The 57,157-nt window shown below is 73.5% G+C and carries 53 protein-coding genes (2 of these 53 running past the window's edge); 18 read left to right on the top strand and 35 right to left on the bottom strand.

The window, feature by feature from the left end:
- The 11 genes from AC4MBH_RS19270 to AC4MBH_RS19220 all read right to left on the bottom strand — a co-directional run.
- Positions 1 to 741: the 5' portion of a PHP domain-containing protein gene (locus tag AC4MBH_RS19270; RefSeq protein WP_491797015.1), read on the bottom strand. Its footprint begins 96 nt before the window's first position; only the first 741 of its 837 coding nucleotides appear in the window; the start codon lies at positions 739 to 741; its stop codon lies off the left edge, out of view.
- A gap of 21 nt (positions 742 to 762) precedes the next feature.
- The gene (locus tag AC4MBH_RS19265) at positions 763 to 1,398 is read right to left on the bottom strand and encodes a DUF6758 family protein (protein WP_491797014.1); all 636 of its coding nucleotides are present in this window, start codon (positions 1,396 to 1,398) and stop codon (positions 763 to 765) included.
- Between the two features lie 7 nt (positions 1,399 to 1,405).
- Positions 1,406 to 1,963, bottom strand: a complete 558-nt coding sequence (locus AC4MBH_RS19260) for a histidine phosphatase family protein (RefSeq protein ID WP_491797013.1) — start codon at positions 1,961 to 1,963, stop codon at positions 1,406 to 1,408.
- Positions 1,964 to 1,980: 17 nt separating this feature from the next.
- Positions 1,981 to 2,514 carry a MaoC family dehydratase gene (locus AC4MBH_RS19255; RefSeq protein WP_491797012.1) on the bottom strand — a complete coding sequence of 178 codons (534 nt, stop codon included), beginning with the start codon at positions 2,512 to 2,514 and terminating at the stop codon, positions 1,981 to 1,983.
- 89 nt (positions 2,515 to 2,603) lie between these two features.
- A complete protein-coding gene (locus tag AC4MBH_RS19250; RefSeq protein WP_491797011.1) occupies positions 2,604 to 2,777 on the bottom strand; it encodes a DUF5302 domain-containing protein in 174 nt (57 codons plus the stop codon).
- A 44-nt stretch (positions 2,778 to 2,821) separates the two neighbouring features.
- Positions 2,822 to 3,907: a glycosyltransferase family protein gene (locus tag AC4MBH_RS19245; RefSeq protein ID WP_491797010.1), complete on the bottom strand. Its 1,086-nt coding sequence runs from the start codon at positions 3,905 to 3,907 to the stop codon at positions 2,822 to 2,824.
- Positions 3,908 to 3,930: 23 nt separating this feature from the next.
- Positions 3,931 to 4,977 carry a hypothetical protein gene (locus AC4MBH_RS19240; protein WP_491797009.1) on the bottom strand — a complete coding sequence of 349 codons (1,047 nt, stop codon included), beginning with the start codon at positions 4,975 to 4,977 and terminating at the stop codon, positions 3,931 to 3,933.
- A gap of 12 nt (positions 4,978 to 4,989) precedes the next feature.
- On the bottom strand, positions 4,990 to 6,063 hold the full coding sequence (locus AC4MBH_RS19235; protein ID WP_491797008.1) for a DUF2332 domain-containing protein: 1,074 nt from the start codon (positions 6,061 to 6,063) through the stop codon (positions 4,990 to 4,992).
- 13 nt (positions 6,064 to 6,076) lie between these two features.
- Positions 6,077 to 7,276, bottom strand: a complete 1,200-nt coding sequence (locus AC4MBH_RS19230) for an acyl-CoA dehydrogenase family protein (RefSeq protein ID WP_491797007.1) — start codon at positions 7,274 to 7,276, stop codon at positions 6,077 to 6,079.
- 153 nt (positions 7,277 to 7,429) lie between these two features.
- The gene (locus tag AC4MBH_RS19225; protein WP_491797006.1) at positions 7,430 to 9,316 is read right to left on the bottom strand and encodes an alkaline phosphatase family protein; all 1,887 of its coding nucleotides are present in this window, start codon (positions 9,314 to 9,316) and stop codon (positions 7,430 to 7,432) included.
- 138 nt (positions 9,317 to 9,454) lie between these two features.
- On the bottom strand, positions 9,455 to 10,711 hold the full coding sequence (locus AC4MBH_RS19220) for a hypothetical protein (RefSeq protein ID WP_491797005.1): 1,257 nt from the start codon (positions 10,709 to 10,711) through the stop codon (positions 9,455 to 9,457).
- 142 nt (positions 10,712 to 10,853) lie between these two features.
- On the opposite strand from AC4MBH_RS19220, the gene AC4MBH_RS19215 reads away from it, so the two are divergent.
- From AC4MBH_RS19215 to AC4MBH_RS19195, 5 genes are read left to right on the top strand one after another with little or no spacing between them, the layout of a single operon-like run.
- Positions 10,854 to 12,446: a LicD family protein gene (locus tag AC4MBH_RS19215; RefSeq protein WP_491797004.1), complete on the top strand. Its 1,593-nt coding sequence runs from the start codon at positions 10,854 to 10,856 to the stop codon at positions 12,444 to 12,446.
- Positions 12,437 to 12,670 carry a DUF6752 domain-containing protein gene (locus AC4MBH_RS19210; protein ID WP_491797003.1) on the top strand — a complete coding sequence of 78 codons (234 nt, stop codon included), beginning with the start codon at positions 12,437 to 12,439 and terminating at the stop codon, positions 12,668 to 12,670. Before AC4MBH_RS19215 ends, AC4MBH_RS19210 begins: the two co-directional genes overlap by 10 nt.
- A gap of 40 nt (positions 12,671 to 12,710) precedes the next feature.
- A complete protein-coding gene (locus tag AC4MBH_RS19205) occupies positions 12,711 to 13,826 on the top strand; it encodes a hypothetical protein (RefSeq protein ID WP_491797002.1) in 1,116 nt (371 codons plus the stop codon).
- A gap of 37 nt (positions 13,827 to 13,863) precedes the next feature.
- Entirely contained in the window at positions 13,864 to 15,339 is a 1,476-nt protein-coding gene (locus AC4MBH_RS19200; protein WP_491797001.1) for a phospholipase D-like domain-containing protein, read from the top strand.
- A 31-nt stretch (positions 15,340 to 15,370) separates the two neighbouring features.
- The gene (locus AC4MBH_RS19195; RefSeq protein ID WP_491797000.1) at positions 15,371 to 16,477 is read left to right on the top strand and encodes a glycosyltransferase family 2 protein; all 1,107 of its coding nucleotides are present in this window, start codon (positions 15,371 to 15,373) and stop codon (positions 16,475 to 16,477) included.
- Positions 16,478 to 16,490: 13 nt separating this feature from the next.
- Here AC4MBH_RS19195 and AC4MBH_RS19190 read toward each other — a convergent pair whose 3' ends face one another.
- Both AC4MBH_RS19190 and AC4MBH_RS19185 read right to left on the bottom strand, forming a co-directional pair.
- Positions 16,491 to 17,489 (bottom strand): endonuclease/exonuclease/phosphatase family protein, encoded by a 999-nt coding sequence (locus AC4MBH_RS19190; RefSeq protein ID WP_491796999.1) that lies wholly within the window; start codon positions 17,487 to 17,489, stop codon positions 16,491 to 16,493.
- A gap of 82 nt (positions 17,490 to 17,571) precedes the next feature.
- Positions 17,572 to 18,771: an exonuclease/endonuclease/phosphatase family protein gene (locus AC4MBH_RS19185; protein WP_491796998.1), complete on the bottom strand. Its 1,200-nt coding sequence runs from the start codon at positions 18,769 to 18,771 to the stop codon at positions 17,572 to 17,574.
- A 98-nt stretch (positions 18,772 to 18,869) separates the two neighbouring features.
- On the opposite strand from AC4MBH_RS19185, the gene AC4MBH_RS19180 reads away from it, so the two are divergent.
- Both AC4MBH_RS19180 and AC4MBH_RS19175 read left to right on the top strand, forming a co-directional pair.
- The gene (locus tag AC4MBH_RS19180; RefSeq protein ID WP_491796997.1) at positions 18,870 to 20,150 is read left to right on the top strand and encodes a magnesium transporter MgtE N-terminal domain-containing protein; all 1,281 of its coding nucleotides are present in this window, start codon (positions 18,870 to 18,872) and stop codon (positions 20,148 to 20,150) included.
- A complete protein-coding gene (locus AC4MBH_RS19175) occupies positions 20,143 to 20,730 on the top strand; it encodes a DUF1003 domain-containing protein (protein WP_491796996.1) in 588 nt (195 codons plus the stop codon). Before AC4MBH_RS19180 ends, AC4MBH_RS19175 begins: the two co-directional genes overlap by 8 nt.
- Before the next feature lie 12 nt (positions 20,731 to 20,742).
- Here AC4MBH_RS19175 and AC4MBH_RS19170 read toward each other — a convergent pair whose 3' ends face one another.
- Positions 20,743 to 21,327: a hypothetical protein gene (locus AC4MBH_RS19170; protein WP_491796995.1), complete on the bottom strand. Its 585-nt coding sequence runs from the start codon at positions 21,325 to 21,327 to the stop codon at positions 20,743 to 20,745.
- 57 nt (positions 21,328 to 21,384) lie between these two features.
- Positions 21,385 to 23,448, bottom strand: a complete 2,064-nt coding sequence (locus AC4MBH_RS19165; RefSeq protein ID WP_491796994.1) for a sulfatase — start codon at positions 23,446 to 23,448, stop codon at positions 21,385 to 21,387.
- Between the two features lie 134 nt (positions 23,449 to 23,582).
- Between AC4MBH_RS19165 and AC4MBH_RS19160 the strand changes: the two genes are divergently transcribed.
- Together AC4MBH_RS19160 and AC4MBH_RS19155 are read left to right on the top strand one after the other, a co-directional pair.
- The gene (locus AC4MBH_RS19160) at positions 23,583 to 24,746 is read left to right on the top strand and encodes an Mrp/NBP35 family ATP-binding protein (protein WP_491796993.1); all 1,164 of its coding nucleotides are present in this window, start codon (positions 23,583 to 23,585) and stop codon (positions 24,744 to 24,746) included.
- Positions 24,747 to 24,755: 9 nt separating this feature from the next.
- Positions 24,756 to 25,091 (top strand): sec-independent translocase, encoded by a 336-nt coding sequence (locus tag AC4MBH_RS19155; RefSeq protein ID WP_491796992.1) that lies wholly within the window; start codon positions 24,756 to 24,758, stop codon positions 25,089 to 25,091.
- Here AC4MBH_RS19155 and AC4MBH_RS19150 read toward each other — a convergent pair.
- Entirely contained in the window at positions 25,088 to 25,624 is a 537-nt protein-coding gene (locus tag AC4MBH_RS19150) for a hypothetical protein (RefSeq protein WP_491796991.1), read from the bottom strand. The genes AC4MBH_RS19155 and AC4MBH_RS19150 overlap by 4 nt on opposite strands.
- Before the next feature lie 129 nt (positions 25,625 to 25,753).
- Between AC4MBH_RS19150 and AC4MBH_RS19145 the strand changes: the two genes are divergently transcribed.
- Both AC4MBH_RS19145 and AC4MBH_RS19140 read left to right on the top strand, forming a co-directional pair.
- Entirely contained in the window at positions 25,754 to 26,377 is a 624-nt protein-coding gene (locus AC4MBH_RS19145; RefSeq protein ID WP_491796990.1) for a LysM peptidoglycan-binding domain-containing protein, read from the top strand.
- Positions 26,374 to 26,871, top strand: a complete 498-nt coding sequence (locus AC4MBH_RS19140; RefSeq protein ID WP_491796989.1) for an Rv3235 family protein — start codon at positions 26,374 to 26,376, stop codon at positions 26,869 to 26,871. Before AC4MBH_RS19145 ends, AC4MBH_RS19140 begins: the two co-directional genes overlap by 4 nt.
- A gap of 7 nt (positions 26,872 to 26,878) precedes the next feature.
- Here the strand turns inward: AC4MBH_RS19140 and secA are convergent, their stop codons facing one another.
- The 14 genes from secA to AC4MBH_RS19070 all read right to left on the bottom strand — a co-directional run bounded on the left by secA (position 26,879) and on the right by AC4MBH_RS19070 (position 43,636).
- Entirely contained in the window at positions 26,879 to 29,767 is a 2,889-nt protein-coding gene (gene secA / locus AC4MBH_RS19135; RefSeq protein WP_491796988.1) for a preprotein translocase subunit SecA, read from the bottom strand.
- A 61-nt stretch (positions 29,768 to 29,828) separates the two neighbouring features.
- On the bottom strand, positions 29,829 to 31,124 hold the full coding sequence (locus AC4MBH_RS19130; protein ID WP_491796986.1) for a winged helix-turn-helix domain-containing protein: 1,296 nt from the start codon (positions 31,122 to 31,124) through the stop codon (positions 29,829 to 29,831).
- A gap of 239 nt (positions 31,125 to 31,363) precedes the next feature.
- Entirely contained in the window at positions 31,364 to 32,056 is a 693-nt protein-coding gene (locus AC4MBH_RS19125) for a response regulator (RefSeq protein WP_491796984.1), read from the bottom strand.
- A gap of 17 nt (positions 32,057 to 32,073) precedes the next feature.
- On the bottom strand, positions 32,074 to 32,709 hold the full coding sequence (gene hpf, locus AC4MBH_RS19120; protein ID WP_491796982.1) for a ribosome hibernation-promoting factor, HPF/YfiA family: 636 nt from the start codon (positions 32,707 to 32,709) through the stop codon (positions 32,074 to 32,076).
- Between the two features lie 343 nt (positions 32,710 to 33,052).
- On the bottom strand, positions 33,053 to 33,829 hold the full coding sequence (locus AC4MBH_RS19115; protein ID WP_491796981.1) for a ComF family protein: 777 nt from the start codon (positions 33,827 to 33,829) through the stop codon (positions 33,053 to 33,055).
- A 66-nt stretch (positions 33,830 to 33,895) separates the two neighbouring features.
- Complete coding sequence (locus AC4MBH_RS19110) at positions 33,896 to 35,644, bottom strand: LpqB family beta-propeller domain-containing protein (RefSeq protein WP_491796979.1); 1,749 nt, start codon at positions 35,642 to 35,644, stop codon at positions 33,896 to 33,898.
- Positions 35,641 to 37,305 carry an MtrAB system histidine kinase MtrB gene (gene mtrB / locus AC4MBH_RS19105; RefSeq protein ID WP_491796977.1) on the bottom strand — a complete coding sequence of 555 codons (1,665 nt, stop codon included), beginning with the start codon at positions 37,303 to 37,305 and terminating at the stop codon, positions 35,641 to 35,643. Before mtrB ends, AC4MBH_RS19110 begins: the two co-directional genes overlap by 4 nt.
- A gap of 3 nt (positions 37,306 to 37,308) precedes the next feature.
- Positions 37,309 to 38,022 carry an MtrAB system response regulator MtrA gene (gene mtrA, locus AC4MBH_RS19100; RefSeq protein ID WP_491796976.1) on the bottom strand — a complete coding sequence of 238 codons (714 nt, stop codon included), beginning with the start codon at positions 38,020 to 38,022 and terminating at the stop codon, positions 37,309 to 37,311.
- A gap of 82 nt (positions 38,023 to 38,104) precedes the next feature.
- Positions 38,105 to 39,538 carry an adenosylhomocysteinase gene (ahcY, locus tag AC4MBH_RS19095; protein ID WP_491796974.1) on the bottom strand — a complete coding sequence of 478 codons (1,434 nt, stop codon included), beginning with the start codon at positions 39,536 to 39,538 and terminating at the stop codon, positions 38,105 to 38,107.
- Positions 39,539 to 39,659: 121 nt separating this feature from the next.
- Positions 39,660 to 40,610, bottom strand: a complete 951-nt coding sequence (locus AC4MBH_RS19090; RefSeq protein ID WP_491796973.1) for a DUF808 domain-containing protein — start codon at positions 40,608 to 40,610, stop codon at positions 39,660 to 39,662.
- Positions 40,611 to 40,642: 32 nt separating this feature from the next.
- Entirely contained in the window at positions 40,643 to 41,674 is a 1,032-nt protein-coding gene (locus AC4MBH_RS19085) for an SIS domain-containing protein (protein WP_491796971.1), read from the bottom strand.
- A gap of 16 nt (positions 41,675 to 41,690) precedes the next feature.
- Positions 41,691 to 41,864, bottom strand: a complete 174-nt coding sequence (locus tag AC4MBH_RS19080) for a Trm112 family protein (protein WP_491796970.1) — start codon at positions 41,862 to 41,864, stop codon at positions 41,691 to 41,693.
- Positions 41,864 to 43,231 (bottom strand): phosphomannomutase/phosphoglucomutase, encoded by a 1,368-nt coding sequence (locus tag AC4MBH_RS19075; protein ID WP_491796969.1) that lies wholly within the window; start codon positions 43,229 to 43,231, stop codon positions 41,864 to 41,866. Before AC4MBH_RS19075 ends, AC4MBH_RS19080 begins: the two co-directional genes overlap by 1 nt.
- Positions 43,232 to 43,276: 45 nt before the next feature.
- Positions 43,277 to 43,636: a DUF3499 domain-containing protein gene (locus AC4MBH_RS19070; RefSeq protein ID WP_491796967.1), complete on the bottom strand. Its 360-nt coding sequence runs from the start codon at positions 43,634 to 43,636 to the stop codon at positions 43,277 to 43,279.
- Positions 43,637 to 43,686: 50 nt separating this feature from the next.
- Here AC4MBH_RS19070 and AC4MBH_RS19065 point away from each other — a divergent pair, with 50 nt between their 5' ends.
- From AC4MBH_RS19065 to AC4MBH_RS19055, 3 genes are read left to right on the top strand one after another with little or no spacing between them, the layout of a single operon-like run.
- A complete protein-coding gene (locus AC4MBH_RS19065; protein ID WP_491796965.1) occupies positions 43,687 to 44,148 on the top strand; it encodes a metallopeptidase family protein in 462 nt (153 codons plus the stop codon).
- A gap of 3 nt (positions 44,149 to 44,151) precedes the next feature.
- Positions 44,152 to 44,895 (top strand): class I SAM-dependent methyltransferase, encoded by a 744-nt coding sequence (locus AC4MBH_RS19060; protein ID WP_491796964.1) that lies wholly within the window; start codon positions 44,152 to 44,154, stop codon positions 44,893 to 44,895.
- Positions 44,892 to 45,935, top strand: a complete 1,044-nt coding sequence (locus AC4MBH_RS19055; protein WP_491796963.1) for a glycosyltransferase family 61 protein — start codon at positions 44,892 to 44,894, stop codon at positions 45,933 to 45,935. The genes AC4MBH_RS19060 and AC4MBH_RS19055 overlap by 4 nt, the downstream gene beginning before the upstream one ends.
- Here the strand turns inward: AC4MBH_RS19055 and AC4MBH_RS19050 are convergent.
- The 3 genes from AC4MBH_RS19050 to AC4MBH_RS19040 form a co-directional block, all read right to left on the bottom strand.
- Positions 45,932 to 47,314: a DUF5719 family protein gene (locus AC4MBH_RS19050; RefSeq protein WP_491796961.1), complete on the bottom strand. Its 1,383-nt coding sequence runs from the start codon at positions 47,312 to 47,314 to the stop codon at positions 45,932 to 45,934. The two genes, AC4MBH_RS19055 and AC4MBH_RS19050, sit on opposite strands and share 4 nt — an antisense overlap.
- A complete protein-coding gene (locus AC4MBH_RS19045) occupies positions 47,311 to 50,205 on the bottom strand; it encodes a glycosyltransferase (RefSeq protein WP_491796959.1) in 2,895 nt (964 codons plus the stop codon). Before AC4MBH_RS19045 ends, AC4MBH_RS19050 begins: the two co-directional genes overlap by 4 nt.
- Before the next feature lie 106 nt (positions 50,206 to 50,311).
- Complete coding sequence (locus AC4MBH_RS19040; protein WP_491796957.1) at positions 50,312 to 50,566, bottom strand: WhiB family transcriptional regulator; 255 nt, start codon at positions 50,564 to 50,566, stop codon at positions 50,312 to 50,314.
- 141 nt (positions 50,567 to 50,707) lie between these two features.
- Between AC4MBH_RS19040 and cofD the strand changes: the two genes are divergently transcribed.
- The 3 genes from cofD to AC4MBH_RS19025 are packed head-to-tail and all read left to right on the top strand — an operon-like array spanning position 50,708 to position 53,511.
- Complete coding sequence (cofD, locus tag AC4MBH_RS19035; protein WP_491796955.1) at positions 50,708 to 51,754, top strand: 2-phospho-L-lactate transferase; 1,047 nt, start codon at positions 50,708 to 50,710, stop codon at positions 51,752 to 51,754.
- Complete coding sequence (cofE, locus tag AC4MBH_RS19030; RefSeq protein ID WP_491796953.1) at positions 51,751 to 52,692, top strand: coenzyme F420-0:L-glutamate ligase; 942 nt, start codon at positions 51,751 to 51,753, stop codon at positions 52,690 to 52,692. The genes cofD and cofE overlap by 4 nt, the downstream gene beginning before the upstream one ends.
- A 60-nt stretch (positions 52,693 to 52,752) precedes the next feature.
- On the top strand, positions 52,753 to 53,511 hold the full coding sequence (locus tag AC4MBH_RS19025) for a DUF3105 domain-containing protein (protein ID WP_491796951.1): 759 nt from the start codon (positions 52,753 to 52,755) through the stop codon (positions 53,509 to 53,511).
- A gap of 11 nt (positions 53,512 to 53,522) precedes the next feature.
- Here AC4MBH_RS19025 and AC4MBH_RS19020 read toward each other — a convergent pair whose 3' ends face one another.
- A complete protein-coding gene (locus tag AC4MBH_RS19020) occupies positions 53,523 to 54,629 on the bottom strand; it encodes a mannose-1-phosphate guanylyltransferase (RefSeq protein ID WP_491796949.1) in 1,107 nt (368 codons plus the stop codon).
- Positions 54,630 to 54,685: 56 nt separating this feature from the next.
- On the opposite strand from AC4MBH_RS19020, the gene AC4MBH_RS19015 reads away from it, so the two are divergent.
- On the top strand, positions 54,686 to 55,408 hold the full coding sequence (locus tag AC4MBH_RS19015; protein ID WP_491796947.1) for a TIGR03089 family protein: 723 nt from the start codon (positions 54,686 to 54,688) through the stop codon (positions 55,406 to 55,408).
- Positions 55,409 to 55,439: 31 nt separating this feature from the next.
- Here AC4MBH_RS19015 and AC4MBH_RS19010 read toward each other — a convergent pair whose 3' ends face one another.
- Positions 55,440 to 57,157, bottom strand: partial view of an N-acetylmuramoyl-L-alanine amidase gene (locus AC4MBH_RS19010; RefSeq protein ID WP_491796945.1) — the 3' portion only. The gene runs 463 nt beyond the window's last position; only the last 1,718 of its 2,181 coding nucleotides appear in the window; its start codon lies off the right edge, out of view; its stop codon occupies positions 55,440 to 55,442.

Genomic DNA, 57,157 nt, shown 5'->3' with positions numbered 1-57,157 from the left:
GAGCCCGTGGTGGTCGCTCGACCCGGTGACCACCAGGTCGAGGTCGCGGGCGATGCCGCGCAGCTCGTCGCGGACGTCGGGCCGCTCGTGGTCGCGGTGGTCGACCTCGACACCCGCCAGCCCGGCCCGCGCCAGGGCGGCGAGGTCGTCGGCCCCGAGGACGGCCCGGCTCTGCCGGCCCCACGGGTGGGCGATGACGGAGACGCCGCCGGCCTCGCGCACCAGCCCGATGACGTCGGTCAGCGGCGCGGCGTAGCGGTCGACGTAGCCCGGACGACCGGGGTCCAGCCACTCCTCGAAGGCCTGCTCGCGCGTCGCGACGACCCGCTTGGCGATGAGGGCGTCGGCGACGTGGGGGCGGCCGGGCACCGTGCCGCCGACGTCGGCGAGGTCGATGTCGACGCCGGCGTCCCGCAACGCGGCGACCATCGCCGGGAGGCGGGAGTCACGACCGTCGCGCACCCGGGCCAGCTCGGCGGCCAGGCCGGGGTGGGTGGGGTCGAACAGGTAGGCGAGCAGGTGCACGCCGCGGCCGCGGCGTCCGGTGCTGACCTCCATCCCGCGCACCAGCCCGATGCCGACGGCCTCGGCCGTCGCGGCCGCCTCGTCCCAGCCCGCCGTCGTGTCGTGGTCGGTGATCCCGAGGACGTCGAGGCCGGCCTCGGCGGCAGCCGCGACCAGCTCCGCAGGGGTCTGGGTGCCGTCGCTGACCCGGCTGTGGGTGTGCAGGTCGATCCTCATCGAGCCCCACTGTAGGGAGCGTCACCAGGCGGGGGCGGGGCCCCCGAACGGCAGCTCGACCAGGTGCGGGCCCGACTGCGAGGTGTCGCGCAGGATCCAGTCGTCGCGGAGCAGCAGCATCGCCGACGCCGGTCGCAGCACCAGCCAGAGCCACCGGCCCTCGGCCTCGCCCACGACGACGGAGCGGTCCCACTCGGCCGTGGCGGCGCTCGTCGACACCGGCCAGAGCGGCACCACCTGCCGCCCGGCCCGCACCCGCACGCTCGGCGGCCCGTCGCCGATCTCGGCGCCGGGGTCGATGCTCGTGGTGCCGGCGATGCGGGCACCCAGGCCGGTGCCGGCCTCCTCGGTCACCACGATCACGTCGACCGGGCCGTCGAGCTCGCTCGACCCGCTGGTGCACGTCATCGTGGCCCGGGCCCGCTCCGGGGTCGAGCCGACGGCGGCGAAGTCGCTGACCATCCAGCCCGGGCTCAGCGGCCACGGCAGGTAGGTGGGGACGACGCCGGCGCGGCGCAGGTGGTCGGCGAAGGCGTCGTACGTCGCCACGGCCGGGCGCCACAGCGGCTCGATCTCAGCGTGCTCCACGCACACCCAGCCGACCTCGGTCTCGCTCACCGGAGCCGCGCACCGGGGACAGCCGACCGAGAGGGACACGAGGGCCTCAGCAGTTCCAGCGGAGCACGACCGGCTGGTCGCGCTCGAGGCCGAGCACCGAGACGGTGGCGGTGTCGAGGCGCCACAGCCGCCCCTCCGAGGCCGGCAGCCCGACCCAGCGCGCCGCGAGCGCCCGCAGGGCGTGCCCGTGCCCGAAGGCCAGCACGGGCCCCTCGGCGGCCCGGGCGCGGTCGATGACCCGGTCGAGCCGCGCGGCGACGTCGTCGGCGGTCTCGCCGCCCGGGGTCGGGTGGGTCCACACCGACCAGTCGGGATCGGTGCGGCGGATCTCCTCGGTGGTGATGCCCTCGTAGTCGCCGTAGGCCCACTCGACGAGGTCCTCCTCGACGGTGGCGTCGGGGAAACCGGCGAGCTCGGCGGTGCATCGGGCCCGCCGGCGTGGGCTGGTCAGCACCAGCGCCGGGTGGAGGTCGGCCAACCGCGGGGCGAGCGCGCGGGCGTCGTCCTCGCTCTCGGGCAGCAGCGGGAGGTCGGTGACCGAGGTGTGCCGACCGGCACGGCTCCACTCCGTCGGACCGTGCCGCACCAGCCAGAACTCGCTCACCGCTGCACCGTACCGGGTCAGGACGGGTCGGGGCCGGGCCAGGACTTGTCGGGCTGCGGCACCGGGCGGCCGGGCTGCTCGCCGCCGCGGGCCACGAGGTAGCTGTCCTTGGGCACCATCACCTTGCGGCGGAAGATGCACACGACCTTGCCGTCCTGGTTGTAGCCGATCGTCTCGACGTGCACGACGCCGCGGTCGTCCTTGGAGGTGGACTCCCTCTTGTCCAGGACCCGGGTCTCGCCGTAGAGCGTGTCACCGTGGAAGGTCGGCGCGACGTGGCGCAGCGACTCGACCTCCAGGTTGGCGATCGCCTTGCCGGAGATGTCGGGCACCGACATGCCGAGCAGGATCGAGTAGACGTAGTTGCCGACCACGACGTTCTTGCCGAACTGCGTGGTCTCGCCGGCGTAGTGGGCGTCGAGGTGCAGGGGGTGGTGGTTCATGGTGAGCAGGCAGAAGAGGTGGTCGTCGTACTCGGTGACCGTCTTGCCGGGCCAGTGCTTGTAGGTCGCACCGACCTCGAACTCCTCATAGCTTCGACCGAACTGCACTGCTGCTCCCGGGGACTCGACGCGGTGGACGCCGATCATCCTCCCAGCCGCGGGGCCGGGCCTCGCAGGGTGTCCGGGTCAGGGCCGGGTCAGGACCCGCCGCCACCGGCCTTGCGGCGGTGCACCTTCGGCCCGGCGCCGCCGACGACCTCGGGGCCGTGGGCCTTCTCGTCGACGGGGCCGTCCTCGTGGACGCCCTTCTCCTTGGTGTTCTTGCGATCGAGCGCCTCGCGCATCTTGGCCTTCAGGTCCTCGTTCGTCATGTCCTCCACCCTGTCAGGCCCCGGCGCGTACGTCGACCGGGTTGTCAGGCGCCGGCGCCGGCGCCGGCACCGGACGCGAGGAGCTGCGCCGCAGGCCCCGCGGGCACGCCCGTCGCGTCGAGCGCGGCGCGGAGCACGTCGACCCCACCGACCGGGTGGTCGAGCGCGAGCGAGTCGCGCGACTGCGGCCGTGCGGCCTCGAGGAGGGCGACGAGGCTCCGGACGTCGTCGGGGGGCACCACGCCCGGCACGTGCCGGCCGGCGTCGGCGTCGACCTCCTCCAGGAGCCCGAGGTCGTCGAGGGTGTCGAAGTCCTCTGCCGTCGTCCGCTCGTAGAGCCGGCGCAGGTAGTGCTCGCGGACCTCGTCGCTCACGTCCATCGACACCAGGCTCCGGATGGCGTTGACCACCGGGATCTTGTCGACGCGGTAGACCGCGCGCGAGCCGGACGTCGCCAGGGTGGAGAACTTGCGGACGAACTCCTCGACGGTCGGCGCGTCGTAGTGGAGGACGGCGAGCCCGGGGGTCGGCAGCACCTTGAGGACCTTGGCGTGCCGGTTCTTGACGGCGTGCAGGCCGATGCGGACGTCGGCGCGCACCCGCACCCCCACCTTGCCGCGCACGTGGCCGTGGAAGTACGACTTGTTGTTAGGCTTCTCGACCAGGCCGAGCGCTCGCAGGAGCACCAGCTCGGGTCGCTCGAGCGGCCGCTTGAAGTGCGTCGGCTCGCCGCTCGGCCACGCCATCCGCGCCACCGCCTCGAGCGGCTTCATCCGGAACGCCCGCTGGCGTGCCGGCAGGGCGGCGACGACGTCGCGGTCGAGCAGGGCCACCTCGTCACCGTCGATGTGCACGAGCCACTCCGCCCACTCGAACGGGGCCAGCAGGACCCGCGCCAGGTTGGCGTTGGTGCGTTGACGGACGTTGAGGTCGGTGGGCCGGTCGGGCCACCAGTCGCCGCCGGTGCGGACGTGGGTGACCGCCGGGTGCTCGTCGAGCACGGCCTCGGCCTCGGCGCCGGTGTCCTCGGTGAACACGACGAGGTGGTCGACGCCGTTGGCCAGGTTGCGCGAGACGAACCGGCGCACGTTGGCCGCCGAGTCCTTGACGGTGCTGACCGCGATGATCATGTGCAGACCCTATGCAGGAGGGGTCAGGTGGCTCGCGCCCGCGCCCGTCGTACGGCGGCGAGCGCGGCGTCGGCCGCCGTCACGCTGCCCGGCAGCACCTGGTCGGGGTCGTCCCAGGCGTGCGGGTCGAGGTGCGGGACGTCGAGCTCGGCGAGGTCGCCCACCACGTCGAGACCACGGGCGCGCACCCAGTCCTGCCAGGCCTCGGTGCGGTGGGCGACCCAACCCTCGTGCCGGGGGTCCAGGCGCACCTTGACCGAGCTGCGCGGCGCGAGGCCACGTCCGACCACCACGTCGCGGACGACGTCGTGCAGCCGCCCGCCGCGCTCCGCGGCACCGCCGAGCTGCTCGTTGAGCGCGCGCAGGAACTGGGCCTCGGGCAGGCCGATGGAGTCGTTGGTCCTCCGCGCCTCGACCGGGGCCCAGGACGGGTCGACGCCGGCGACGGCGAGGAACCGGGTCCACAGCAGCGACCGGTCGCCGCCCTCGGGCGGCAGGGTGACGAGGTGGACCCGGGCGGGGTCGCCGACCGCGGCCAGCCAGCGGCCGAGGACGGCGTCCACCTCGAACGCGCGCAGCACCTTGAGCTCGCCGTTGCGGCCGCGCTCGAGGAAGTCGGCGAACCGCTCGGACCCCCCGTGCTTGAGGTTCTCCAGCCACGCCGAGACCAGCGCCCGCGCGAGGTCGCGGGCGGTGTAGACGACGTGCAGCTCGACCTCCCCGTCGCCACTGAGCTCGCGCACCGCCCGGGCGGCGGTCTCGTCGTCGGCGCGCACGAACGCCTCGTCGCTGATCCAGGTCAGCCCGTCGTGCGTGCGGGCGGCCGCGACGAGCCGGTCCCAGCGGCCGTCGGCGTACGCGCGACCGCGCCACAGGCGGATGCCGGTGAGGTCGAGCGCCGCGCGGAACATCAGCGTCGAGGGCCCTTCCTCGGCGGTGGCCTGCGGCACGAGGACGCCGTGCTCGAGCAGCCGCGCGTGGTTCTGCTGCATCCGGCTCTGCACGTAGGTGGTGCCGGACTTGGGGGCCCCGATGTGCAGCACCACCCGCCGTTGCCCCGTCGCCGTCATGATGGGTCCAGCCTAGGAGTCCGCTGACGCCGGCTGCCAGTCGACCGGCACGCCGTGCCCCCGCGAGCGGGCCAGGAAACGGCGCTCCCCGCCCGGCCACAACCGCAGCACCAGCCAGAAGACGTGGTCCTCGCCGGGCGCCCGCCGGCGGGGCTCGAGGCTGAGGTGGGCGAACGCACGACCCGCCGTGGCCGTGGCACCCAGCGCGGCGATCCGCGCCTCGACGTCGTCCTGCTCGGCCCGGTCGAGGTACTGCCACATCACGCTGTGCCACAGCACGGTCACCGTGCCGTCGGCGAGGTCGAGGCCGGCGACGAGCTCCCGCGCCGACTGCCGGCGTACGACGACCGGCGTCTCGGCCGCGAGCGCCAACGCCCCCCGCAGCCGCTCGTGGCGGGCGGGCATGTCGGGCCAGACGTACGCCGTCAGCGCCAGTCGACCCTGGGTGGTCGCCACGTCGACCGGCAGCACGTCGCTGCCGGTGCGCTCGACGACGGTCGGCCAGGGCGCGTCCCACGGGCCGGGCCCGGTCCACGCGCCGTCCAGTCGCACCGGCGACGCCGGGTCGCCGTGCTCTCGCCCGTAGCCGTCGACGTAGCGGAAGCGGTCGGCCAGCAGGTTGAGCCCACCCGACGACCCGACCTCGGCCAGCCGGACCGGCAGGCCGGTGTGCCGGGTGATCTCGAGCAGCCCGGCCACCAGCCCCGCCGACCGCCCGACCTCGTTGGTCTGCGGCGCCCGGTCGAGCCACTCCCGCACGGCCTCGGGCTCGCGCTCGACGAGGTCGCGGAACGCCGCCCAGGCGGCGTCGGGCTCCCACGCGCCGCCGACGCTCGGGTAGTACGCCGCCAGCGCCCCCGCCCGCCGCTCCAGCACCAAGCGGTGGACCGACCCCATCAGGCGCAGCGCCAGTCCGGAGGGCCCGGGCGCGTCCTCGTGCCCGGCGAGCACCGCGGTGAACGGCGCGGCCTCGGCTCCCCCGGCCGCCAGGGCGTCGGCGACCCGGGTGAGCAGGTCGGCGTACATCGGCGAGCCCAGGTGGGCGCAGCCCTCGGCCTGGGCGCGGAACGCGGCGTCGAGGTCCATGAGGACCAGGGTGTCAGCCCTTGAGCTTGTAGTCCTTGAGCAGGCTCCGCCCGATGATCATCTTCTGGATGTCGGCGGTGCCCTCGCCGATCAGCATGAACGCGGCCTCGCGGTAGAGACGCTCGATCTCGTACTCCTTGGAGTAGCCGTAGCCGCCGTGGATGCGGAAGGAGTCCTGGACGACCTCGTTGCAGTACTCCGCGGCCAGCATCTTGGCCATGCCGGCCTCGACGTCGTTGCGCTCGCCGCGGTCCTTGATCCGGGCGGCGCGGACCATCATCGCGTGGGCGGTCTCGACCTTGGTGGCCATCTCGGCCAGGCGGAAGAGGATCGCCTGGTGCTCGGCGATCGGCTTGCCGAAGGTCTCGCGCTGCTGGGCGTAGGCGATCGCGAGCTCGAAGGCCCGGTTGGCGATGCCGCACGCGCGGGCGGCGACGTTGACGCGGCCGACCTCGACGCCGTCCATCATCTGGTAGAAGCCCTTGCCGGGCTCGCCACCGAGGACCTGGCCGGCGCCGATCCGGTGACCCTCGAAGACGGCCTCGGTGGTGTCGACGCCCTTGTAGCCCATCTTGTCGATCTTGCCGGGGATCGTCAGACCGGGCGCGGTCTCGCCGAAGCCGGGCTCCTTCTCCACCAGGAACGTCGTCATGTTCTTGTAGACCGACTCCGCACCCTCGTCGGTCTTGACCAGGGTCGCGATCAGCGTGGAGGAGCCGCCGTTGGTCAGCCACATCTTCTGGCCGTCGATCGTGTAGTCGCCGTCGTCACCCCGGACGGCCTTGGTCTTGGTGGCCGCGACGTCGGAGCCCAGGCCGGGCTCGGACATCGAGAACGACCCGCGCACCTCGCCGGTCGCCATCCGCGGCAGGTACTTCTGCTTCTGCTCCTCGGTGCCGTGCCGCATCAGCATGTAGGCGACGATGAAGTGGGTGTTGATGACACCCGAGACGCTCATCCAGCCGCGCGCGATCTCCTCCACGCACAGGGCGTAGGTCAGCAGGGACTCGCCCAGGCCGTCGTACTCCTCGGGGATCATCAGGCCGAAGACGCCGAGCTCCTTGAGCCCGTCGACGATCTCATGCGGGTACTCGTCGGCGTGCTCCAGCTCGGTGGCGACCGGGATGATCTTCTCCTCGGTGAACTGCCGCACGGCCTTGAGGATCTGCTCCTGCTCCTCGGTCAGTCCGTCGGTCTCGCACAGGCGGCCCATCGGCGTCCCTCTCTGTGGGTTACTGCCCAGTAGTGTTGCCACACACGCTAGCCGCGCGGCTCCTCCCGTCCGTGCTCGTGGACGGTGAGATAGGTCACCGGGCGGTCGCGGCACCCACGACGGTAGCGACCCGTGCCGACGAGGACGTCGGGCTCAGCGCTTCCAGATCGAGAGGTTCTGCTTGGTGTTGACGCCGCTGCCCGGGACGCCCGGCAGCCGCAGGGCCGCGAGCGCGAGGTTGGCCACCGAGCCGACGAGCACCGCGCCACCGGCCCGGTAGCGGCCCTGGGCGCCACCGGGGTTGCGCCACGCGGGGTTGAGCCGGTAGATGTCCTGGCCCGCAGCCACGCCGGGGCCGGTGGCCATGATCGGCACCTGGTAGTTGGTGAACCGTGCCCGGTCGGCGTTGGTCTTCCCGGTGCCGCCCGACGTGCCGACGACGAGCACCAGCGTCTTGCCCACCAGCCGTGGGGTGCGAGCCGTCCGGACGGTACGACCGATCAGGCCGTCGGTCGCGCGGACGGCGTCGCGGTAGGCCTGGCTCTCGAACCCGTGCGCGATGCCGGCCAGCTCGGGCCCGCTGAGCTGGACGACCGACAGGGCCGGCGGCGTCGCCGACCTGAGGTCGCGGGTGAGCCAGCTGGTCGCCAGGGCATCGGAGGACGTCGCCCGCACCAGGCTCAGCTTGTTGGTCCCGTTGTCACGCCCGTAGGGGTCGCGACCGCCGGCCTCGGCCCACGTGCGCGTCAGCAGGGTGCTGCGCGGCTGCGAGGTGTAGAAGCCGGTGCGCATGCCCTGGTTGTGGGTCAGGTCGAAGACGCTGGAGACGTAGTGGCCGGCGGCGTCGTGCACGGTCGTGCCGGTGTCGGCGTCGGTGGCGACGCCGTGGCCCTGCGCGCTCAGCCCCACCGGGCGTCCGGTCAGGATGCTCGTCAGGTTGGGCAGCGGCAGCGGCGTCTCGGGGGCCGTGCGGGCGTTGAGGGTCGAGGCACCCTGCTTGCGCAGCCGGGTCAGCCACGGCACCTGGTCGACCGGGAGCCGGGCGGCCGAGGATCGGAGGCCGTCGACGGCGACGACGACCACGTGGCGGATCGGCGAGGTGCGCATGCGGCGCGTGGGGATGTGGGCGTTGGCGAGGATGAGCGGGTGGTCGCTGGCCTTGGCGACGCGGTCGTCCCGCAGCGCGGTGAACCCGGTGAACACGGCGGGCGCGGTGCCGAGGACCCAGTCGACGTTCATCGCCGGGGGCGGCTCGCAGGCGGAGGCGTCGGCGTACCCGCCGTTGGCCGCCCGGAGCGCCGGGACGCGCTGCAGCATCGGGCAGATGAACTTGCCGCGGTCGTTCATGTCACCGGTCAGGAACACCGGGACACCCGGGGCCTCGGAACGGAGACGGTTGATCAGCCGTGCCTGCCGACGGACGCCCTCGTCGCGGTACTTCTGCGCGTCGCCCTGCGTGTTGGCCGGGAGGTGGACGTTGGAGACCCACAGCAGCTGCTTGCTCGCGCGGTGGCGCAGGAGCACGTAGGGCATCTGGTAGGGCTGGCCCTTGAAGTAGGGCATGGTCAGGGTGCGCGCCTGCACCAGGTCGAACATGCCCTTGCGCCAGGTGATCGAGTTGTGGCCGGCGGGGTTGGCCAGCTGCCGGCCCGGGTAGAGGCCCCAGCCGCGCGAGTAGCGCCGGTTCCACATCACGCTCTGCTTCTCGTGCATCTCCTGGAAGCCGACGACGTCCAGGCCGACGTCGTCGATGACCGACTTGGTGAGGGTCATCCGCACGCTGGAGTCGGCGTACCTCTTGCGCGGCCCGCCGTCGTCGGTGTGGCCCGACCCGAGCAGGTTGAACGAGGCCAGCTGGAACACCGTCGTGCCCAGCGGCTGCCGCACCTTGCGCTGCTGCGGTGCCGCGCTGCTGCTGAGGTCGACCGTGCCGGACGACGGGTCGGCTCCGTTCGCGACAGGGCCTGCCGCCATCAGCCCGATGGTGGTCGCCAGGGCCGCGAACGCGGCCAGCGTGCGAGCCGCGGGGCGGGGGGTCAAGGCGAGCAAGGTCGGGCCTCTCAGGTCTGGGCGGGCCCCCGCAACCGCAGGGACTGCCGAAACTCCTGTGACAGGTGTGTCACGTGGTGCAGACGCATCGTAAGCCACCCGCGGCCGGGTGGCACCCGATCGACAGGATCACGCCGACGTCGGCCGATCGCGGCCACCCGCGGGGATCGCCGCGTCGACGGCCGCCGAGGCCAGCCGCACGGCGGCCTCCGTGGTCGCGGGTGCGGCGGCCCCCGCGAGCTCGCCCGTCAACGGCACCCCGCGCTCGCGGCACAGGAGGCGGGCGCCCTGCAGCAGCGCCACGGCCGCCTCGTGGACCTCCTGCTCGTCGACCTCGACCGGCCGGTCCCCGGGATCGAGGTCGGTGCCCGAGCCCAGCTCGGTCGGCAGCTCGGCCGGGTCGCCGACCAGCGTGGCGACCCCGGCGACCGAGTCGAGCGTGCGGGCGTTGAGACGGGTGGCGAGCCGCGCGGTGGCCTGGTCGAGCCGGGGGCGCGACTGGCGCTCCCGCAGCGGGAGCAGGTGCTCGTGGGTCAGCCGCCGCATCACCTTGCGGTAGTCGGCGGCGGGACGCTGACCGAGGGCGGAGTTGACCCGGACGAGCAGCTCGCTCGAGCCGTACCCGAGCTGCGGGTTGTCGAAGGCGACCTGCGTGGTCGTCCGCCCGGGGTCGACCCCCAGCAGCGAGCAGAACCGGTGCCACTGCACGTCGGCCGGCAGCCCGAGCTCGCGGGTCGGGACGGTGACCACGGAGAACCGCTCGCGCGGCACGGCCGTCGACCACGCGTCCACCATCCGCGGGATGCGCTGGGTGCGCAGGAACGGCCGGGCGGCCTCGTGGGGGCGCCCCTGCATCACGGCGCGGACACCGGTCGCGAAGTCGGGCCACGACGTGCGGTAGCCGTTGCGGGTCAGGCTCTGCCACTGCGACGGCAGGGCCCGGACCGCGTCGCGCACGGTCATCACGACGTGCACGTCGAGCCCGGTCGCGCTGTCCAGGATGGCGGCCACGCCGGCGGGCCGGGCGAAGCTGAGGAACTCCATCGACACCACCGCGCCGCGCATGCCCGGGGCGGAGGCCTCGCGTCGTACGTCGTCCATGAGCGCGACCCATCGGCGCGCCTCGTCCCACGCGGGCGGACCGTCGTCCGGCCCCACGCTCCTCGACCCGCCGGCCCCGACGGCCACGCCCGGGAGCGCGAGGACCTCACGGGTCGCCCGGACGACGTCACGCTGGGCCGGGACCCACCAACCCTCGCCCCGCAGCGTCGCGACGTTGGCCTGCAGCACGTTCTGCAGGTAGGTCGTGCCGGTCTTCATCGCCCCGATGTGCAGCACCAGGCGCGGCGTCTCCTGGCGCGGCTGCGCGGGAGGAGGGATCGACACCGGCCAAACCTAGCAACGCACGACGGGCCACCCGACCGAGGAGACGCGGCCGCCCCATGACGCGGACGCCCACCTATAGTGACGAACGGCCGGGAACCCGTGCGGCCGAGGAGAACAGGTGGCCGAGAGAGGGACGACGTAGATGGGGGCACCGTCCGCCGTGCTGTCGCGTGTCGTGGTCGACCAGGACGGCATCTCCTTCGCGACCACCACGGACGCGCCGGTCGACCTGGTCTTCGACGGACACTGGATCGGCTCGTTCTGGACGATCCGCGACACCACCGCCCGTGACGGACGCCGCACCTGGGCCTGGCCGCGGAGCCTGCGTCCGTACATCGACGGGCGCACCGAGCTCAGCCTCGTCCGGCACGGGAGCGACACCCCGCTGTGGCGCGACCAGGTGACGTTCGGCACCGGCACCGGGCGGATCGAGGTCGTCGACGTCAAGGGCAACCCGTTGAGCCTCGACAAGAGCCAACGGCTGGTCCGGATGTTCGGTTCGCGCACCCCCGAGCTGCTCGCGCCGCTGCTCGACACGACCGAACGGGTCGTCGCCGCGCTGCAGGACGCCGGGGCCGAGCCGTTCCTGGCCTACGGCACGCTGCTCGGAGCCGTGCGGGAGCGCAACTTCATCGGCCACGACTCCGACGTCGACCTCGGCTACGTCAGCCGGCGCGAGCACCCGGCCGACGTCATGCTCGAGTCGTTCGCCCTGCAGCGGAACCTCACCGCGCGCGGGTACTCCGTGACCCGCTACAGCGGCGCGGCGTTCAAGATCATCGTCACCGAGCCCGACGGGACGCTGCGCGGCCTCGACGTCTTCGCGGGGTTCTTCCGCGCCGGCGAGCTCTACCTGATGGGCGAGGTCGGCACGCCGTTCAGCCCCGACTGGGTCTTCCCGCTGGGCGAGGTCGAGCTCGCCGGCCGCACCTTCCCGGCCCCGGCGCAGCCCGAGCGCCTGCTCGAGGCGATGTACGGGCCCCACTGGCGGGTGCCGGACCCGGCCTTCAAGTTCCTCACCCCCCGCACCACCACCCGCCGGCTCAACGGCTGGTTCCGGGGGACGCGGCACCGGCGGGAGTCGGTCTGGGACCCCTACTGGGGCCAGCCCCGGGCCACCACCAAGGTCCCGGCCAGCGAGTTCGTCAAGTGGGTGCACCGGCGCGAGCCCGCCGGGACGACGCTGATCGACGTCGGCTGCGGCACCGGCGCCGACGTGATGTACGCCGCCAGGAGGGGCCGGCCGGCGTACGGGTTCGACTACGTGCCGCGGGCCTACGCCCCGCTCGCCGACCGCGCCGTCGAGCGCGCGATGCCGGCCACGTTCCTGCCCAGCAACCTGACCGAGCTGCGGTCGGTGCTGGCGACGACCGCGCGGCTGCGCAACGTGCCCGGTCCCAAGGTCATGACCGCGCGCCACGTCGTCGACGCGACCAGCGCCCTCGGCCGGCAGAACCTGCTGCGGATGGCGCGCACCGTCCTCGACGGCGGCGGACGGCTGTACGTCCAGGCGCTCGTGGCCCCCGACCCCTCCGGCCCGCGCACCGGGATCTCGCCCCTCGACGTCGACGCGTTCGTCGCCGAGGCCGAGCGCTACGGCGCCCGGCTGCGGATCCGTCGCGTCGGCAGCACCGACGACCGCCGACTGTCCTCGGCCGCACCGCCACCCACGGCCGACCCGGCCCTGCCCGACCCACCCGCCCACCTGTGCCGATTGGTGTTCCGATGGACCTGACCCCACGCCGACTGCTCGAGTCGCCCCAGCGCCTGCGCCGCCGTCTCGAGGTGCTGGAGGCCGAGGTGCAGGAGTGCCGCGAGCTCAACCTCCGGATCGCCGAGCTCGTCGACGCGGTCGCCGAGCTGCTCGTCCCCCTCAGCGAGAGCGACGACCCCCGCGTGGCCGAGATCATCGAGCGCTACCGGCTCGGCGTCAGCACCGAGGGACGTCCGCCCCGCTGACCATGACCAGGACCACCACGACGACCACGACGCCGCAGCCATGATCGGGCGCGCGTTCCTGCACATCGGCCAACCCAAGACCGGGACCACCTACCTGCAGGACATCGTCTGGCGCAACCGCGACACGCTGCTCCGAGACGGGCTCCTGCTGCCCGGCACCGGCCACCGGGACCACCTCTGGGCGGCGCTCGACGTGCAGGAGCGGCCGGGCCTCGCGGCGCGTCACGAACGAGCACCGGGCACCTGGGAGCGGTTGTGCCGCCAGCTCGACGACGCCCCCGGTGGCGACGCGTTGGTCACGCACGAGTTCCTGTGCGGCGCCACGACGGCCCAGGCCCGGGCCGCGGTCGAGCGCCTGCCCGCCCGCGAGGTGCACGTGATCGTCACCGCACGACACGCCGCCGGTCTGCTGGCGGCCGGCTGGCAGGAGATGGTCAAGAACGGCGGCACCCGCGACGTCCGGCAGGTGGCGGCCGCGCCCCCAGGCTCCGAGTTCAGCTGGCAGACCTGGGACCTCGGTGGCGTCCTCGAGCGCTGGGGGGCCGCGGTTCCGCCCGAGCGCCTGCACGTCCTCCCGGTCCCCGGCCGCAGTGCCCGACCCGACGCGCACTGGCACGCCTTCGCCTCCGTGCTGGGTCTCGACGGCGACTACGACCTGCCGGAGCACTCCGCCAACCCCTCGCTGGGCCCGGTCGAGGTCGAGCTGCTGCGTCGCGTCAACCACCACCTCGACGGCTTCCGGACCCCGTTCGACCGGGGCGAGTGGATCCGGGGCTACCTCGCCGAGCGCAAGCTCCGCGCGCAGACCGCCGAGCGCTTCGGGCTGCCGCCCGACCTGCTCGACGACTGCCGTTCACGCAGCCTCCGGGCGGTCCGGATCATCGAGGAGCGCGGGCACCCGGTGGTCGGCGACCTCGGCTCGCTGCTCGTCCCCGACGACCTCACGCAGGGCCGCGAGCCCTCGTCGGTCGCCGACGCCGAGCTGGTCGACGCCGCCGCCCGCCTGGTGGCGGCGCTGCTCGCAGACGTCCGCGAGCTGAGCGACCGGGACCAGCCCGGTGCCGACGACGGCACCGCGGCGCCCGGACTGCTCCACCGCGCCGCCCGGCGCTGGCGCGCCGGGAGGGCCAGCGGGAGCGGCGATTCGGATCGATGATCCACGGTGCGAGCCGGTGCCGGGTTATCGTCGTCCGGTGACCCACCGTCTGACCTGGACGCGCCCTCCGCGCCGCGTGCCCCACCGCCACGCCGCGACTGCCGCCGTCGTCGCGACCACCCTGTGGGTGAGCCTGCTCGCGGTGGCGACGCCTGCTCCCGGGGCCACCGCTGCGGGCCCCGCGGCGTCGGCGACGAGCACCAGCGCCGTCGCCGACGGTGTGCGTCAGGGCAAGGACCGCCAGGGACGCGACGGCAAGCGCCGGGCCGGTTGGCGCCCCGCGCCGGGCGCGAGCTTCAACGTGCCCCGCAGCTCCACCTCGGCCATGTTCCGCAACGAGCGCCGGGTCGTCGACGCCATCAACCACGCCCGCCGCGGGTCGATGATCAAGATGGTGATGTTCTCCTTCGACCGCAGTCCGGTCTCCGACGCCCTGATCCGCGCCTACAACCAGCGCAACGTCACCGTCCAGGTCATCGTCAACGGCCACGAGATGCCCGGCGCGCAGCAGGACCTGCGCCGCGTGCTCGGCCCCCGCTACAAGAAGCGCAAGTGGAAGAGCTCCAAGCGCCGGCTGAGCTTCCACTACCAGTGCGTCTCGGCCTGTCGCGGGCACTTCGACGTCCAGCACAGCAAGTTCGTGCTCTTCAGCCAGACGGGCGAGATCAAGAACGCCGTGATGCTCGGGTCGCTGAACATGAAGGCCAACGGCGCCGTCAACCAGTTCAACGACCTGCTCACCATCAACAGGTCCGCCCCGCTCTACTCCTCGCTGGCGGCCACGTTCCAGCAGATGAAGCGCGACAAGGTCCTGGCCAACCCCCTCAAGCACGAGCGGTTCGGCAAGTACGAGCTCTGGACGCTCCCGTTCGCGCGGATGCAGGGTGCGACCAAGCGGACCGAGTGGCGCCCGCGGCGCGACCCGATCATGCGCATCCTCCAGGGGGTGCGGTGCACGGGCGCTCGCACCGACACCGGCCGCACCATCATCCGGGTCAACATGCACGCCTGGGACGGCGCCCGCGGGCACCTGCTCGCCCAGCGGTTCCGCGAGCTCTACGCCCAGGGGTGCGACGTCCGGCTCATGGTCGGGTTCGCCGGTCGCAAGGTGAGGGAGACCTTCGCCAACCGGACCGGTCGCGGCTACGTCCCGATCCGGAGCACCGGTTACGACACCGACGGCGACTACGAGATCGACCTCTACAGCCACACCAAGATCCTCCTGATCAACGGCAACCACACCGGCAAGCGTGACCGCAAGCTCGTGGTCACCGGGTCGAGCAACTTCCAGGACGGCGGCCAGTACGGCGACGAGCTCGTCCTCAAGGTCGACAGCGCCGGCCTCTACCGCCAGTACGCCGACAACTGGGGCTACGTCAACAGCAACCACACCCACGGCTTCGCCTTCGGGGGCAGCTCGCGCCAGATGACGGCCAACGGGCGTGTCGTGATCACCAAGCCCTTCCTCTACGACGGCCTCGGCATCGACAGCGAGGAGTGGCGCGACCAGTGACCGCCGCTCCGACCGGTCCCCCGCCCAGCGGATGATCGTCACCGTCAGCACGGTCAAGGACCAGCTCCACAACGTCCAGCGCTACGTCGAGGGCAACCTCGCCGGCGGGGCGGACCACCTCATCATGTTCCTCGACGAGGGCGCGCCCGAGGTCGAGGCGTGGCTCGCGGCGCGACCCGAGGTGACCGTCGTGGTCACCGACCGGTCCTGGTGGCGCGGGGAGCGTCCGCGGCTGCTCAACCGCCGCCAGCGGGTCAACGCCAACCTCGCCAAGGCGGTCCTGGCCTTCGCACCCTGGGCCGACTGGGTCTTCCACGTCGACGCGGACGAGGTCGTCCGCATCGACCGCGCCCTGCTCGACGCGGTACCCGACCGGGTCGAGGCGGTGGGCCTGGAGCCGATGGAGGTGGTGAGCCGACTGCACCCCGAGGGCGAGCCGCGCCAGTTCAAGCGGTTGCTGACCCGCGACGAGCTCGACCTCGTCCACCAGCTGGGGCTCCTCGACGAGCCGACCAACTCGCTCTACTACCGCAGCCACATCGCCGGCAAGGTCGGCGTCCGGCCCCGCGCCGAGATGTGGCTGGGCATCCACAAGGCGGCCGACCGCGCCGACCACCGGCTGCCGGTGCTCCAGGACCCCGGCCTGCGGATGCTGCACTACGAGTCCTACTCGGGCGACGACTTCGTCCGGAAGTGGACCTCGATGGTCACCTCCGGCCCGGTCATGCACTTCGGGAAGTGGCGGATGCCGCTCGCGGAGGCGCTCAAGGCACTGGTGGAGATGGACCTCCCGGCCGCGACCAAGGCCCGCTACCTGGAGCAGATCTACCTGCGGTACATGGAGGACCCCGTCGACGAGCTCGCGCGGCTCGGGCTCCTCGTCGAGGTCGACGTACGCCGGCCCACCCACCCGCGCACGGTGCTGCCGGCTGCCGACCACGCCACCCTGGTCGAGCGGCTCGAGCTGCTGCGCACCGAGGACAAGTGGCAGTTCCTGCCGACCAGCGACGACGCGGGCACCGCGGGTCAGCGACTGCAGGGACTCTTCGGCGCCCGGCCGGTGCGGCCACCGCTCGCGGTGACCGCCCGCGCCCACGCACGCCGCGCGTCGGGCGCGCTGCGCCGTCGGCGCGGCTGACCCACCACCGGCGTCAGCGGTTGGCCGGCGGCGGCGGGCAGGTCGGCGTCAGGCCGGGCGGGATGACGGCGGTCGCGAGGATCAGCGGGTGGTCGGTGCTGCGGCGGATCTTCTTGCGGCGGTCGGCGACGTAGCCCTCGAAGGCCGTCTCGGAGGTGCCGAAGATCCAGTCGACCTGCATCGACCTCGGCGGACGGCAGCTGCCGGTCGCGTTGGTGCCACCGTTCGCCGCCACCATCGGGCTGCGCCGGGTGACGTGGCAGAAGGCCTTCTCACGATCGTTGAAGTCGCCGGTCCAGAACACCGGCAGACCCGTGGAGGCGCGCAGCCGGTTGACCAGGTCGGTCTGCAGCACCCGGCCCTGGGCGCGCCACCTGGCTGCCGACCCCCGGCTGTCGGAGGGGTTGTGGAAGTTCATGAAGTACGCCTGCTGCCCGGTGGTCCGGTGCTGCAGGAGCACCACCGGCATCCGCAGCAGGTCGCCGTCGAAGTAGGGCACCTTGACCCAGCTGGTCTTGAGCAACGTCCACTGCGCCGAGCGCCAGGCGATGGAGTTGCGCAGGAAGCCGCGGCCGTCGATGTTGCCCGGCCACATCGAGTACTCGTCGCGGGTCAGCCTGGTGAAGGTCCGGTACTGCGCCTTCTCCAGCTCCTGGAAGCCGATGACGTCGGCCCCGACGGTGCGCAGCACCTCGACCTGCCACGCCATCCGCTGCTCGCCCGAGGCCCAGCCGGGCCGGTTGCCGCCGGGAACGGTGTGGGAGTCACCGAGCACGTTGAGGGAGGCGATCCGGAACGCCGTGGCCGGCTCCTCGGCCCGTGCCCGGGTCTGCTGCGCGGCGGCGGGGGCGAGCTCGAGGCGGGCGGACCCGGCCGGGTCGGCGTCCCGGCCCGGGGCGACGGTCTGCAGCGCGACGGCGCCGAGCGCACCACCGAGCAGGAAGACCGCGGGCGTGGTCAGGAGCGAACGCCGCCGGCGTGGCGTGGTCGGGCGCGTGCTGAGGGGGACCATGAGCAACTCCAGGGAGGAAGCGTTGAGAGCCAGGAGCGCCTCACTATAGGCACTCTGGTCCCACCTGTCCCAGGAACCGCAGTCAGCCCTCCGCGGGGCAGTACCAGAACGCACCCCGGGTCGTGATCCGCGAGGTGCACCCGGGACGCTCCTCGACGCCGGGCAGCGTGGCGGTGGCCGTGATCATCGGGTGGTCGGACAGCTTCCGGTTCTCGGTGCTGTAGTCGGTCAGGAACCCGGAGAACGCCATGTCCCGGGTGCCCCAGATCCAGTCGACGTTCATCCGCGGGGGCGTCAGGCACTGGCCGTCCTCGTCGCGGGCGCCGTCGGCGGAGACCATGCCGCTCTGGCGGGCGAAGGGGCACGCGAACTCGCCGCGGTCGTTCATGTCGCCGGTGATGACCACGGGCGTCCCGTCGGCCGAGAGCCGACGTGAGAGGTCGGCCTCCATGGTCAGCGCCCGGGCCCGGAAGCGCGAGGCGTCACCCCGGCTGTTGGCGGGGTTGTGGTAGTTGCCGAACCACACCCGGCGCCCCGTCGCGCGGTGCTCGAGCAGCACGTGCGGCATCGCGCGGGGCTGTCCCCCGAAGTACGGGATCGGCGTCGTGGCGGCCTCGAGGAGCGCCCATTCGGCGTTGCGCCAGATGATCGAGTTGTCGGCTGCGAGCTCGCCGAGGGCGAGACCGGGGTAGATCCCCCAGGTGTCACCCGTCCGCCCACGCAGCCCGTTGACCTGCGGGCCCTGGACCTCCTGCAACCCGGCGACCGAGACGGACTTGTCGTCCAGCAAGCCGATCTGGCCGCCCAGCCTGTCCTCGGCGCTCCCGAACCCCCGGCGGCGGTCGGGCCCGCGGGTGTGGCTGGCCCCCAGCACGTTGAAGGACGAGACGACGAACGACAGCGCCTCGACCTGTCCGGAGGGGACCCGGGTGAGCCCCTTGCGGGCCAACCGCTCGTCGGTCTCGCCGAGGGTCGGGAGCGTGACCTCGGGCGTCGGCGGGGCGGTGGGCTTCGGCTTGGGCTTCGGCTTGGGCTTCGGCCTCGGTGTCAGCGGGGTCGGTGCCGGGGTGGACGTCTGCGTGGGGGTCGACGTCGACTCGGTGGGGCTCGCGCCCGCCGCCACGGGCTCGGTCTCGGCGCTGCCCGCGCGTTCGGACCACACCACGACCCCGACGACGGCCAGCACCAGCGCCACGACGAGCACGACGGTCAGGGCGGTGCTGAGGCCCGGGGCGTCCAGCCGGTGGGACGGCCGGTCCACGTCCGGCTCGGGCTGGGTCACGCAGCGAAGGATAGCCGCACCCTCGCCGCGCCCCCGCCGGGCCGGCCGCATCCGGGTGGTTGAATCTGGTCGGTGAGACACCGACGGGAGGAGGACCCGTGAGCAGCACCCCCACCCGCGTGTACGCCGCGCGTCTCGTCGGGCTCCCGATCTTCGACCCGCAGGGCGACCAGGTCGGCAAGGTCCGTGACCTCGTGGTCACGATGCGCTCCGAGGCCAGCCAGCCGCGGGTGCTGGGCCTGGTGGCCGAGGTGTTCGGACGCCGCCGGATCTTCGTGCCGATGACGCGGGTGACCAACGTCGACAGCGGTCAGGTCTACACCACCGGCCTGCTCAACATGCGTCGCTTCGAGCAGCGCTCCACCGAGACGCTGGTGATCGGCCAGATGCTCGACCGACAGGTGACGATCCCGGGCAGCGGGGACACCCGGATCGCCGGCACGGTCTACGACGTCGGCATGGAGCAGGGCCGCACCCGCGACTGGGTGCTGAGCCGTGTCGCGGTGCAGGAGCCGGCCAAGGCCCTGCGGCGCCGGGGTCAGACCCACGTGGTCGAGTGGCGCGACGTGCAGGGGCTGGCCAAGCCGGGCGGCGACACCCAGGGCGCCACCGCGCTCCTCCACGCCCTCAACGAGATGCGCCCGGCAGACGCCGCGACGATGATCCACGACCTGCCGGTGGAGCGCCGGACCGCGGTGGTGGCTGCGCTGGACGACGAGCGGCTGGCCGACGTGCTCGAGGAGCTGCCCGAGGAGGACCAGGTCGCCATCCTCGAGCGCCTCGACACCGAGCGCGCGGCCGACGTGCTCGAGGAGATGTCGGCCGACGACGCCGCCGACCTGATCGCCGACCTCCCGCCCGAGACCGCCGAGATCCTGCTCGGCCTGATGGAGCCCGAGGAGGCCGAGGACGTCCGGCGGCTGATGTCGTACGTCGAGAACACCGCCGGCGCGATGATGACGCCCGAGCCGGTGGTGCTCGGCACCGACGCCACGGTCGCCGACGCCCTGGCCCACGTGCGCAACCCCGACCTCACCCCGGCCCTCGCCGCGCTGGTCTACGTCTGCCGCCCGCCGCTGGAGACGCCGACCGGGCGCCTGATCGGCGTCGCCCACATCCAGCGGCTGCTCCGCGAGCCGCCCTCGACCCTGGTCGCCGGGGCCCTCGACGAGTCGATGGAGAACCTGCGGCCCGAGGCGACCATCGACCAGGTGGCGGCCCACCTGGCGACGTACAACCTGGTCTGCGCGCCCGTGGTCGACGAGAACGGCCACCTGCTCGGCGCCGTCACCGTCGACGACCTGCTCGACCACATGCTCCCGGCCGGCTGGCGCGACCACGCACTGAGCAGCGCCCCCGACGGGAGCCGTCGTGGCTGAGCGGCCGGGACGCCCGGAGGCGCGCGAGCGCCGGGAGCGGCTCGACACCCCCCGTGACAACCGGCGCCAGATCGTGAGGCGGCCGGCCTACGACTCCGACACCTTCGGGGTCTTCGCCGAGCAGTTCGCCCGGTTCATGGGGACCGCGACCTTCCTGGCCTACATGACGCTGTTCGTGCTGGTCTGGGTGGCGGCCAACGCGCTGCTGCCCGGGGGTGCGCAGTGGGACGGCTACCCGTTCATCTTCCTGACCCTGATGCTCAGCCTGCAGGCGTCCTACGCCGCCCCGCTGATCCTGCTCGCCCAGAACCGGCAGGAGCAGCGCGACAAGGTCATCGCCGAGCAGGACCGGCAGGCCAACGCCCGCGCCCACGCCGACATGGAGTTCCTGGCCCGCGAGGTGGCGTCGCTCCGGATGGCCGTCGGCGAGGTCGCGACCCGCGACTACGTGCGCTCCGAGCTGCGCTCGCTGCTGGCCGAGCTCGACGACCGCGTGGCCGACGTCGCACGCGGGCTGGACGAGGGCCCGGGCCTGCGCGAGCGCGTCAAGGACCGCCCGCCGCCTCCCCCGGGGTCCTAGCGCCGGCCGACGTCACTCCGTCAGGAGCCGGAACCGCTGCACGTCCCAGGCGCCGTCGTCCCCGCGCACCAGGTTGGCCTCGTAGTAGCGCCACCCGCCCGGCACCGCGCGCAGGATCTCGCCGGCGGGGTCGCGGACCTCGCCGGGCTCGGCCCGGACGGCGAACTGGTAGATCTTGATGTCGTCGTCGCCGGCCACCATCGTGACGTCGGAGACCACGGCCGGGCCGGGCAGGACCTCGCCGCCGGTGGCGTAGACCTCCTCGACCTCCCGCGCCAGGGCGTCACAGGTCGGGCAGTCGGTGTAGGTGGCACGGAACGCCGAGGTGCCACCGGTGGCCTGCATGCCGAGCAGCTCGGCGTGGAACCGCTCGAGGTAGGCCTTCGGCCCCTCCTGGGCGGGCACGGGCAGCCCCGTCGGGAACGACGGCGGGGCCGTCGGGGCGGACTCGGTCGGCGTGGTCGGGGCGGTCGGTGAGGTCGACGAGGCGTCGTCGGCCACCGGGGTGGTGCCGGACTCCGACCCGCACCCGGCCACGAGCAGGAGGGAGGTCAGCAGCACGCCGACGCCGACGGTGCGGAACGGCACGTGGTCCACAGGGGGCTCCTTCGAGGTTCGGTCCGTCGGCCCCGGCACACGCGCGGCCCCGACGCCTCACCGGGCGCGGGCGGCCTCGAGCTGACCCAGGACGACCGCTCCGCGGCGTACGGACGCACCGGCAGCGTAGCGCGTGGTCGACCGCACGGACCGCTCGCGGAGGTCGAGGGCGCCGGTCGTGTCGACCTTGAACAGGAACTCCCACGGGGCCCCGCGTCCCTGGTCGGCCCACGCCGCGACCGTGCTGCCGCGCAGCACGAACCCCAGCCGGGCGCCCGGGCCGGACAGGTCGACGGTGCCGTCCATCGAGTCGAGGCGCTCGGCGCCCTCGTCGCGGCGCTCGCCGTCGACCACGAGGTCCCAGCCGACGCCGCGCCGATCGTGGTCGTAGCGGACGACGACGTAGTTGTCGGCGTCGGCGAGCAGTCCCAGGAACGCCTCGGCACCCGCGCCGCGTGCCCCGAACCCGCCGAGGCCGAGCGCGGCGGCCACCGTGCCCGAGCCCGGGGCCCTCGGTGAGCGGAGGAGCGCGGCCGCCCGGCCCGCGCCTCGTCCCGCGATCCGCACCCGCCCGCCCGCGAGGGGCGCGGGGGCTGCGGGCGCCAGGCCGCCGAGCGCCACGACCGTCGCGTCGGCCCAGCCCGCCGGTGGCTCGGGCACGGCGTACGTCGCGCTCCCGGGGGCGTGCGGGACGACGTCGACCTCGCGCAGGTGCCGGGCGAGCAGGGCGCGGAGCCGACGGACCTCGGCGGGGCGGCTCACCGCCAGGTCGGTCCCCTCCCCCGGGTCACGCACGACGTCGTAGAGCTCGACGCTGCCGTCGCGCAGCTGCTCGATGAGCTTGACGTCGCCCGACCGCACCGCGGCGTGCGGGCGGGCCTGGCCGAGGTGGTGGGGGTAGACCCAGTAGAGCGCCTCGCGGGCCGCGAGCGCTGCGCTCGGCTGCCCCTCCAGGAAGATCGAGGCGAGGCTGAGGCCGTCGAGGCCGTCGCGGCGCTCGCTGCGGCCACCCGCGAGGTCGATGCAGGTGGGGAGCAGGTCGACGGTGTTGACGGGCGCGGTGACGTCGCGTCCGCTGCCCGGTGGGTCACCGGCCCACGCCGCGACCATCGGCACCCGGATGCCGCCCTCGAGGAGCCAGCCCTTCCCGCCGCGCAGGGGCAGGTTGGACGGGCGGTGGGGGCCTCCGTTGTCGGAGGTGACGACCACCAGCGTGAGGTCGGCGATGCCGCGCTCGCGCAGGGCCTCGACGACGGCGCCCACCTGGGCGTCGACCTCCGCGAGGACGGCCGCGAGACGGGGGCGGTTGGCCCGTTCCTCGGCGCCCGGCTTGGCGCCGTACGTGCGGCGCAACCCGGGCTCGGGCTGCAGCACCTGGTGCACGGCGTAGTTGGACAGGTGCACGAAGAACGGCTGGTCGGCGTGCCGGTTGACGAAGTCGACGGCCTCGAGCCCGAGACGGGCGGTCAGGTACTCCCCCGGCTCCCGGGCCGACACCGACGGTAGGTGCGCGTAGGGGTGCACGTAGTCGCCGCCGGCGACGTAGCGCTCCTCGCTCAGCAGCACCTCGTCGAACCCGTGGTCGAACGGGTTGCCGGGTCGCTCGTCGTACGGCCCCGCGTAGGTGGAGCCCAGGTGCCACTTGCCGATGAGCCCGGACACGTAGCCGTGCGGCTCGAGCATGGTCGCCACCGTGGGGTGGTCCGGCGCCAGGAACGCGTCACTGACCGCGTTCGCCCGGCGCAGGAAGTCGGTCACGCCGGTGCGAGCGGGGTAGCGGCCGGTCACCAGGGCGGCGCGCGTCGGTGAGCACACCGGGGCCGCGGCGTAGGCCTGCGTGAACCGCACGCCCCGGTCGGCCAGGGCGTCGATGTGCGGGGTCTCGTTGAAGCTGTTGCCGTAGCAGCCGAGCTCGGCCCACCCGAGGTCGTCGATCGAGATCACCACGATGTTGGCCGGCGCTCGACCGCGGAGCCCGGTCCGGCCCGGGCGGACGACGACGTCCGCCTCGCCGCCGCGCGTGCGCCAGGCCGTGACACCGGCCGCGCCCAGCCCGGCCGCCGCGAGCCCGGCGAGCACCGCCCGTCGCGCTGGTCGGGGCCCGACCGGCTGATCTGCCACGCAAGCCTCATCTCAGTCACGCCGGAGTCGGTCGACCGGTTCTACCACGGGGGTCCGGTGGAGACGCGGAACACACGGCCGGGGGCTCACCGGCGCGCGGCGACCCACCGCCGGTCACCTAGACTCGGGGCATCATGACTGCACCCACCCGTGAGCAGGTCGACGCAGCTCTCGCCACCGTCCAGGACCCCGAGATCAAGCGCCCGATCACCGAGCTCGGCATGGTCGACACGGTCGAGATCACCGACCAGGGGCTGGTCCGGCTCACGGTGCTCCTCACCGTCGCGGGGTGCCCGCTCAAGGACACCATCACCCGTGACGTCAACGGCGCGCTGAACAAGGTCGCCGGCGTCACCGACGTCGACCTCACCCTGGGCGTGATGTCCGCCGAGCAGCGCAGCGGCCTGCGCGAGACCCTCCAGGGCGGCCAGGCGCAGCGGGAGATCCCGTTCTCCCAGCCCGGCAACCTGACCAAGGTCTACGCGATCGCCAGCGGCAAGGGCGGCGTCGGCAAGTCGTCGGTCACCGTCAACCTCGCCCTGTCGATGGCCAAGCAGGGCCTCCAGGTGGGGGTCCTGGACGCCGACATCTACGGGCACTCGGTGCCGGCCATGCTCGGTGTGGGCGACGCGCGGCCGACCCAGGTCGACGACCTGATCATGCCCGTGCCGACCCCGTCGGGGGTCTCGGTCATCTCGATCGGGATGCTCAAGCCCCGGCGCGACCAGGTGGTGGCGTGGCGTGGCCCGATGCTCGACCGGGCCCTGGTGCAGATGCTCTCCGACGTCTTCTGGGGCGACCTCGACGTGCTGCTGCTCGACCTGCCGCCGGGCACCGGCGACGTGGCGATCTCGCTGGGTCAGCACCTGCCCGGCGCCGAGGTCCTCGTCGTCACCACGCCGCAGGAGGCCGCGGCCGAGGTGGCCGAGCGCGCCGGCACGATGGCCTCGATGATGCACCAGCGCGTGGTCGGCGTCGTCGAGAACATGAGCTTCCTCCCCTGCCCGCACTGCACGCCCGAGGGCAAGGACCACCGGCTGGAGATCTTCGGGTCCGGCGGCGGCGACCGGGTGGCCGCGACGCTGGGCGCCCGGTTCGGCTACGACGTCCCGGTGCTGGGCCGCATCCCCCTCGACATCTCGCTGCGCGAGGGGGGCGACGCCGGCAAGCCGATCGTCGACTCCGACCCGACGGCACCCGCCGCGATCGAGCTGAGCTCGATCGCCTCCCGGCTCTCCGGACGCGGCCGCGGCCTCGCCGGGATGCAGCTGGGCCTCACGCCGACCAGCAAGTTCTGAGGCCGGGTCGTGTTCGGGGTCGGCCTGCCCGAGCTGGCGGTGATCATGCTGGTCGCCGTCGTCGTCTTCGGTCCCGACCGGCTGCCCGAGCTGGCCAAGCAGGCCGGGGCGATCCTGCGCAAGCTCCGCGACTTCGCCAACTCCGCCCGCGACGACCTGCGTGAGGAGCTCGGGCCCGAGTTCGCCGACCTCGAGCTGCGCGACCTCGACCCGCGGGCCATCGTCCGCAAGCACATCATCGAGGCGATGGAGGACGCCGGCGAGGAGGCCGCCAAGCCGAAGAAGCGCGGCCTGCGCCCGCTGATGGACGGCGAGCTCCCGCCGTACGACCCCGAGAGCACCTAGCCCAGGCTCTGCACCGCCGCCACCGCGGCGTGGGCGACGAGCGTGACGCGCGCCGGGTCGCCCTCCAGGACCTCGGCGAAGTCCTGGCCCACGCGCCGCACGGTGCCGTCGTGACGCGTCCCGTCGACGCGGTGCACGACGCACCGCTCCCCCGCGTCGGCCAGCCGGCGCAGCGCCGAGCCGACGCCGAGCCTGGCCACGGCTGACCAGGCGACCTCGGGCACCGCACGCTCCGAGGCGCCGTCGACCGCGGCGACGGCGGCCAGCCGGACGATCCAGTCCTGCCCGCGCCCGGTCACCAGGCACCAGCCCTGGGCGACCCGGTCCAGACGCCCGGCCACCGGGCCGACCCCGGTCACGTGCAGGGTGACGTCGCGGTCGACCGAGGCCATCAGCCGGGCGGCGAGCGCGACCTGCTGGTACTCCGCGCGCTCTCGGTCGGCGAGCTCGGGCGCCCGGTCGGCGTCGTAGAGGCCCTCGGCCTGCTGCTCGAGGTCGTCGAGGAACGCGAAGAGCTCCTCCTCCCAGACCACGCGCCGACCCTATGTCGCCTCGGCCTCGACCCTGTGCACGAACGGTTGACGTCGAGCCCGAACGAGCGTTGAGTGACGCAAACGAAGCAAACAGGCGCAAACGCACAGATCGACGCACGAGGTCTCGGGATGAACCACCGGCTCCGCTGTCTCCTGGTGTGGCTCGCCGTCTCCGCGACGGCCGCCGCCGCCACCTGGTGGTCCTGGGGCGCGGTGCGGCCCGGGCGCGAGTTCGACGAGGTCGTCGCCTCCGTGGCCGGCGTCGCGCTCACCGGGTGCGCCGTGTGGGCGTGGCTGGTCGGCTCCGTCGTCGTCGTCCAGGCACTCCGGTCGGGCGGCCGGCCGGTCGCGCGGGTGCGCGGCGTACCGGGGTGGGCGGTGCGCGGCCTGCTCGCGGCGTGCGGGGTGGCGGCCCTGACGGCGCCGGCCGCCCACGCGGGCGACGACGCCGTCGACCGGCCCACGGGTGGGTCCGTCGACGGCCTGCCGTTCCCCGACCGTGCGGTCGGCCCCGCCCGGGCGCCGGGTCCGTCACCCGCCCCCGCCCCCGCCCGCACGGTGGTCGTCCGGCCCGGCGACAGCCTCTGGCGGGTCGCCGCCTCGGGACTGCGTCCCGACGCCGCAGACGCCGAGGTCGCCGCGGCCACCGCCGCGCTCTACCAGCTCAACCGCGACGCCGTCGGGCCCGACCCCGACCTGATCCACCCGGGTCTCCACCTCCGGATGCCCGGACCCCGAGAGGAGCCGACATGACCCCGACCACCACCACCGCCCCGTTGTTCCACGAGAACGTCGTGCCGCTGCGGCTGCCGATCCCCGTGGCGGCCACCCAGGGCACCCTCGCCCTCGACCTGGAGCCGCGGCTCGACCCACCCGGCCGCCCCGGCACCGACCTGCGCCGACGGCGCGAGGTCGACGGGTGGGCGCACCGGTTCGTCCAGGCCGCCGTCGAGATCGTGGGCGGCGACCGACCGAGCAGCCAGCTGCTGCGCCACACCAGCCGCGACGTGTACGCCGACCTCGAACGGCGGGCGCACCTGGTCGCCCGTGCCGGGGGGCACGCCCCCGGCGTCGCCCGCACCCAGCCGGTGCGACCGCGGGTGCTGTCGGTGCACACCTGCTTCGTGCGTGCCGACGTCGCCGAGACCGGCGCCCACGTGCGCTACGGCGAGCGGTCGCGGGCCGTCGCCGCCCGGTTCGAGCGCCGAGCCGGGCGGTGGGTCTGCACCGCCCTGGAGTTCGCCTGACCCGGCGTCAGCCGATGCGCGCGGTGACACCCTTCGGGCCGCCGGGGGCGCCGTGGCACATCTTGAACTTCTTGCCCGAGCCGCAGGGGCACTTGGCGTTGCGCCCGACCCCGGCGTACTCGTCGACGGGGGCCCCGGCGTCGCTCTCGACGACCTCGTTGTCACCGTCGATGCTGGGCGCCGAGGTGCGCAGGTTGGTCGGCAGCGGCTTGGTCTCCAGGCCCTTGGCCTTGATGTGCGGCGCCTCCTTGGTCAACGTCGGCGTGGCTGCCTGGGCAGGCTGGGCCTGCGACGGGAGCTCGCGGCGCAGCGGCTCGTCGACCTCGGCCTCGCCGCCACCGACACCGCCACCCAGACCGAACGGGTCGTAGGTGTCGTCGTCGGCCGCGGGCTCCTCCTCGACCTCGACCTCGAGGTTGAACAGGAAGCCGACGGCCTCCTCCTTGATGCCGTCCATCATCGCGTTGAACATGTCGAAGCCCTCGCGCTGGTACTCCACGAGCGGGTCGCGCTGGCTGTAGGCGCGCAGGTAGATGCCCTCGCGCAGGTAGTCCATCTCGTAGAGGTGCTCGCGCCACTTGCGGTCGAGCACGGAGAGCAGCACCCGGCGCTCCAGCTCGCGCATCACCTCGGGGCCGACCTCGGCCTCGCGGGCGTTGTAGGCGGCCTGCGCGTCGATCTGGAGCGTCTTGATGAGCTCGTCCTTGTCGAGCCCGCCCTGCGAGCCGCCGGCCTCGGCGACCAGCTCCTCGTAGGACACGCCGACCGGCCACAGCTGCTTGAGCGCGGTCCACAGCTGCTCGAGGTCCCACTCCTCGGCGAAGTCCTCGAGCGAGCCGCGCACGGTGCCCTCGACGACGTCGTCGATGAACTCGCGGACCTGGTCCTCGATGTCGGCGCCCTCGAGCACCTCACGGCGCTCGCGGTAGATGACCTTGCGCTGGCGGTCCATCACGTCGTCGTACTTCAGGACGTTCTTGCGGGACTCGAAGTTCTGCGACTCGACCTGGCCCTGGGCGTTGGCGATCGCGTTGGTGACCCGCTTGTTCTCGATCGGGACGTCGTCGGGGATCTTGAGCATGGTCAGGACCCGGTCGACCCACTCGGACTTGAACAGCCGCATCAGCTCGTCCTCGAGCGAGAGGTAGAACCGCGACTCGCCGGGGTCGCCCTGACGACCGGACCGACCGCGCAGCTGGTTGTCGATGCGGCGCGACTCGTGCCGCTCGGTGCCGACGACGTAGAGGCCGCCGAGGTCGCGGACCTCGTCGTGCTCGTTGGCGACCTGCTCCTTGATCCGGGCCAGCATGTCGGGCCAGGCCGCGTCGTACTCCTCGGCGGTCTCGCCGGACGGCTCGAGGCCCTGCTTGCGCAGCTCGGCGTCGGCGAGGAACTCCACCGAGCCGCCGAGCATGATGTCGGTGCCTCGACCGGCCATGTTGGTGGCGACCGTGACGGCGCCCTTGTGGCCGGCCATCGCGACGATCTTGGCCTCGTCGGCGTGCACCTTGGCGTTGAGGACCGAGTGCGGGATGCCCTTGCTCTTGAGGTTGTCGGAGAGGTACTGCGACTTCTCCACCGACACCGTGCCGATCAGGACCGGCTGACCCTGCTCGTGGCGCTCGACGATGTCCTCGATGACGGCGTCGTACTTCGCCTCCTCGGTGCGGTAGACGAGGTCGGCCTGGTCCGCCCGCACCATCGGCTTGTTGGTGGGGATCGGGACGACGCCGAGGCTGTAGATCTTGTCGAACTCCGAGGCCTCGGTCATGGCCGTACCGGTCATGCCGGAGAGCTTGTCGTAGAGGCGGAAGTAGTTCTGCAGCGTGATCGTGGCGAGCGTCTGGTACTCCTCGCGGACCTGCACGCCCTCCTTGGCCTCGATCGCCTGGTGCAGGCCGTCGTTGTAGCGCCGGCCGGCGAGCATGCGGCCGGTGTGCTCGTCGACGATGAGCACCTCGCCGTCGATGACGACGTACTCCTTGTCGTTGCGGAACAGCTCCTTGGCCTTGATGGAGTTGTTCAGGAACGAGATCAGCGGGGTGTTGACCGACTCGTAGAGGTTGTCGATGCCGAGGTGGTCCTCCACCTTGGTGATGCCGGGCTCGAGCACCGAGATGGTGCGCTTCTTCTCGTCGACCTCGTAGTCCTCGTCGAGGACGAGCTTGGTGGCGATCTTGGCGAACTCGTCGTACCACTTCACCTCGTCCTGGGTCGGACCGCTGATGATCAGCGGGGTCCGCGCCTCGTCGATGAGGATCGAGTCGACCTCGTCGACGACCGCGAAGTTGTGGCCGCGTTGGACGCACTCCTCGATGGAGCCGGCCATGTTGTCGCGCAGGTAGTCGAAGCCGAGCTCGTTGTTGGTGCCGTAGGTGATGTCGCAGGCGTAGGCCTCGCGGCGCTCGGCCGGGCGCATCTGCGGCAGGATCACCCCGACGGTGAGGCCGAGGAAGTGGTGGATGCGGCCCATCTGCTCGGACTGGAACTTGGCGAGGTAGTCGTTGACGGTGACGACGTGGACGCCCTTGCCCGACAGGGCGTTGAGGTAGGACGGCAGGGTCGCGACCAGCGTCTTGCCCTCACCGGTCTTCATCTCGGCGATGTTGCCGAGGTGCAGCGCGGCGCCACCCATGATCTGGACGTCGAACGGGCGCATGCCGGTGACCCGGCGCGACGCCTCACGGACGGTCGCGAAGGCCTCGGGCATGATGTCGTCGAGCGTGGCCCCGTCGGCCAGCCGCTCCTTGAACTCCCCCGTCATCGCCTGGAGCTCGTCGTCGCTCATCGCCTTGAACTCGTCCTCGATGGCGTTGACGGCCTTGGCGAGGGTCTCGAGCTGGCGCAGCGTCTTGCCCTCGCCGATGCGGAGGAGCTTGTCGATGATGGCGGGCACGTCGGTGACATCCTCTGTTCGGCTGAAGTCGGGGTGCGGGCCCAGGGGGCCGCGTTCCATCCTAACGAGCGGGGCCCGAGGACCGTTCCTCGGCGGCGACGTCGGTCGCCATCTCGGCTGCCACCTCGGCTGACACCTCGGCTGACACCTCGACTGACAGGGCCGGGGCCAGGTCGCCCCGGCCGGCGACCACGACCTCGTCGAGACCCAGCCAGGACGCCGCGCGTCGCAGCTCGGCGGCCAGCGCGGCGGCGGTGTCGGGGGGCGCGCCGTGCTCGGCGTACGCGCCCGGGACGAGCAGGCGTCCGGTGGCGCGGTCTGCCTTGAGGTCGACGCGGGCGGCGAGCCCGTCACGCAGCAGGAAGGGCAGCACGTAGTAGCCGTGGACCCGCTTCTCGGCCGGGGTGTAGATCTCGATGCGGTAGTGGAAGCCGAAGAGCTGCTCGGCCCGCTCGCGCTCCCACACCACCGGGTCGAACGGGCTGAGCAGGGTGGCGACGTCGTCGAACCCGGCCGCCCGCGGTCGCCGCGCGTCGCGGTGGAGGTACGCCGGGCGCCGCCACCCCTCGACCGCCACCGGCTCGAGCTCACCGGCGGCGACCAGGGTGGCGACGGCGCGGGCCGTGTCGTCGGTGCGCATCCGGTAGTAGTCGGCCAGGCAGCGCACGGTGGCGACCCCGTGCGAGCGCGCCGCGGCCCGGACCAGGGCGAGGTGCTGCTCCTCGACCGTGACGGCCGGCGCCGCCAGCACGCTGTCGGGCAGCACCTGCTCGGGCAGTGCGTACCTGATCTCGAACTGGTTGTTGCGACCGGCGATCGCGACCTCGCCGGCGGTGTAGAGGTAGTCGAGCACCCGGCGGGTCCGGGACCAGTTCCAGCCCCAGTGCTCCTTGCTGCGCGGCAGCCCGTCGTCGAGGTCGCGCGACGTCGACGGCCCGCGCTCGGCCAGCTCGGCCAGCAGCCGGACCTCGAGGTCGTCGTCCTCGGCCACGAAGGACCACTTGCCCCGCCGCGCCCGGTAGGCCTCCCGCCGGTGGGCCATCGCCGGCCACAGCTCCACCGGCATGAACGCCTGGACGTGCGCCCAGTACTCCACCAGCCGCCGCTGCTGCCGCCCCGACGCCGCCCGGTCGAGCAGCCCGGTGTCGTAGGGACCCATCCGCGAGTACAACGGCATCTGGTGGGCCCGCGCGAAGACGTTGACCGAGTCGACCTGCAGCACCCCGGTCCGCGCCACCGTGCGCGCCAGCGTGCGCATGGTGGGCGGCACGTGCGGGCGGTCGAGGAACCCCTGCGCCGCCAGCGCCACCCGGCGCGCCTGGGCGCGGGACAGCGTCTGGGTCGTCGTCGGGGTCACGGTGTCGGTTCTACCGGACGCGGCGGACAATCCGCGTCCTGATGTACGCCGGTCGAGGAAGTTGCGCTAGCAACTGTCTCGAGACCCAGACGAGCGCTACCGCACCGAGGAACGCCCGGGGGTTTCGAGACGCGTCGCTGCCGGCTCCTCCGTCGCCGCCAGCCGACGCTCCTCGACCTTCGCTGCTGGTCCTGAGCTCGAGCCGCACGGCCTCGCGGGCTCGTCCGAGCGGCACTACCTCAGGGCAGCTCGAGCAGGTTCTCGCGGACGGCGTACATGACGGCCTCCATGCGGGAGTGCAGCTGCAGCTTCTCCAGCATGTTGCGCACGTGGTTCTTGACCGTGTTCTCGCTGATGAACAGCCGCGCGGCGATCTCCTTGTTGCTGAGGCCCTGGGCGACCAGGCGCAGCACGTCGAGCTCGCGCTCGGTCAGGCGCAGCGCCGGACCGGTCTCGCGCTCGGGACGCGACATCTGCTTGAACTCGTCGATCAGCTTGATCGCCATCGAGGGGCTGATCAGCGACTGGCCGTCGGCGACGACCCGGATGGCCTGGGCGACCTCCTCGATCGAGGAGTCCTTGAGCAGGTAGCCGGAGGCGCCGCTCTTGACGGCCTCGTAGAGGTCGGCCTCCTCGTCGGAGACGGTGAGCATGATGATCTTCGCCGACGGGACCGCCTGCTTGATGGCCAGGCAGGCCTCGATGCCCGAGCGCTTGGGCATCCGGACGTCGAGGAGCACCACGTCGGGCGCGGCGGTCTCGGCCAGGGTCGTGCCCTCGACGCCGTCGCCGGCCTCGCCGACGACCTCGAGGCCGGGTTCGACCGCGAGGAGCATCGTGAGGCCGCGACGGAAGAGCTGCTGGTCGTCGACCACCAGCACCCGGATCGGCTCCCGCTCGGGCGTCTGGGACTGTCCTGCGACGTCGGGCACGCGACGACTATCCCACGTCAGGACTCGGTGTCGCCGCTCAGGTCGAGCGAGATCACGCCGTAGTCGTAGCCCTTGCGGAGGTAGACGACCGACGGACGCTCGCTCTCCTTGTCGACGAAGAGGTAGAAGTCGTGCCCGACCAGCTCCATCTCGTACATCGCCTGGTCCAGCGTCATCGGCTCGGCGGCGTGGGTCTTCTCCCGCACCACCAGCGGGCCGTCGCCGACCACGTCGATCGGTCCGACCGCGCGGTCCTGGGCGTCGGCGGACTCGACGTCCGACGTCTCGATCGGCAGGGTCTCGACCTCGGCGAGGGCCTGCCCCACCGAGACGGGCGCCCGGCGGCCGTGGTGGACGCGGCGGCGGTCGGCGGCGCGGCGCATCTGCGCGGCCATCTTGTCGATCGCGAGGTCGAGGGCGCCCATCTGGTGGTCGGCAGCGGCCTCGGCGCGGACCACGGGCCCCTTGGAGAACGCCGTCAGCTCGACGTGGACGGACTTCTCCTGCTGACGGGGGTTGGCCTCGCAGTTGACCTCGACGTCGATCCGCTGGATCCGGTGGTCGTGCTTCTCGAGCTTGGCCAGCTTCTCCTCGCAGTGACCCCGGAACGAGTCCGTGATCTCGCAGTGACGCCCGGTGACGACAACATCCATGGTGAACCTCCCGCTAGCGATTGGTTTCTCGGTGGTGCGCGTGCAGAGGAGCCCGTCCGGCCGACCTGGTCTTCGACCCCACAACCGCCTGCTGAGGCTCTCGCAGCTCAGTGCCACTACTGGCCTTCTCCCGACGCCCCCAGCACCTGACGGCACGGGGGCAGGCCGCATCTGACGGCCGGGACGGGGCAGGACTTACCACTAAGCCGCACCGTGATCCTCCTGCCCGCGAGGGCGAGGAGTTACGTGGGCCGTTTTGCCTGCGACTGGCATCGGCTTGCCGGCACGGGTCGGAACCCGGGACGACGCAACCACGGACCCGGACGGACTCCATGAACAGACGTTAGTGGGTGTGTCCCAGGGGCGGAACCTCTGGGTCGCAGTTGGGACCGCGATCCACCCTCGCGGGCGAACGTCGGGCGGTCGCCGCCACCACGGCCACCGCGAGCACCTCGACGCCGACCGCCGCCAGCGCGCGCTGGGCCTCGCGGGCGGTGCTCCCGGTGGTGAGCACGTCGTCGCACACGACGACGTGGGCTCGCACCCCACGGCGGGCCAGCGACCGCAGCGCCGCACCGCGCACGGCCATCGAGCCGGCCAGGTTGGCGCGCCGGTCGTCGCGGCCGAGCCCGGCCTGGTCGACGACGCCCGGCCGGGTGCGCAGCAGCGTCGCCACCGTGGCCGGGGCCCCCAGCGCCCGCGCCGCGGCCCGGGTGGTGGCGAGCATCGGGTCGTGCCCGCGCGCGCGGACCGCGGCCCGCCGCGAGGGGACGGGGACCAGCACCACCGCTCCCCCGGCGTCGGCCCCCACCCCGGCCCCCACCCCGGCATCGCGCAGCGCCGCCGCCACCGAGCGGGCGAGCAGCCGGCCGAGCACCGGGGTGAGCGCGAGGAGCCGGTGCTCCTTGTGCCCCAGCACGAGGGCGCGGACCAGCCCGTCGTAGGGCGCCACGGCGTACGGCGCCACCAGCCCCGGCGGCGGTGGGGTCGGCCAGTGGGGTGTCGCGGTGCTCGGCAGGCCGGCCCGGCAGCCGGGGCAGACCAGTCGCCCGGGCACACCGCAGCCCAGGCACGAGCCGCCGAGCAGCAGGTCGGACGCGGCGTCGCGCAGGGAGGCCATGCCCCGATCGGACCAGGTGCGGCGCCGGCCGACCAGGGACCGGCGCCGGGCTGTGGAGGACGCCGCTCAGCCGGCGTAGCCGACGTGGGTGGGCGGGTTGCCCGCGAAGCCGTAGCTGCGGCCGTCGACGAGGTCGACCAGGCTCGTCGGGGTCACCACGTACGTCGGCAGCCCGAGGACCGGCGACCCGGCCAGGCCGGAGACGGGCCCGCGGACGGGCACCTGCGCCAGCTCGGAGACCCCGGGCGACCCGTCCACGCCGACGGTGCGCACCTCGTAGACCTCGTCGCCGGCGATCGGCGTCAGCAGCGCGACGGTGGTCGGCGAGGTCCACGCGACGTCGTCGATGCGCAGCGGCAGGTTGGGCTGCACGTCGATCGGCCGGGTACGACGCACCCGGCCGACCGCGCCGGTGTCGTCCATCTCCACCCGTCCCACGACGAGCCGGGCGCGCTTGCCGACGACGGCCACCACCCGGGTGCCGTCGCGCGAGACCAGGAAGGACCGGACGTCGGCGCCGCTGACGCCCTGCACGTCGAGCACCCGGTCGCGGCCCTCGGCCAGCACGTGGACCACGGCGCCCTGCGGGGTGCGGTCGACCACCCAGATCCGGTCGGCGAAGTCCCAGGCGGGCGGCAGCAGCTCGGTGCCGCGCAGGGCGACGGTCACCGGCGGCTCCTCGGCGTCGTCCGGCGGGGTGGCCAGGTCGGCGACGAGCAGGCTCCGGCCGCCGAGCCCGACGCCGGCGGCCCGCGTGTCGTCGAGGTTGACGGTGGCGGTGCGCAACGGCGTCCTGCCCGTGCCGAACGGGCCGGGGACCGGCTCGAACGTGGTGTCGTCGCGGACGTTCAGGACCCGGTCCTGCACGGCGTACAGGTCCTCGGACGGGTCGGGTCCGTTGGGACCGAACGGGTCGGACTCCTCGACGGGGTAGAGCTCGTCGCCGCCGGGTCCGCGCACCACCTGACCGCCCAGGGTGACGCGGAGCGACCGGATGCGCGGCTCCTGGCGCAGCGTCGCCGCCAGCTGTGCGAGCAGCTGCTCGCCGCTGGTCACCCCGAGGTCGACCTCGGGCCCACCTCCGAGGTCGACCTCGGCGACGCCGTCGTCGGAGACGGGGACCGAGAGCCCCGGGTCGAGGCCCGCCGGCACGTAGGAGCGCACCACCCGTTCCAGGTCGCGGCCGGGGCCCTGGAGCAGCCGGGCGACCAGGCTCGAGGCGAGCTGCTCACCGCGCGGCACGAAGACGGGCTCGGGCACCAGGATGCGGCCGGTCGGGTCGAAGAAGTACAGCGAGGCCGGCCGGAAGCGCTGGACGAACCACTCGCGCGGCACGACCAGGGCGTCCGGCGGGTTGGCGATCCGGTACTCGCCGTCCTCCAGGGAGAGCTCGAGGCGCAGCGTCGCCTCCTCCGGGGACAGCCGGCCCAGGAAGGCACCCGACCGGCTGAGCCGCTCGGCCGCGAGCAGCTCGACGGTGACCTGGAGCCGCTCGTCCTGCGGCGGCTGGTTGGCGTCGTAGACGATCGTCGACGCCTCCGGCTCCCACTCCGCGGCGGCCGAGGCGGTGAGGAACTGCCGGGCCACGTCGGCGCGGATCGGCGAGGCCGTCATCGCGTCGAGGAAACCCTCGACGACGGCGGTCGAGCTCATCCCCTCGGTCGGCGGGACGGCGTTGTAGTCGGGGGCGCGGTCGTCGTCGACCGACGAGCTGGCGCCGGCGTCGACGACCGGTCCGGCGTCGGGCAGCCCGGTGCACCCGGCACCGACCAGCCCGGTGAGCAGCAGCACCAGCCCCACCACCGCGCGCCTCACCGCCAGGCTCCGCTCGGTCGTCCGGTCCGCTCGTCGGAGGCGTCGACGGCGTCCGCGGGCTGCAGCGGCAGCGGGCTGCGGCGCAGGGCGAACCCGGCACGGCGCGGCAGGGTGAGCCGGAACTGCGCGCCGGCGCCCGGACGTCCCCAGGCCTGCAGCCAGCCCCCGTGCAGGTGGGTGTCCTCCAGGGCGATCGAGAGCCCGAGGCCGGTGCCGCCGCTGGTGCGGGCCCGGGCCGGGTCGGCGCGCCAGAACCGGTTGAAGACCATGGCCGACTCCCCCGGCTCGAGGCCGACGCCGTAGTCGCGCACCGCGACGACGGAGGCGTCGTCGTCGGCGTCGAGCCGCACCACCACGCCCGGCTCGCGGCCCCCGACGGCGGCGTGGTCGATCGCGTTGGTGAGCAGGTTGCGCACGATCCGCTCGACGCGGCGCCCGTCGGCCTCCGCGAGGCAGGGCCGGCCGGCGTCCTCGATCGCGATGGTCACGCCACGCTGGTCGGCCAGGGCCCGGGTGCTGTCGATGACACGGCGCACCACGTCGCCCAGGTTGACGTCCTCGAGGTCGAGGACGGCGGCACCCGCGTCGAACCGGCTGATCTCCAGGAGGTCGGCCAGGAGGACCTCGAACCGGTCGAGCTCGGTCTGCAGCAGCTCGGCGGCGCGGGCCGTGCCGGGGTCGAACCGCCCGCGGGCGTCGTGCAGGACGTCGCCGGCCATCCGGACGGTCGTGAGCGGGGTGCGCAGCTCGTGGGAGACGTCGGAGACGAAGCGGCGCTGCACCCGGCTCAGCTCCTCCAGCTGGCGGATCTGGCGCTGGAGGTTGCTGGCCATCTGGTTGAACGACGTCGCGAGCCGCGCGATGTCGTCCTCGCCCCGGACCCGCAGCCGCTCCTGGAGCCGGCCGGCCGCGAGGCGCTCGGCAACCTGCCGGGCGAGCCGGACGGGCGCGACGACCTGCCGGGTCACCAGCCAGGTCAGGCCCGCGACCAGCACCAGGAGCAGGACGGCCGCCGTCAGCAGCGCCCGGGTGACCAGGTCGAGGGTCTGCTGCTCGTCGTCGAGGGGGTAGAGCAGGTAGAGCGCGTAGGTCTTCCCGTCGGCCGGCAGCCGGACCTGCGACCCCACCGCCACGCCGGGACCGTGGTCGACGACCTCGCCGCCGTCGCGGGTGACGATCCGGGTGTAGGTCCAGGCGGGCGGCGCCCCGATCGACGACAGCCGCGCCTGCAGGTCGGCCGGCACGCTCGCGGCCAGGTCGAGCCCGGCGCTCGAGCTGGCCACCCCCTGCTCGATCGGGCTGCCGGTGTCGACCGGCCCGGCCAGCACGACGCTGTAGCCGCGGGTCTGGCCGCGCTCGATGATCGGGCCGGCGAGGACCCGCAGCTGGGCGGCGACGTCGCGCTGCAGGCCGGAGGCCGCGGCGAGCCGCTCCTCGGCGTCGGTGGTCTCGTTGACCGACTCGGCGACGACGGTGTCGACGCGGTTGTCGAGCAGCCCGTCGCGGGTCTCGCGGAGCAGGAACCAGCCGACCGCGCTGATCACCACGGCCGAGAGCACCAGGGTGCTGACCACGACGCGCGCCTGGGTCGAGCGCCGCCAGAACGTCAGTGCCCGGCGTACGCCGTGGGGCAGGCGGGGACGGCGCCGCGGGCCGGCCACGGGCTAGACCTTGCCGGCCTTGTAGCCCACGCCGCGCACGGTCACGACGATCTCGGGGTGCTCGGGGTCGTGCTCGACCTTCGACCGCAGCCGCTGCACGTGGACGTTGACCAGGCGGGTGTCGGCGGCGTGGCGGTAGCCCCACACCTTCTCGAGCAGCATCTCGCGGGTGAAGACCTGCCACGGCTTGCGGGCCAGGCACAGCAGCAGGTCGAACTCCAGCGGCGTCAGGCCGATGGTGCTGCCGTCGCGCGTCACCGCGTGACCGTCGACGTCGATCTCGAGGTCGCCGATGCTCAGCGACTCCTGCTGGCCGGCCTCGTTCTGCTCCGTGCGGCGCACCCGCGCCCGGATGCGGGCGACGAGCTCCTTGGGCTTGAACGGCTTGACGACGTAGTCGTCGGCCCCCGACTCGAGACCGACGACGATGTCGACGGTGTCGCCCTTGGCGGTGAGCATCACGATCGGCACCCCGGACTCCGACCTGATCTCCTTGCACACGTCGATGCCGTCGCGGCCGGGGAGCATCAGGTCGAGCAGCACCACGTCGGGCCGGTAGTCCCGGAACGCCCCGAGCGCCTGGTCGCCGCGCGCCACCGTGCGGGAGTCGAAACCCTCCTGGCGCAGGACGATCGAGAGCATCTCGGCCAGCGCCGCGTCGTCGTCGACGACGAGCACGCGACCATGGGTCGCCAGGTCGCTCGCCGCGTCGGTCATGGATCCCATTCTGTCAGGTGCCCGAACGCGGCGAACGCCACCACGGTGTCCGTGGTGGCGTTCGCCGGGTGGTGCCAGGCCGTCAGTAGCGGTAGGCCTCGGTCTTGTAGGGACCCTGGACGTCGAGGCCGAGGTAGGCGGCCTGGTCGTCGCTCAGCGTGGTGAGCTTGACGCCCAGCGCACCGAGGTGGAGGCGGGCGACCTCCTCGTCGAGGTGCTTGGGCAGCACGTAGACGCCGACCGGGTACTCCTCGGTCTTGGTGTAGATCTCGATCTGGGCGAGCACCTGGTTGGTGAACGAGTTCGACATCACGAACGACGGGTGGCCGGTGGCGTTGCCGAGGTTCATCAGGCGGCCCTCGGACAGCACGATGATGGCCTTGCCGTCGGGGAACGTCCACAGGTCGACCTGCGGCTTGACGGTCTTGCGCTCGGCGACACCGTCGGCCTCGAGGCCGGCCATGTCGATCTCGTTGTCGAAGTGACCGATGTTGGCGACGATCGCGTTGTGCTTCATCGCCCGCATGTGGTCGACCGTGACGACGTCGCGGTTGCCGGTGGCGGTGACGATGATGTCGGCGACGGGCAGGGCCTCCTCGAGGGTGGTGACCTGGTAGCCGTCCATCGCCGCCTGCAGCGCGCAGATCGGGTCGATCTCGGTGACGACGACGCGTGCGCCCTGGCCGCGCAGCGACTCCGCCGAGCCCTTGCCGACGTCGCCGTAGCCGCAGACGACCGCGACCTTGCCGCCGATGAGGACGTCGGTGGCGCGGTTGATGCCGTCGATGAGCGAGTGGCGGCAGCCGTACTTGTTGTCGAACTTCGACTTGGTGACCGAGTCGTTGACGTTGATCGCCGGGAAGAGCAGCGTGCCCTCGCGCATCATCTCGTAGAGACGGTGCACCCCGGTGGTGGTCTCCTCGGTGACGCCCTTGATCGAGTTGGCGATCGGGCCCCAGTGGTTGGGCTTCTCGGCGAGGACCTTGTTGAGGACCTCGAAGATGATCCTCTGCTCGCCGCTCTTGGCGGAGGCCGGGTCGGGCGCCACGCCGGTCTTCTCGGCCTGGACCCCGAGGTGGACGAGCAGGGTGGCGTCGCCGCCGTCGTCGAGGATCATGTTGGGCAGCTCGTCGCCCCAGTCGAGGATCTGCTGGGTGCACCACCAGTACTCCTCCAGGGTCTCGCCCTTCCAGGCGAAGACCGGTACACCGGACGGCTCGTCGACGGTGCCCTCGGGCCCGACGACGACCGCGGCCGCGGCGTGGTCCTGGGTGGAGAAGATGTTGCACGAGGCCCAGCGGCACTCGGCGCCGAGCGCGGTGAGCGTCTCGATCAGGACGGCGGTCTGGATCGTCATGTGGATCGACCCGACGATGCGGGCGCCGGCGAGCGGCTGGGAGTCGCCGAAGCGCTCGCGCATCGCCATCAGGCCGGGCATCTCGTGCTCGGCGAGGAGGATCTCGGTGCGGCCGTAGTCAGCCAGGGAAAGGTCGGCGACCTTGTAGTCCATCGTCATCTCCAGAATGGGTGCGACTGCGTCTGCGCCGCGCATCTGCGCGTCGTCGGGATCTCCCACGCGACGAGATTCAGCGTAGGACAGCGCTCTGGGGATCGATGAATCCTCGCCCGGCGCAGGCTCAGTGCGCGCCGGCGCCGTGCTTCTTGAACGGCAGCACGTGCATGATCGCCACGACGATCCCGCCGACCACCAGCCCGACGACCGCGGACAGGGCGGTGTTGACGAGCCAGCCGACGATGCCGCCCACCGCCTCCAGCGCGTGCGCGGCCTCCTCCTCGAGGTGGTGCACGAAGTCGTACGGCGGGTCGAAGCCCAGCTCGTGCAGCTGCACGAGCAGGATGTGGCCACCGACCCAGAGCATGGCGGCGATGCCGACGACCGAGATGAAGGCGAGCAGCTTGGGCATGCCGCGCACCAGGCCGTGCCCGACCTTCTGGGCGAACGTCGAGGAGCGCTGGGCGAGCGAGAGGCCCGCGTCGTCCATCTTCACGATCATCGCGACCACGCCGTAGACCAGGATCGTGATCAGGAAGGCGACCACGGTGAGGACCGCGGCACGGGTGATGAACGGCTCCTCGGCGACGCTGTCGAGGGCGATCACCATGATCTCGGCGGAGAGGATGAAGTCGGTGCGGACCGCACCGGCGATCATCGTCTTCTCCTGCTCGGGCGAGATCTCGGTGCCGAGGCCCTCCTCGGCCGGCTCGTGGCCCGAGACGCGCTCCCAGAGCTTCTCGGCGCCCTCGTAGGCCAGGAACGTGCCGCCGGCGACGAGGATCACCGGCAGCACCCAGTCGGGGGCGAACTGGCTGAGCAGCAGCGCCGCGGGGAGGATGAAGAGCAGCTTGTTGCGCAGCGACCCGGCCGCGATCTTCTTGATGATAGGGATCTCGCGCTGCGCGGCGACGCCCTGCACGTACTGCGGGGTCACGGCGGTGTCGTCGACGACGACGCCGGCGGCCTTCATGCTCGCCCGGCCCGCTGCCGCACCGACGTCGTCGATGGAGGCGGCGGCGACGCGCGCGAGGACGGCGATGTCGTCGAGTAGTCCGAACAGTCCAGCGCTCACCCACGAAGCCTAGCGCCCGGCGCCGGTCGTGCTCAGTCGGCGACCAGCCCCAGGCGCAGGTACTCCGCCGCGTAGGTGCCGGTGAGCAGCAGCGACGCGTAGCGGGCGACCTCGCCGGCGACGTCGGAGGTCACGGTCTCGACGTGGACGCCGCGCTCGGTCGCGGCGGCCTGCAGCCGCCCGCGGTGCTCGCGCACGACGGGGTCGTCGGCACCGTCGTCGAGGACGACCAGCACCGGACGGCGCTCGCCGCTGCTCCCGCCGTCGGCGAAGGGGTCGTCGAAGACGTCGCGCGGGCGGGTGGCCTCGATGACGGGCAGCAGGTGCTCGGCGTCGCCGGCCAGGGCGGTGCGGCCGCTGGTGCGGCGGATCGACTCGGCGACCCGGCGCGCCGCCCGGGCGGCGAGGACGGACCCGCCCCACACCAGCGGGGTGGCGTCGGCCAGGGCGATGGCCAGGATCTTGGCGGGGTTGATCGAGATGTCGCGGTGCGGCGAGCAGCTGATCGCGACGGCGTCGAGCGCCTCGGCGACCGTGCCGGCATCGGCCTCCGGCCCGAGCCCCACCTGGTGCAGGTAGGACAGCATCACCACGGCCGCGGCCAGCTGGTCGTCGGTGACGGTGGGGAGCACGCTGCTCCACCGGCCCTCGGCGTGCTCGGCGACCATGGACGACGGCGGGCAGGCGACCACGACCTGGCAGCCGCGGCGCACGGCCTCGGCCACCGCGGAGGCCGCGCCGGAGTCGAAGCCCACGGGCGCGAGCACCACGACGAGGTCGAGGCTGCCGGCCCACCCGGGCAGTGCGGGGCCCGGCCAGGCCACGAAGGGCACCGGGCACGACGGCTCGAGGACGGCGCGCAGCAGCCGCGAGTCGGGGCCGGCGGCGATCACGGCGCGCGGTCGGGTCTCCTGGGCGCGGGCGACGCCGAGCGCGGTGGCCTCGGCGGCGTCGCCGGCCTCCCGGCGTACGCGGGCGCCCGACTCGGCCAGGGTGCGCAGGCGCAGGTCGGCGGAGCCGAGCGCGAGCTCGTCGTCGAGGCGGGACTCGTCGAACCAGGTCATCAGTCCGTCCCTGCGCTCAAGGCCGCCGGGCCTCGTCGACCAGCAGGACCGGGATGTCGTCACGCACCGGGTAGGCGAGCCCGCAGGACTGGCAGACGAGCTCGGTCTCGCTGCCGGCCTCGACGACGGACAGCTCGCCGCGGCAGTCGGGGCAGACGATGATCTCGAGCAGGGCGGGTGGGACCGGCATCAGGAGCCTCCACGGATCAGGGCGAGCACCTCGTCGCGCACCGCCGTCATGGTCGCCTCGTCCTTGCCCTCGACGTTGAGCCGCAGCAGCGGCTCGGTGTTGGACGGACGGACGTTGAACTGCCAGTCGGGATGACTGACGGTGAGGCCGTCGAGGTCGTCGCGGGTGACGCCCTCACGGGCGGCGTAGGACGCCTCGATGGCCTCGGTGACCGCGGCCTGGTCGGCGACGGTGCTGTTGATCTCGCCGGAGAGCGGGTAGCGCTCGTAGCGGGCGAGCAGGTCGCTGAGCGTCCCGTCGTGGGCGGCCAGCGCGGCGAGGGCGTGCAGCGCGGCCAGCATGCCGGAGTCGGCACGCCAGAAGTCGCGGAAGTAGAAGTGGCCGCTGTGCTCGCCACCGAAGATCGCGTCGGTCTCGGCCATGGTGGTCTTGATGTAGGAGTGCCCGACCCGGGTGCGGACGGGGTGGCCCCCGAGCTCGCGGACGATCTCGGGCACCGCACGGCTGGTGATCAGGTTGTGGATGATCGTCGCGCCGGGGTCCTTGGCCAGCTCGCGCTCGGCGATCAGCGCCGTCAGCGTCGACGGGGAGACGGCCTCGCCGCGCTCGTCGACGAGGAAGCACCGGTCGGCGTCGCCGTCGAAGGCGAGACCGATGTCGGCACCGACCTCCCGCACCTTGGCCTGCAGGTCGAGGAGGTTCTCGGGCTCGATCGGGTTGGCCTCGTGGTTCGGGAAGCTGCCGTCGAGCTCGAAGTACATCGGCACCAGGTCGACGGCGTCGCCGAGGCGGCCGAACACGGCGGGCGCGGTGTAGCCGGCCATCCCGTTGCCGGCGTCGGCGACGACGGTGAGCCGCCGGCCGGAGACCGGGGCGAGGGTCAGCAGGTGGGCGGCGTACGCCTCGAGGACGTCGTGCTCGCTGATCGAGCCGCTGCGGGTGGCAGGCGCGAAGTCGCCGGAGAGGACGAGGTCGCGGATGTCGGCGAGCCCGGTCTGGGTGCCCACGGGCCGCGCGTGGGAGTGGCACATCTTGATGCCGTTGTACTGCGCGGGGTTGTGGCTGGCGGTGACCATCGCGCCCGGCAGGCCGAGGTGGCCGGAGGCGAAGTAGAGCTGGTCGGTCGAGGCCAGCCCGATCATCGTGACGTCGGCGCCGGCCTGGGTGGCGCCGTCGGCGAACGCACCGGCCAGGCCCGGCGAGCTGGGACGCATGTCGTAGCCCACCACGACCTCGGTGGCACCGACGACCTGCACGAACGCCCGGCCGGTGGCGCGGGCGAGGTCGTCGTCGAGCGGGTCGGGCACGGTGCCGCGGAGGTCGTAGGCCTTGAAGATGCCGTGCACGACGGCGGGATCGAAGGCCATGCCGCTGACCCTAGTGGGTGGGGGGTACTGCCTCGGGCGGTGCCGTCAGTCGGTGGTGAGGACCCGCAGGTGGCCGCGTCGGGTGGTCTCGCGGCCGGTCTCCTCGGCGGGCACCGCACGCGGCGGCGGGACGGGGCGACCGGCCTCGCGGACGGCGTCGGCGAGCGCGAGCAGGTCGTCGTTGCTGGGGCCGCGGTCGGCGAGGTCGGTGGCCAGGCGCAGCACCTCCCACCCGCGCGGCGCCGAGAGCCGCTCGCCGTGCTGGGCGCACAGGTCGTAGGCGTGCGGCTCGGCGTAGGTGGCCAGCGGGCCGAGCACGGCGGTCTGGTCGGCGTAGACGTAGGTGAGCGTCTGCACTGCCGGACGGCCGCAGGGGGTGCGCGAACAACGCCGGGCAAGACTCACGGTGCGCACGCTACCCGCCGGCACCCCCGCCGCCGCCTAGGCTCGCGGTCGTGGCGCGGGACGACGAGACAGCAGGGCACCGGGTGCGGCCGCGACGGCGTACCCGCGACCGCCGCGACCGCGGCATGCGCGGACCGGCCGTCGTGCCCCGCGACCCGCGCACCCCGGCGCTGCGCACCCAGCGCGACCGGTTCGACGACCTGGTGCTCGCGGTCGTCGCCGACATCGAGGAACGCTGGCAGGAGCACCTCGGCCTGGTCGAGTACGCCGTCGAGGACACCCCGCAGGTGCCCGACGACTGGGAGGCCGGCACCGTCCCGCTCTCGTCGCTGGTACGGGGCTCGGGCGCGACGCCCAGCCGGCTGGTGGTCTTCCGGCGTCCGATCGAGCACCGGTGCTCCTCGCGCAGCGAGCTGGAGGCGATGGTGCTGACGGTCGTGGTCGAGCAGGTCGCCGAGCTGCTGGGGATCGCCCCCGAGGTCGTCGACCCGCGCGTGGCCGAGGAGGATTGAGTGGTGACGGAGGACCCCGTGCAGCAACCCGACCAGCAACGCCAGGCAACCGACCCGGCGAGGGCGGTGAGCCGGGCGGCGGTGATGCGGCAGCTGTGCCGTCTCTACCCCGAGGCCCGCTACCTCGAGGTGGGCGTCTGGCGCGGCGCGACGTTCGACAAGGTGCCCGCCGCACGACGGGTGGCGGTCGACCCGGCGTTCAAGCTGGCGCCGCCCCACGACGAGCGCGACGAGCCGGGCGCGGAGTACCACGAGGTCACCAGCGACGAGTACTTCGCGACCCGCGTCGGCCGCGACGAGCTCTTCGACGTCGTCTTCCTCGACGGCCTGCACGTCTACGAGCAGACGCTGCGCGACCTGATGAACGCCCTGGACCACCTGCAGCCCGACGGGGTGGTCGTCGTCGACGACACCCACCCCCCGAGCCACCTGTGCGCGCTGCCCGACCGCGACCAGTACTTCGCGGTGCGCGACTACATCGGCTCGACGGAGAAGCGCTGGATGGGCGACATCTACAAGCTCGTGTGGTTCGTGGAGACCTTCTGCCCCCAGCTGACCTACCGCACGATCGCCGACAACCACGGCCAGACGGTGTTCTGGCGCAAGCCACGGACCGACGTCACGCACCGCTCCCTGGGCCAGGTCGCCGACCTCACCTTCGAGCAGATGGTGCTCGAGGACGACGTCCTGCAGCTGCGCCCGTGGGCCGCGATCCGGCGCGAGCTGCGCCGCGACCTCGGCCTGTGAGCACCGCTCCCCTGCCGCCCGGCTGGGCGCTGCCGACGTTCCCCCACGAGCCGGTGGAGGGCCCGCCCGACCTCGTCGACGTGCCGGACGCGATCCTCACCCGCGTGCGCCGCGGCGACCTGCGCACGATCGTCGAGCCGACCCGGTGGATCAGGGGTGCGGTGCACGACGCCGACGGCCGCCTGGTCGTCTCGTCGCAGAAGATCGGCGGCCTGGTCGGCGCGCAGGTCGCGCAGGCCGACCCCGCCCGGGTGCCGCCGCGCCAGCAGCAGGGGTCGCGCCGCCTCGAGGGCACCTGGCTCTACGGCGGCCACTGGACCCAGCACTTCGGCCACTTCTTCGCCGAGACCCTCACCACCTTGTGGCCGGAGGGTCCCGCGGTCGAGGGCGTCGCCGGGATCGTGTTCCACAACTTCATGAGCCGCTTCCGCGGGGTGTCCGACTGGCAGCGCGAGCTGCTCGACCTCGCCGGCTGGGGCGAGGTCCCCTTCGAGGTGGTCGAGGACGAGAACCTGGTCGCCGAGAGGCTGCTGGTGCCGGGGCGCGGCATCGTGGTCAACGGCTGGGCATGGGACCAGGCGCGCCTGGTGTGGCGCCGGATGGCGGCCGCGGCCGGGGGTCGGCTCGAGCTCGACCCGGCCGGCGAGCGGGTGTTCTTCTCACGGACGGCGTTCAACCGGGCCCGTCGCGCCGCCGGCCGGCCGACCCGCACCGACGAGGCCCACGACGTCGCGCTCGAGGAGGCGTTCATCGGCGCCGGGTTCCGCGTCGTCACCCCGGAGACCCTCCCGGTGCGCGAGCAGCTGCGCCTCGCGGCCGGCGCGTCGGTCCTGGCGGGCGCCGCCGGCTCGGCGCTGCACCTGTCGGCCTTCGCGCCGGCCGGGGCGCGCGTCGTCGAGCTCGGCGACTCCCGCTCCCCCGACGTCCAGGTGCCGACCCAGCGCGTCATCGACCGGGTGTGCGAGCACCCGTCGGCCTTCGTGCCCTACGACGTGCCGGCCGCCGGGCTGCCGACGGCGCTGAAGGCACTCGGGCTCTAGGGCAGCCCGACCCGCACGTCGGGCACCAGGCCGGTCTCGACCGGCTCGCGGACCCGCACCACCGTCGCGCCGGCCTCGGAGACGACGAGGACGACCGCGTCGACGCCCGTGCCGGACGGGGTCACCGTCACCAGCCTGGCCTCGGCGGGGAGGTCGAGGGTCGCGGCACGGTCGGGACCGACCTCGACGCGCTCCTGCGCGAGCTCCTCGCCCTCGGCGTCGCGGACCGCGACGGTGACGACGCCGTCCTGGGCGGCGTTGCCGAGCACCAGGCGCTTGTCACCGGCCGGCAGGACGGCGGTGCCGGCGTCGGCGATCGGGTCGACCGGGACGGCGGTCGCGAGGTCGCCGCGCACGAACATCGACAGGCTGGCCGTGGCGGCCACCGTCGACTCCACGAGCAGCCCCTGCGGTCTCTCGGTGGCGGCGCCGGAGCCGGCCTCGCGCAGCACCTCGGCGACCGGCACCACGACGACGCTGTACGGCGGCAGGTCGACATCCTCGAGGCCGGCCGGGGCGAACACCGACTCCCCGGTCACCAGCGAGACCGTCGCCCGGCCCTGGGAGGCGCCCGGATTGGCCAGCACGAGCGTGCGCGGCCCGATTCCGGAGGGGACGCCGAGCAGCAGGTTGCTCCGCGCCGGGGCGGCCTGGGAGGCGAGGCCGTCGTCGCCGGTGCGGCCGTTGCCAAGGCCGCGCACGGTGTCGCGGACGCTCGCGGCGATCCGGCCGCGCCCGACGGTGACCCGCAGGGCCAGCTCGTCGCGCCGCGGGAGCACGGTCGCCAGCGGGAACGTGCGCGCCTCCCCGCCGGGCACGGCGATCCCGAGCAGCTGCCGTGCCTCGACGACGCCGTCGCGGCCGAGGACCTCGACGTCGACCACCGCGCGGCCCTCGTCGGGGTTGACCAGCTGGAGGATCGAGCGGTGCTTGGCGCCGGCACCCACACCGGTGAACCACTGGTCGAAGACGGGCGCGCGGCAGTCGAAGCTGGCCAGCGGCGAGGAGAACCGTCCGGCCACCAGGCCGGGTGCGAGGTCGCCCTCGCCGGTGATGACGGCGGCGCGCTCGCCGACCTCGACCTCGGCGGTCCGGCCGGGTCCGACCTCGGCCTCGCGCTCGTCGCGGCCGGCGCGAACGGCGACGGAGCCCGAAGCGCCCGAGGTGGAGGTGACCAGCACCTCGCTGCCGCCCCCGGGGCAGACCACGCTGGCGCGGGTCAGCGGCGTCTCCTCTGGCCCGGCGCCGACCCGGGGCTCGACGGTGCCGGTGTCGACGAGCAGGGCGGCCACCAGGGTCAGCACCGGGACCAGCACCGCCGCGACGGTGGTGACGCCGAAGCGGGCCCGGGCGACCCGGGACGTGCCTCGCTCGCTCATCGGTCGTCCTCCTCGCGGGACCGGCCCGCACGCAGGGTCGGGGCGGCCAGCACCAGCGCGACGAGCGCCACCACGCCCTGGACGACGAGCAGCACGACCCGCAGCCACGACGTGCCGTCACCGGACACGGCGTCGGGGTCGAGCCCGCGGTCGACCCGCCAGGCCCGGGTCCCGGGCGGCGAGCTGGCCTGCACCAGGCCGGACGCGGCGTCGAGGGTGGCGGCGACAGCACCGTCGGCGGGGGCCGGCAGCAGCACGAACTCGACGCCCGCGGCACCCAGGGCGTCGACGACGTCGGGCGTGGGCCGGGCGGCGAGCTCCCGCACCGTCGTGGTGACGTCGGGGTCGGCGTCGGTCAGCGCGACCACCTCGTCCTCGCCGAGGGTCAGCCCGTCGCCACGGCGCACGGTGTAGGACAGGCCCTCCTCGACGCTGCCACGCACCACCAGCACGCCGTAGGCCGCGCCGGTGCGCGAGCGCTGCTCCATGTACGCCGGCACGACGTCGTCGGCGTCGGAGGTCAGGTCGTCGTCCGCGGTGGCCCACCAGACCGCCCCGGCGACGGGCACCACGAGCGCGGCGGCCCCGGCGACGGCGGCCAGCACCCGCAGCGGCACCGCGACCCGGTTGCGCACCGCACCCTGGGCGCCCAGCACGACGGCGGTGACCAGGCACGCCTGGACCACGAGCAGCGCCGCACCCAGGCCGGGCGGGGTGTCGGTCGCGGCCAGCGACGGGGTGACCCGCGACAGCAGCGCACCGACGACGGCGGCGACCAGGGCGACCAGCCAGCACAGCGTGACGGGGATCCGGCTCGCCCGCGGCACCAGCGCCAGCACGGCCAGGACGACCAGCACCGCACCGACCCAGACCGGCGCACCGAGGTCGCCGAGCCGGCCGGTGAGCAGGTCGAGGGGGCCCAGGTCGGTCGAGGGCAGGCGTCCGGTCTCGAGCACCAGCGCCGAGGCGTGGCCACCCGTCACGGCCGGCACCCACCACGGCGCGTGCAGCAGCAGCGGCACCCCGAGCGCGACCGCGGGCGGTCCCCACACGGCGCGGCCCAGCACGGCCCCGCGGGCCGCCGCCGCCCCGAGGAGGAGCACGACGAGCACGAGCGCGGCCGCCACCAGCCAGGCCACCGGGGCGAAGGCGGTGACCAGCGCGAGCAGGAGCCCGACCCGCCAGCCGGCCCGGCGGCGCCGGTCGACCTCCGGGTCGGCGAAGCCCAGGGCGGCGTGGGCCAGCCACGGCAGGAGGGCGCCGGCGACGACCAGGCCGAGCCGGCCCTCGCCCCAGGCGCCCGAGGTCACGGGCACCAGGGCGTACGTCGTCGCCGCACCGAGCAGCAGCCACCGCGGCGCACCGCGGGGGCTGACCAGGCGGCCGGCCACCCGCAGGAAGCGGAACGCGCCCCACAGCGCGAACGGCACCGCCAGCACCAGCAGGCCGCTGACCGCGGCGCCCGGACCCACGACGGAGCCGAGCAGCGCCAGCACGACGACGTACGGCGGCGCGGGCACGTCGGTGCCGAAGGCCAGCGGGTGCCAGGTCTCGCGGTGCAGTGCCCACCAGTCCCCGGCGCCGTCGGGCACCGGGGAGAGGGCGCCGCCGCTGACCTGGCCGAGCGCGGTGCGGGCGGCGACCAGCATCGCGACCACGACGAGCACCGCCACGAGCGCGAGCGGGTTGGTGAAGAACCGCGCGACGGCGCCGGTGTCGGCGAGCTGGTCCTCCTCCTCGCGGGCCGCCCGCTCGGCGCGCAGCCGGGCGGCGGCCAGCGACGACGGGTCGAGCTCGGCGGCCGCCTCGCGGCGCCGCTCGGCGACGTCGGCGGCCTGGCTGCTCAGCGCCGAGACGACGTCGCCCACGAAGTCGAGGCCGTGGCGGTAGGGCACCCAGGCCGGGGCGAGGAGGCGTCGTACACGGTCGCGGTCGGGCGGCGTGCCGCTCCGCTCGAGACGCTCGCGGCGCTCCCGGCGGCCGGCCCGCAGGGGGCCGGGCCGGAACACGACGGTGACCAGCGCGGCGAGGTCGTCGAGCGCCTCGCCCGGCGAGCGCACCAGCGCGAAGCCGAGCATCCGCACGAGCGTGCCGAGCGTCAGCCGCAGCACCCGCCACGGCAGCGAGGCGGCGCTGCCGTTGACGAGCAGCGTGTAGAGCGCCGCGCGGCGCTCGTGGTAGTGGGTGTGGCGACCGGTCAGCGGGGTACGCCGGGTGCCGCGGTGGGCGGCCTCGGCGTGGAAGACCACGGCCGCGGGGACCACCAGCGTCGCGTGCCCGGCCGCGGCCGCCCGCCACCCGAGGTCGAGGTCGTTGCCGAACATCGGCAGCCGCGGGTCGAACCCGCCCAGCTCCTCCAGCACCCGCCGGCGCACGAGCAGGCCGGCGGAGCTGACGGCGAGCACCTCCCGCTCCTCGTCGTGCTGGCCCTGGTCGTACTCCCCGCGCTCGAGGCCGGTCTCGCGCCGCCCGGTGCCGGAGATGGTGACCCCGACCTCGACGAGACGTCGCAGCGACGGCCACTCACGCTGCTTGGGGCCCAGCAGGTCGACGTCGGGACGCCGGGCGGCGGCGTCCAGGAGCGCGGCGAGCGCGCCGGGGGCAGGGCGCGAGTCGTCGTGGAGCAGCCAGACCCACTCGGCGTCGGGGGCGACCGCCGCGGTGCGCTCGAGGCCGAGCCGGACGGCCGCGGGGTACGTCGTCGCCGAGGACGCCTCGACCACGTCGTACGTCGGGGGCAGCAGGTCGCGGCTGCCGTCGCGGCTGCCGGTGTCGACGGCGACGACGCGGCCCAGGGCCGGTCCCTGCTCGCCGAGGCCCTCGACCACGCCGGGCAGCCAGCGGGCACCGTCGTGGCTGACCAGCAGCGCGACGACACCGGGGGAAGACACGGTGGCCGACCATAGCGGGCACTCCCCCGACCCCGTGAAAAGCACGAGGACCCCGACCGGTGACGGTCGGGGCTCCCTCGGGCGGTGCGTCTGGCTCGGTGCCTGCTCAGACGACCTGCTTCTTCAGCTTGCGCCGCTCACGCTCGGACAGACCGCCCCAGATGCCGAAGCGCTCGTCGTTCATCAGCGCCGACTCGAGGCACTCGTCGCGCACCTCGCACGTCAGGCAGACCTTCTTGGCCTCCCTGGTGGAGCCGCCCTTCTCGGGGAAGAACGCCTCCGGGTCGGTCTGCGCGCACAGGGCACGCTCCTGCCATCCTGCTTCGTCTCCTGCTGGTTCCAGGAGGAAGAGCTCCCTCATCTGATCTGCCTCTCGACCCGGTGGATTCCCCCGAACAACATTGTGGGAATTACATGCCTGTCGTACGCAGAAGTCAAGCCGTTCTCTGATATGAGGCCCCCCGGTCCGGACCGGTGGGGCCGACGCGGCACAGTAGGTCTCATGCCTGAGCCCACGATCTCGCGCATCACCGTGCTCTCCGGCGGCATGGGCGGCGCCCGGTTCCTGCAGGGCCTGCGGCACGGCATCGACGCCGGCACGCTGCCCGGCGTGGCCGCCGACGCCGAGGTCACGGTGGTCGCCAACACCGCCGACGACCTGTGGATGCACGGCCTGAAGATCTGCCCCGACCTCGACACCGTGATGTACACCCTGGGCGACGGCATCGACCTCGACCGGGGCTGGGGCCGGCGCGAGGAGACCTGGAGCGTCAAGACCGAGCTCGCGGCCTACGGCGTCGAGCCGACCTGGTTCGGTCTCGGCGACCGCGACATCGCCACCCACCTGTTGCGCACCCAGATGCTCGACGCCGGCTACCCGCTCTCGGCGGTCACCGAGGCGCTGTGCAGGCGCTGGCAGCCCGGGGTGCGGCTGCTGCCGATGACCGACGACCGCGTCGAGACCCACGTGGCCGTCGCCGACGAGACCGCCCCGAGCGGACGCCGGGTCGTGCACTTCCAGGAGTACTGGGTGCGGCTGCGCGCCGAGGTGCCCGCCGAGACGGTGGTGGTGGTCGGTCTCGACGCGAGCAGCCCGGCGCCGGGCGTGCTCGAGGCGATCACCGACGCCGACCTGGTGGTGCTGCCGCCGTCCAACCCCGTCGTGTCGGTCGGCACCATCCTCGGCGTCCCCGGGGTCCGCGAGGCGCTGCGGTCGACCACCGCGCCCGTCGTGGGTCTGTCCCCCATCGTCGGCGGCACCCACGTGCGCGGCATGGCCCACCAGGTGCTCACCGCCATCGGCGTGGAGGTCTCCGCCGCCGCCGTCGGGCTCCACTACGGCGCCCGCTCGGGTGGCGGGTCGGACGACGGGGTGGTCGACGGCTGGCTGGTCGACGAGCGCGACGCCGACCAGGTGGCCCGGGTCCGCGCGGGCGGGCTCGCCTGCGCCGCCGTGCCGCTGATGATGACCGACCTCGACGCCACCGCGGCGATGGCCGCGGCCGCCGTCACGCTCGTCACCGGGGCCGGCGTGGGCGGACCCGCGTGACGGTCGGCGCCACCGCGCCCGACGGGGTCCCGGAGGTCCACACCGGCGACGACCTGGTCGCGCTGCTCCTGCCGCTGGTCGACCTCGCCGACGGCGACGTCGTCGTGGTCACCAGCAAGGTGGTCAGCAAGGCCGAGGGACGCGTCGTCACCGGCTCCCGCGACGACCACCTCGCCGCCGAGACGACCCGGGTGGTCGCGCGGCGCGGCCCCACCACGATCGTGCGCACCCGGCACGGCCTGACCCTCGCCGCCGCCGGCATCGACGCCTCCAACGTCGAGCCCGGTCGCGCCGTCCTGCTGCCCCTCGACCCCGACGCCTCGGCGCGTCGGCTGCGGGAGGCCCTCCTGGCGCGCACGGGCCGCAACGTCGGCGTCGTGGTCACCGACACCGCGGGACGGGCCTGGCGCGAGGGCCAGACCGACATCGCCGTCGGCGCCGCCGGGGTGGTGGTCGCCGAGAGCTTCGCCGGCCGCCTCGACGCCCACGGCAACGAGCTGGCGGTGACGGCACCCGCCGTGGCCGACGAGATCGCCGGCCTGGCCGAGCTCGCCTCCGGCAAGCTCGGCGGCCGCCCCTTCGCGGTGGTGCGCGGGCGCGCCGACCTGGTGCTGCCCGCGGGCGACCACGGCACGGGAGCGGTCGCACTGGTGCGCGCCGAGGGCGCCGACCTGTTCGGGTACGGCGCACGCGAGGCGGTGGTCCGTGCGGTCGCCGGGCGGCGCGACGACGCCCGCCCGTTCGGGGCGCCGGTGGCCGCCGACGAGCTGGTGGCCGTGGTGCTCGACGTGCTCGGCGTACCCCTCGCGGTCGTCGACGAGACGACCGTCACCGGCCCCGCCGACGCGGGGCCCCTGGTCGCCGTCCTGGCCTTCGCCCACGGGTGGCTCGTGGTCGCCGACGCTCCCGATCAGCGCTTTGCCAGGGCCACTCCGTAGACTCTCGACGTTTGCGACCCCCCGTGACCCCCACGCGACCGAGACAGAGGTAGACCGAGAGTGGCCAAGCCGACCAAGACAGCCAAGACCGAGCGTCAGCGGCTGATCGAGGACACCCTCAAGAAGCAGAAGTCCGCCGAGAAGCGTCGCGGCAACGCGATCGTGGGCGTCGCGGTCCTGATCGCCCTGATCATCGTCGCGATCCCGGTGGTGCCCGTGATCGTCGGCCGCTTCCAGGAGTCGGCCTACGCCGACACCCCGGTCGACGACATCGGCGCCGGTGCCGGCGCGTGCCAGGAGATCATCGAGAAGGAGGCGACCGGGGTCAGCGACCACGTGGAGCAGCCCCAGGAGGTCACCTACGACGCCGCCCCGCCGGCGTACGGCCCGCACTGGAACGTCGGCGGCGTCGCGCCCGCCACCTTCACCGAGAAGTTCTACGACGAGGACGACCGCCCGGCGGTCGAGGCCCTCGTCCACAACCTCGAGCACGGCTACACGATCCTCTGGTACGACGAGGAGATCGCCGACGACAACGGCGAGCTCGCCAAGGTCCGGGCCATCGCCCGCAAGTTCAAGGAGTCGGGCGACAACGCCAACTTCCGCAACAAGTTCATCGCGGCGCCGTGGAAGGACAGCGACGCCGACGGCGACACGAAGTTCCCCGAGGGCACCCACATCGCCTTCACGCACTGGAAGGGCGACACCGAGACGTCGACCGGTGCCTGGCAGTACTGCAGCGAGGTCTCCGGCGAGGCGCTGGTCTCCTTCATGGACAAGTACCCCTACACCGACGCCCCCGAGGCCGCGATCCCGTAGTCCCCAGCGGGTCAGGTGAGGTCGCCGCGACCCGCCTCGGCCAGTGCCGCGACGATCGACTTGACGTCCTGGGCGCGCGCCCGGGTCGTGACCAGCAGTGCGTCAGGCGTGTCGACCACCACGACGTCGTCGAGGCCGACCACGGCGACCACCTTGCCGCCGGCCGGCACCACGAGCCCGGTGGCGCCCCGGTCGTGCACGAGGGAGCGGTCGCCGAGCACCGTGACGGCAGCGCTGCTGGGGTCCTCGAGCAGGGTGGCGAGGGAGTCGAAGTCGCCGACGTCGTCCCACCCGAACGACGCCGGGACCGTGACCACGCGGCCGGCGGCCGCGGCGGGCTCGGCGACGGCGTGGTCCACGGAGATCCTGGGCAGCCGGGCCCAGGCGTCGTCGAGGGTGCCGGGGTCGGCCGCGACGGCCCGCAGTGCGGCGGCGAAGCCGGGGTCGTCGACGGCCAGCAGGTCGAGCAGCACGGTCGGTCGGACCACGAACATCCCGGCGTTCCACCGGTAGCGGCCGGTGGCGAGGTAGCGCTCGGCGACGTCGACCGACGGCTTCTCGACGAACTCGCGCACCGCGACGACGCCGGCGTGGCCGTCGAGCGCGTCGCCGAGGTGGATGTAGCCGAACGCCGGCGACGGGAAGGTGGGGTCGATCCCGATCGTGACCAGCCACCCGTCCCGCGCGGCGCCGACGGCCGTGCGGACGGCGTCGCCGAACGCGGCCGTGTCGGTGATGACGTGGTCGGCGGCGAAGGAGCCCAGCACCGCGTCGGGGTCGCGCCGCTCGAGCAGGGCGGCGGCCAGGCCGATGGCGGCCATCGAGTCGCGCGCCGACGGCTCGGCCACGATCGCCTCGGGGGCGACGTCGGGCAGCTGCTCGGCCACGGCGTCGCGGTGCGCCCGGCCGGTAACGACGAGGAACCGGTCGTCGACCAGCGGTGCCAGCCGGTCGTGGGTCGCCTGCAGCAGCGAGCGACCGGAGCCGGTGAGGTCGTGCAGGAACTTCGGCGACGACGACCGCGACAGCGGCCAGAGCCGGGTCCCCGCGCCGCCCGCGGGCACCACCGCCCAGAGTCCGTCGACGGGGCCGGTGGTGTCGTTCTGCGTCCTGCTCATGCGCGGAGCGTAGTGACTGCCGGTCGGGGCCAGGCGGGGTTGGGGAGACTGGTCCCGTGACCACCTTCGCGACCGTCCTGACCGACCTGCTGCGCGCCGACGCCGGCCGCCCGCTAGTGACCTTCTACGACGACGCGACCGGCGAGCGCACCGAGCTGTCGGTGACGACGTACGCCAACTGGGTGGCCAAGGCCGCCGGGCTGCTGACCGACGAGCTGGGCCTGGAGAAGGGGCAGACGCTGCGCGTCGACCTCCCACCGCACTGGCTCGGGACGGTGTTCCTCGGTGCGGCCTGGTCGGCCGGGCTGGTGGTCAGCGCGACCGACTCCCCCGACGCCGTCGTGTGCGGCCCCGAGACGCTGCCGGCGTGGTCGGCGCGCGCCGACGAGCTGGTCGTGCTGGCCAGCGCGCTCCTGCCGATGGGCGGCCGGTACGCCGACGGCGTCCCGCCCGGGGTGCACGACGTGGGCGTGGAGATCTGGTCGCAGCCCGACGCGTTCACCGCGTGGGACCCGCCCGCCGGCGACGACGTCGCCCACGACCTCGGCGGTACGCCGGTGACCCACGCGCAGCTGTGGACGACGGCCGCCGCCGGGACTCTCGTCACCGACGGCGGCCGCCTGATGTCGGAGGCGAACCCGGCTTCCCCACCGGGACTCGCGACCTTCATCGAGCCGCTGGCGTGCCGCGGCTCCCTCGTCCTGGTCACTCATGCCGCACGGGAGCGTCTCGAGGCGACCTACGTCGCCGAGCGCGCCACCGCACGCTTCCCTGCCTGAGCGTCCGGACGTCTCTCCCCGACCTCCCGGCTCAGCCGAAGAGGTCGAAGTACTTGTAGCCCCCGCCGATCACGACGGGCTTGCCGAACGACGTCGCCTCGCCCGGGATGAGCACGAGGTGACCGGTCGACTTCCTGCGGGCGAGCAGGTCGGGATGACCGGTCAGCTCGACGTCGCTGATGCCGAGCACCCGGTCGTAGGGGGCCAGGTCGAGGCCGAGCGAGGTCGCGCCGGTCAGCCCGCCCGGGCCGTTGCCGGGGTAGAGCACCAGCCGCGAGCCCTGGCGGAACAGGCTGTCCGGGGCGCCGTCGCCGTTCCAGAGCCCGACCGGGATGTGGGTCGTGGCGTTCACCCGGCTGTGGGCGACGTAGCTCGGTCGCAGTCCCTGGGCCCCGCGGCCCGGGTAGATCCGCATGGCGCCGCCGGCCGGCTGCCCCATCAGGTCGGGCCAGCCGTCGCCGGTCATGTCGCCGACCGCCGCCAGCAGGCCCACCCTGCCGAAGCCGCGGGCCAGCTCGACGGCCGGGCCGAACCTGCCGTTGCCGAGGCCGGGCCGCAGGTAGAGCGTGCCGTTCGAGGTCCGTCGCGTGATCAGGTCGGTCTTGCCGTCGCGGTCCCAGTCGCCGGCGTTGAGGATCCGGTTCTGGGTGGAGAGGTCGAGCCGCATCGGGATCGGGTTGCCGCGTGCGTAGCCCTGGTTGGTCTTGCGCAGCGGGATGACGAAGCCCTGGCCGTCGGAGGCCCGGCGCACCATCAGGTCGGGCAGCTCGGTGCCCGCGACGTCCGACTCGAGCTGGCGGCCGGCGAAGCCGACCTGCGCCTGCTTGGCGAGGGACCTGATCTGCGAGAGCTTGGCGTAGAGGTGCTTGCCGGGACACGCGGTCGACGCGGCGTCGCGGTGCCCGTTGACGGCCGGGAAGTTCCTCGAGGTGACGTACTGCCGCGTGGACGACGCGTCGACCCCGTGCAGGGCGAGCTTCCACCCGAACAGGGCGCCGTACGCCTGGACCATCGCGCTGCTGGGCCGGGCGGTCTCGAAGTTGCCGATGGCCGACATGGCGAAGGAGTCGTCGTTGTAGCCGAGGGTGTGGGCACCGACCACCGGGCGGTCGATGCCGCCGGCGCGGCCCTCCCAGATGCGGCCGAACTTGTCGACCAGGTAGTTGTAGCCGACGTCGGACCAGCCCCGGGACTGGGTGTGGTAGGCGTAGATGCCGCGCAGGATCGACGGCACGTCCTCGCGCGAGTAGTCGTTGGCGTTGACCGTGTGGTGGACGAAGCCGGCGTGCACCTCGAAGTAGCGCAACGAGCCCTTGTCGCGCAGCCGCTCGTCGGCGCCCCACTGCTTGCGGGAGTAGATCACCGGCTTCGGGGTGACCCGGCCGGCGGCGAGCCGGACGTCGCCGTCGGAGGTGTCGAGGTCGCCGACGGCCGGGCGGGCGGCGCTGCCGTCGGCCCCGCCGTCGGACTGGTTGGTGTCGAGCGCCGGCAGCTGCTCGGCGGAGCTGGTCGCGACGCCGGGGTCGATGACGGCGAGCCTCAGATCAGCCGGCGCGGCCTGCTTGCTGACCACCTTGACCTGGACCTGGTCGACCTCGCCGACGAGCAGCTCGTCGGTGCCGGGGCGGGCGCGGCGGCCCTCGGCGCTGTCGGGGTCGGGACCGTGGTCGTCGTGGTACTCCATCTTGGTCCAACCCGACCAGTCACCGGCGTCCTGGGTGCGGACCTTGACCTTGATCTGGTCGTCCG

Source organism: Nocardioides sp. WJ219, from assembly GCF_058559815.1.
This window is presented reverse-complemented; position numbering and strand designations above follow the sequence as displayed.

Bases quoted from the DNA above. Each gene is read 5' to 3' on its own strand.
- AC4MBH_RS19245 (WP_491797010.1), bottom strand. From the start codon at position 3,907: ATGATCATCGCGGTCAGCACCGTCAAGGACTCGGCGGCCAACGTGCGC.
- AC4MBH_RS19235 (WP_491797008.1), bottom strand. From the start codon at position 6,063: ATGGACCTCGACGCCGCGTTCCGCGCCCAGGCCGAGGGCTGCGCCCAC.
- mtrA (WP_491796976.1), bottom strand. From the start codon at position 38,022: ATGACCGACGCGGCGAGCGACCTGGCGACCCATGGTCGCGTGCTCGTC.
- AC4MBH_RS19145 (WP_491796990.1), top strand. From the start codon at position 25,754: ATGAACCACCGGCTCCGCTGTCTCCTGGTGTGGCTCGCCGTCTCCGCG.
- AC4MBH_RS19190 (WP_491796999.1), bottom strand. From the start codon at position 17,489: ATGGTCCCCCTCAGCACGCGCCCGACCACGCCACGCCGGCGGCGTTCG.
- AC4MBH_RS19160 (WP_491796993.1), top strand. From the start codon at position 23,583: ATGACTGCACCCACCCGTGAGCAGGTCGACGCAGCTCTCGCCACCGTC.
- ahcY (WP_491796974.1), bottom strand. From the start codon at position 39,538: ATGACGATGGACTACAAGGTCGCCGACCTTTCCCTGGCTGACTACGGC.
- AC4MBH_RS19140 (WP_491796989.1), top strand. From the start codon at position 26,374: ATGACCCCGACCACCACCACCGCCCCGTTGTTCCACGAGAACGTCGTG.
- AC4MBH_RS19210 (WP_491797003.1), top strand. From the start codon at position 12,437: ATGGACCTGACCCCACGCCGACTGCTCGAGTCGCCCCAGCGCCTGCGC.
- AC4MBH_RS19085 (WP_491796971.1), bottom strand. From the start codon at position 41,674: ATGACCTGGTTCGACGAGTCCCGCCTCGACGACGAGCTCGCGCTCGGC.
- AC4MBH_RS19205 (WP_491797002.1), top strand. From the start codon at position 12,711: ATGATCGGGCGCGCGTTCCTGCACATCGGCCAACCCAAGACCGGGACC.
- AC4MBH_RS19050 (WP_491796961.1), bottom strand. From the start codon at position 47,314: ATGAGCGAGCGAGGCACGTCCCGGGTCGCCCGGGCCCGCTTCGGCGTC.
- AC4MBH_RS19215 (WP_491797004.1), top strand. From the start codon at position 10,854: ATGGGGGCACCGTCCGCCGTGCTGTCGCGTGTCGTGGTCGACCAGGAC.
- AC4MBH_RS19075 (WP_491796969.1), bottom strand. From the start codon at position 43,231: ATGGCCTTCGATCCCGCCGTCGTGCACGGCATCTTCAAGGCCTACGAC.
- AC4MBH_RS19250 (WP_491797011.1), bottom strand. From the start codon at position 2,777: ATGACGAACGAGGACCTGAAGGCCAAGATGCGCGAGGCGCTCGATCGC.
- hpf (WP_491796982.1), bottom strand. From the start codon at position 32,709: ATGGATGTTGTCGTCACCGGGCGTCACTGCGAGATCACGGACTCGTTC.
- AC4MBH_RS19080 (WP_491796970.1), bottom strand. From the start codon at position 41,864: ATGCCGGTCCCACCCGCCCTGCTCGAGATCATCGTCTGCCCCGACTGC.
- AC4MBH_RS19115 (WP_491796981.1), bottom strand. From the start codon at position 33,829: ATGGCCTCCCTGCGCGACGCCGCGTCCGACCTGCTGCTCGGCGGCTCG.
- AC4MBH_RS19020 (WP_491796949.1), bottom strand. From the start codon at position 54,629: ATGAGCAGGACGCAGAACGACACCACCGGCCCCGTCGACGGACTCTGG.
- cofD (WP_491796955.1), top strand. From the start codon at position 50,708: ATGCCTGAGCCCACGATCTCGCGCATCACCGTGCTCTCCGGCGGCATG.
- AC4MBH_RS19230 (WP_491797007.1), bottom strand. From the start codon at position 7,276: ATGGGCCGCCTGTGCGAGACCGACGGACTGACCGAGGAGCAGGAGCAG.
- AC4MBH_RS19040 (WP_491796957.1), bottom strand. From the start codon at position 50,566: ATGAGGGAGCTCTTCCTCCTGGAACCAGCAGGAGACGAAGCAGGATGG.
- AC4MBH_RS19240 (WP_491797009.1), bottom strand. From the start codon at position 4,977: ATGACGGCGACGGGGCAACGGCGGGTGGTGCTGCACATCGGGGCCCCC.
- AC4MBH_RS19195 (WP_491797000.1), top strand. From the start codon at position 15,371: ATGATCGTCACCGTCAGCACGGTCAAGGACCAGCTCCACAACGTCCAG.